This window comes from Cohaesibacter haloalkalitolerans (assembly GCF_003574655.1).
Lineage (GTDB): Bacteria > Pseudomonadota > Alphaproteobacteria > Rhizobiales > Cohaesibacteraceae > Cohaesibacter > Cohaesibacter haloalkalitolerans.
The window spans coordinates 1-57,671 of record NZ_QNUM01000011.1; the positions used below are offsets into that span (position 1 = coordinate 1).

Annotated in this window: 44 protein-coding genes, 2 tRNA genes and 1 pseudogene (1 of these 47 running past the window's edge); 21 read left to right on the forward strand and 26 right to left on the reverse strand. The window is 51.9% G+C overall.

The features are described 5' to 3' along the window. Positions 1-309 precede the first annotated feature (309 nt). Positions 310-456: pseudogene (locus DSL70_RS22795) on the forward strand (recombinase family protein); the annotation flags it as partial. A 60-nt stretch (positions 457-516) separates the two neighbouring features. Next, positions 517-1,008, forward strand: a complete 492-nt coding sequence (locus DSL70_RS20315; RefSeq protein ID WP_280955366.1) for a recombinase zinc ribbon domain-containing protein — start codon at positions 517-519, stop codon at positions 1,006-1,008. Positions 1,009-1,250: 242 nt separating this feature from the next. Here DSL70_RS20315 and DSL70_RS20320 read toward each other — a convergent pair whose 3' ends face one another. The 6 genes from DSL70_RS20320 to DSL70_RS20345 all read right to left on the reverse strand — a co-directional run bounded on the left by DSL70_RS20320 (position 1,251) and on the right by DSL70_RS20345 (position 7,546). Then, on the reverse strand, positions 1,251-2,321 hold the full coding sequence (locus DSL70_RS20320) for a tyrosine-type recombinase/integrase (RefSeq protein WP_119309817.1): 1,071 nt from the start codon (positions 2,319-2,321) through the stop codon (positions 1,251-1,253). Between the two features lie 845 nt (positions 2,322-3,166). Then, on the reverse strand, positions 3,167-3,616 hold the full coding sequence (locus DSL70_RS20325; RefSeq protein WP_119309818.1) for a hypothetical protein: 450 nt from the start codon (positions 3,614-3,616) through the stop codon (positions 3,167-3,169). Positions 3,617-3,750: 134 nt separating this feature from the next. Further along, complete coding sequence (locus DSL70_RS20330) at positions 3,751-4,155, reverse strand: hypothetical protein (protein ID WP_119309819.1); 405 nt, start codon at positions 4,153-4,155, stop codon at positions 3,751-3,753. Between the two features lie 84 nt (positions 4,156-4,239). Further along, on the reverse strand, positions 4,240-4,806 hold the full coding sequence (locus DSL70_RS20335) for a hypothetical protein (protein WP_119309820.1): 567 nt from the start codon (positions 4,804-4,806) through the stop codon (positions 4,240-4,242). 141 nt (positions 4,807-4,947) lie between these two features. After that, a complete protein-coding gene (locus tag DSL70_RS20340; RefSeq protein ID WP_162916954.1) occupies positions 4,948-7,095 on the reverse strand; it encodes a relaxase family protein in 2,148 nt (715 codons plus the stop codon). Further along, entirely contained in the window at positions 7,085-7,546 is a 462-nt protein-coding gene (locus tag DSL70_RS20345; RefSeq protein WP_205563428.1) for a plasmid mobilization protein, read from the reverse strand. The genes DSL70_RS20340 and DSL70_RS20345 overlap by 11 nt, the downstream gene beginning before the upstream one ends. Before the next feature lie 38 nt (positions 7,547-7,584). On the opposite strand from DSL70_RS20345, the gene DSL70_RS20350 reads away from it, so the two are divergent. Further along, entirely contained in the window at positions 7,585-7,932 is a 348-nt protein-coding gene (locus tag DSL70_RS20350) for a hypothetical protein (RefSeq protein ID WP_119309822.1), read from the forward strand. Positions 7,933-8,000: 68 nt separating this feature from the next. Here the strand turns inward: DSL70_RS20350 and DSL70_RS20355 are convergent, their stop codons facing one another. From DSL70_RS20355 to DSL70_RS22370, 9 genes are all read right to left on the reverse strand, one after another. After that, entirely contained in the window at positions 8,001-10,988 is a 2,988-nt protein-coding gene (locus DSL70_RS20355; RefSeq protein ID WP_162916955.1) for a GTP pyrophosphokinase, read from the reverse strand. Positions 10,989-11,111: 123 nt separating this feature from the next. Next, a complete protein-coding gene (locus DSL70_RS22660) occupies positions 11,112-11,555 on the reverse strand; it encodes a ubiquitination-like system serine protease family protein (protein WP_119309824.1) in 444 nt (147 codons plus the stop codon). After that, positions 11,552-12,724 (reverse strand): ThiF family adenylyltransferase, encoded by a 1,173-nt coding sequence (locus tag DSL70_RS20365; protein ID WP_119309825.1) that lies wholly within the window; start codon positions 12,722-12,724, stop codon positions 11,552-11,554. Before DSL70_RS20365 ends, DSL70_RS22660 begins: the two co-directional genes overlap by 4 nt. Continuing rightward, positions 12,699-13,445, reverse strand: coding sequence for a multiubiquitin domain-containing protein (locus DSL70_RS20370; RefSeq protein WP_119309826.1), 747 nt, complete (start codon positions 13,443-13,445; stop codon positions 12,699-12,701). The genes DSL70_RS20365 and DSL70_RS20370 overlap by 26 nt, the downstream gene beginning before the upstream one ends. A gap of 81 nt (positions 13,446-13,526) precedes the next feature. Then, a complete protein-coding gene (locus DSL70_RS20375; protein ID WP_119309827.1) occupies positions 13,527-16,919 on the reverse strand; it encodes a UvrD-helicase domain-containing protein in 3,393 nt (1,130 codons plus the stop codon). A 1-nt stretch (position 16,920) separates the two neighbouring features. Then, positions 16,921-17,499 (reverse strand): hypothetical protein, encoded by a 579-nt coding sequence (locus DSL70_RS20380; protein WP_119309828.1) that lies wholly within the window; start codon positions 17,497-17,499, stop codon positions 16,921-16,923. Beyond that, the gene (locus tag DSL70_RS20385; protein ID WP_119309829.1) at positions 17,496-18,341 is read right to left on the reverse strand and encodes an RNA polymerase sigma factor; all 846 of its coding nucleotides are present in this window, start codon (positions 18,339-18,341) and stop codon (positions 17,496-17,498) included. Before DSL70_RS20385 ends, DSL70_RS20380 begins: the two co-directional genes overlap by 4 nt. A gap of 487 nt (positions 18,342-18,828) precedes the next feature. Then, positions 18,829-19,173, reverse strand: coding sequence for an antitoxin Xre-like helix-turn-helix domain-containing protein (locus tag DSL70_RS20390; RefSeq protein WP_119309830.1), 345 nt, complete (start codon positions 19,171-19,173; stop codon positions 18,829-18,831). A 384-nt stretch (positions 19,174-19,557) separates the two neighbouring features. After that, a tRNA-Arg gene (locus DSL70_RS22370) sits at positions 19,558-19,633 on the reverse strand. 435 nt (positions 19,634-20,068) lie between these two features. Here DSL70_RS22370 and DSL70_RS20395 point away from each other — a divergent pair. The 5 genes from DSL70_RS20395 (at position 20,069) to DSL70_RS20415 (ending at position 22,369) form a co-directional block, all read left to right on the forward strand. After that, positions 20,069-20,551: a hypothetical protein gene (locus tag DSL70_RS20395; protein ID WP_162916956.1), complete on the forward strand. Its 483-nt coding sequence runs from the start codon at positions 20,069-20,071 to the stop codon at positions 20,549-20,551. 140 nt (positions 20,552-20,691) lie between these two features. Continuing rightward, positions 20,692-20,976, forward strand: a complete 285-nt coding sequence (locus DSL70_RS20400) for a HigA family addiction module antitoxin (RefSeq protein WP_119309832.1) — start codon at positions 20,692-20,694, stop codon at positions 20,974-20,976. A gap of 471 nt (positions 20,977-21,447) precedes the next feature. Next, a complete protein-coding gene (locus DSL70_RS22920) occupies positions 21,448-21,765 on the forward strand; it encodes a helix-turn-helix domain-containing protein (protein WP_119309833.1) in 318 nt (105 codons plus the stop codon). Continuing rightward, on the forward strand, positions 21,765-22,028 hold the full coding sequence (locus DSL70_RS20410; RefSeq protein ID WP_119309834.1) for a HipA N-terminal domain-containing protein: 264 nt from the start codon (positions 21,765-21,767) through the stop codon (positions 22,026-22,028). Before DSL70_RS22920 ends, DSL70_RS20410 begins: the two co-directional genes overlap by 1 nt. Continuing rightward, complete coding sequence (locus tag DSL70_RS20415; RefSeq protein WP_119309835.1) at positions 22,025-22,369, forward strand: antitoxin Xre/MbcA/ParS toxin-binding domain-containing protein; 345 nt, start codon at positions 22,025-22,027, stop codon at positions 22,367-22,369. Before DSL70_RS20410 ends, DSL70_RS20415 begins: the two co-directional genes overlap by 4 nt. Before the next feature lie 194 nt (positions 22,370-22,563). On the opposite strand, the gene DSL70_RS20420 is transcribed toward DSL70_RS20415, so the two are convergent. Further along, positions 22,564-23,331, reverse strand: a complete 768-nt coding sequence (locus tag DSL70_RS20420; protein ID WP_119309836.1) for a hypothetical protein — start codon at positions 23,329-23,331, stop codon at positions 22,564-22,566. Positions 23,332-23,865: 534 nt separating this feature from the next. Between DSL70_RS20420 and DSL70_RS20425 the strand changes: the two genes are divergently transcribed. Then, positions 23,866-25,167, forward strand: a complete 1,302-nt coding sequence (locus tag DSL70_RS20425; protein ID WP_119309837.1) for an SIR2 family protein — start codon at positions 23,866-23,868, stop codon at positions 25,165-25,167. Positions 25,168-25,394: 227 nt separating this feature from the next. Here the strand turns inward: DSL70_RS20425 and DSL70_RS20430 are convergent, their stop codons facing one another. From DSL70_RS20430 to DSL70_RS20450, 5 genes are all read right to left on the reverse strand, one after another. After that, positions 25,395-28,655, reverse strand: a complete 3,261-nt coding sequence (locus DSL70_RS20430; RefSeq protein ID WP_119309838.1) for a DEAD/DEAH box helicase — start codon at positions 28,653-28,655, stop codon at positions 25,395-25,397. Further along, on the reverse strand, positions 28,648-29,436 hold the full coding sequence (locus tag DSL70_RS20435) for a hypothetical protein (RefSeq protein WP_162916957.1): 789 nt from the start codon (positions 29,434-29,436) through the stop codon (positions 28,648-28,650). The genes DSL70_RS20430 and DSL70_RS20435 overlap by 8 nt, the downstream gene beginning before the upstream one ends. A gap of 7 nt (positions 29,437-29,443) precedes the next feature. Continuing rightward, a complete protein-coding gene (locus tag DSL70_RS20440) occupies positions 29,444-29,986 on the reverse strand; it encodes a gamma-glutamylcyclotransferase family protein (protein WP_119309840.1) in 543 nt (180 codons plus the stop codon). A gap of 415 nt (positions 29,987-30,401) precedes the next feature. Then, on the reverse strand, positions 30,402-31,247 hold the full coding sequence (locus DSL70_RS20445) for a hypothetical protein (protein WP_205563430.1): 846 nt from the start codon (positions 31,245-31,247) through the stop codon (positions 30,402-30,404). Next, entirely contained in the window at positions 31,244-32,074 is an 831-nt protein-coding gene (locus tag DSL70_RS20450) for a protein NO VEIN domain-containing protein (protein WP_119309841.1), read from the reverse strand. The genes DSL70_RS20445 and DSL70_RS20450 overlap by 4 nt, the downstream gene beginning before the upstream one ends. A 148-nt stretch (positions 32,075-32,222) precedes the next feature. Here DSL70_RS20450 and DSL70_RS20455 point away from each other — a divergent pair, with 148 nt between their 5' ends. The 4 genes from DSL70_RS20455 (at position 32,223) to DSL70_RS20470 (ending at position 41,175) form a co-directional block, all read left to right on the forward strand. Beyond that, complete coding sequence (locus tag DSL70_RS20455) at positions 32,223-35,483, forward strand: SNF2-related protein (RefSeq protein ID WP_119309872.1); 3,261 nt, start codon at positions 32,223-32,225, stop codon at positions 35,481-35,483. Next, entirely contained in the window at positions 35,480-36,148 is a 669-nt protein-coding gene (locus DSL70_RS20460; protein ID WP_119309842.1) for a DUF4391 domain-containing protein, read from the forward strand. The genes DSL70_RS20455 and DSL70_RS20460 overlap by 4 nt, the downstream gene beginning before the upstream one ends. A gap of 61 nt (positions 36,149-36,209) precedes the next feature. Further along, complete coding sequence (locus DSL70_RS20465) at positions 36,210-38,090, forward strand: site-specific DNA-methyltransferase (RefSeq protein ID WP_245418305.1); 1,881 nt, start codon at positions 36,210-36,212, stop codon at positions 38,088-38,090. A gap of 1 nt (position 38,091) precedes the next feature. After that, positions 38,092-41,175 carry a type III restriction-modification system endonuclease gene (locus DSL70_RS20470; RefSeq protein ID WP_119309843.1) on the forward strand — a complete coding sequence of 1,028 codons (3,084 nt, stop codon included), beginning with the start codon at positions 38,092-38,094 and terminating at the stop codon, positions 41,173-41,175. A gap of 242 nt (positions 41,176-41,417) precedes the next feature. Here DSL70_RS20470 and repB read toward each other — a convergent pair whose 3' ends face one another. Further along, positions 41,418-42,944, reverse strand: coding sequence for a plasmid partitioning protein RepB (gene repB / locus DSL70_RS20475; protein WP_119309844.1), 1,527 nt, complete (start codon positions 42,942-42,944; stop codon positions 41,418-41,420). Positions 42,945-43,862: 918 nt separating this feature from the next. Between repB and DSL70_RS20480 the strand changes: the two genes are divergently transcribed. The 6 genes from DSL70_RS20480 to DSL70_RS20510 all read left to right on the forward strand — a co-directional run bounded on the left by DSL70_RS20480 (position 43,863) and on the right by DSL70_RS20510 (position 50,829). Next, on the forward strand, positions 43,863-44,129 hold the full coding sequence (locus tag DSL70_RS20480; RefSeq protein ID WP_119309845.1) for a hypothetical protein: 267 nt from the start codon (positions 43,863-43,865) through the stop codon (positions 44,127-44,129). After that, positions 44,126-45,730, forward strand: coding sequence for a hypothetical protein (locus tag DSL70_RS20485; protein ID WP_119309846.1), 1,605 nt, complete (start codon positions 44,126-44,128; stop codon positions 45,728-45,730). The genes DSL70_RS20480 and DSL70_RS20485 overlap by 4 nt, the downstream gene beginning before the upstream one ends. After that, on the forward strand, positions 45,723-47,081 hold the full coding sequence (locus tag DSL70_RS20490) for a hypothetical protein (protein ID WP_119309847.1): 1,359 nt from the start codon (positions 45,723-45,725) through the stop codon (positions 47,079-47,081). The genes DSL70_RS20485 and DSL70_RS20490 overlap by 8 nt, the downstream gene beginning before the upstream one ends. 990 nt (positions 47,082-48,071) lie before the next feature. Continuing rightward, complete coding sequence (locus DSL70_RS20500) at positions 48,072-48,566, forward strand: hypothetical protein (protein ID WP_119309849.1); 495 nt, start codon at positions 48,072-48,074, stop codon at positions 48,564-48,566. A 243-nt stretch (positions 48,567-48,809) separates the two neighbouring features. Then, a complete protein-coding gene (locus tag DSL70_RS20505; RefSeq protein WP_119309850.1) occupies positions 48,810-49,301 on the forward strand; it encodes a hypothetical protein in 492 nt (163 codons plus the stop codon). A gap of 469 nt (positions 49,302-49,770) precedes the next feature. Continuing rightward, entirely contained in the window at positions 49,771-50,829 is a 1,059-nt protein-coding gene (locus DSL70_RS20510; protein WP_119309851.1) for a tyrosine-type recombinase/integrase, read from the forward strand. Positions 50,830-50,925: 96 nt separating this feature from the next. Here the strand turns inward: DSL70_RS20510 and DSL70_RS20515 are convergent. The 4 genes from DSL70_RS20515 to secA form a co-directional block, all read right to left on the reverse strand. Next, positions 50,926-51,002, reverse strand: a tRNA-Arg gene (locus tag DSL70_RS20515). 335 nt (positions 51,003-51,337) lie between these two features. Next, on the reverse strand, positions 51,338-52,492 hold the full coding sequence (locus DSL70_RS22800; protein ID WP_280955365.1) for a methyl-accepting chemotaxis protein: 1,155 nt from the start codon (positions 52,490-52,492) through the stop codon (positions 51,338-51,340). Positions 52,493-52,583: 91 nt separating this feature from the next. Then, a complete protein-coding gene (locus DSL70_RS20525) occupies positions 52,584-53,108 on the reverse strand; it encodes a PAS domain-containing protein (protein ID WP_119309852.1) in 525 nt (174 codons plus the stop codon). Positions 53,109-53,500: 392 nt separating this feature from the next. Further along, positions 53,501-56,179: a preprotein translocase subunit SecA gene (gene secA, locus DSL70_RS20530; protein WP_119309853.1), complete on the reverse strand. Its 2,679-nt coding sequence runs from the start codon at positions 56,177-56,179 to the stop codon at positions 53,501-53,503. A 272-nt stretch (positions 56,180-56,451) separates the two neighbouring features. On the opposite strand from secA, the gene DSL70_RS20535 reads away from it, so the two are divergent. Then, positions 56,452-57,276, forward strand: coding sequence for a peptidylprolyl isomerase (locus tag DSL70_RS20535; RefSeq protein ID WP_119309854.1), 825 nt, complete (start codon positions 56,452-56,454; stop codon positions 57,274-57,276). Positions 57,277-57,418: 142 nt separating this feature from the next. After that, a protein-coding gene (gene argJ / locus DSL70_RS20540; RefSeq protein WP_119309855.1) for a bifunctional glutamate N-acetyltransferase/amino-acid acetyltransferase ArgJ crosses the window boundary here: on the forward strand, positions 57,419-57,671 show its beginning. It continues 992 nt past the right edge of the window; only the first 253 of its 1,245 coding nucleotides appear in the window; its start codon is at positions 57,419-57,421; the stop codon falls past the right edge of the window.

The window sequence follows — 57,671 nt, forward strand, 5'->3', positions numbered from 1 at the left end:
CTCAAAAATCCCATGTCGATCACTCCAAATCTCCCCGACTGAAATCGTCGGGAACCAGTGTTCGCATGGGTCAATTCTCAGTGACAATTTTACTCCATACCGGGTCAGTTCTCAGTGACATTCAACATTTCATGCGCCTGTTGGCTACAAATATAAGAGCGTGTCTGGTCGCGGTAAAATGCTCAAGCGTGATGAACCTGTTGCGTCTGTTATTCAAGAAGCGCTTGAGGGCTACGCCCTCGGCCATTTTAACACGCAGGCAGATGTTCAGCGCTTCTTACAAAACAATCCCTCTTCCCCAAAGACAGGCGCGGTGAAGTTCGTCATCAGCGCGTCTCGGTCTTGTTGAACCAGCCTGTATATGCGGGCTATGTGGAAGCGCCTAGCTGGGGCGTTGAATTGCGAGTCGGTCAGCATGAGCCAATTATTTCTTCTCAGACCTATCAGCGGATACAAGATCGCCTCAAGGGTGGCTTCTACGCGCCGCGTCAATCCAATCTGAATGAAGACTTCCCTCTGCGTGGTCATGTCGTCTGTAGCGACTGTGGGACGCCTTTAACGGCCTGCTGGTCAAAAGGCTCGTACAAGAAGTATCCCTATTACCTCTGTCCGAAGCGTGGCTGTGATAGCTACGGCAAATCAATCGCCCGCGATAAAGTCGAAGGCGAGTTTGAAGCATTGATTGGCAAGGCAACGCCAAGCGCCGCGCTTTTCAATGTAGGCAAAGCCTTGTTTAAAGAGCTTTGGGATTATCAATACTCACAAGCCGAATCCCAAACGAAGGCCATGGGCGCGCAACTCGTGAAGCTTGAGGGCCAACTCGCAAAGCTTTTAGAGCGAATCCTCGATGCGTCCGTGCCAACGGTTATTAAGGCTTATGAAGAGAAGGTTCGCCAACTGGAATTGGACAAGCAAGCGATCAAAGAAAAGATGGCTTTCAGCGGCAAACCTTCGAGCACCTTCGACGAGACACTTAGAACGGCGTTCGAATTTTTAAAAACCCTTTAATTCTCTGGCATGCGGAGAGAATTGAAGATCGTCAACTCCTGCTAAAACTCACCTTTAGCAAGCGATTGGCATCCTCCCGCAAAGAGGGATTTAGAACGGAAAATTTTAGTTTACCCTTCAAGGTCTTAGGTCAATTTTTGGGATGTAAAAGAGAGATGGCGCACCCGAAGGGATTCGAACCCCTGGCCTCTGCCTTCGGAGGGCTGCGAGTTTGAGATAAAAATATAATATATTTCAATGTGTTATTTCTCCTTATCTTTTTCTTGTACGGGGTTTGTACTCATTACACTCAAAACTTTATTCTCGCTGTCTTCACTGTGTGCGTACACATTGAGAAACAGACTCGAATCCTTCCATCGGCCATATTCAGTACAGGCTTTAAGGTCCACTCCATTGCGAGTGAATGTTTCAGTGGCAAATCCATGACGCCCGGCTTCGTGAGGCGTTAGATCGTCAATATCTGCTCTTGTGCAGGCGGTAGACCATGCGCTTCGAGGCCCATCCTTGGATGCGTACCCAAAGATGCGAATGTTCTCTGGAACCTGATCCCATCCTCTTGGCGCCTGTGGTGTGAGTGTCTTCAACAGATCTGCAAGTTCTTCTGTAATTAGGAGCGGGGTCTCTTCGTGCCCTTTTGCAGAAGGAATGATAACGATATTCTCATCCAAATGAGAAAGATGGTATGGGGTCATGGCCGTTGCTTGTCCGATCCGCGATGCTGTCTCAAACATGAAACGTGCAAGGACATAGAGAGGCGGAGAGGCGGTTGTTTTGAACGCTGCCAGCCATTCGCGTGAACCAGCTCTTTTCTTTGGACGGCTTTTTTTCCCGCGCCTTTTGTCTTGAGCCACCCGTTCTAGATTGCTGAAGCTGTCAAACTCAATCTTGTTACAGCGCCCTGTCGAAGCCGCTGTTCTCGCTATTTGTCTAAGCGGCACCAGAATCCAGCGCCGCCATGTGTCCGTGGAGTCGTTTGGTCTCACTGTTCTGCATATCTCTCTAATAATCTCAGAGTTCAGATCGTTGATGCGCTTGTCACCATAGAGCTCGACAACGGGCAGCATGCTCTTCGCTGATTGGGTATCAAGGTCGGTTAGCAAAACAGCTTCGGCAAGGGTGATTGGTAACTGCTCATCACCGAAGTGGTAGCGCCTTAATTCTAGCTCCGTGCGGTCTCGGATCCAGTCCTCTGCGCCAGCCCTTTCAGATGCGCCAGTGCTTTCACGGATGTATTCGGTAATGGGGCGGTCATTGAATTCGACACGACCTTTTGCCCACCATGTCTTGCCACGTTTGTAAGCTTTGAGCGGCATGTTGCATTCTCCATCAAGATGACATCAATTTGTTCAGGAAGCAGAATCAACTCGCGGCCAATTCGGGCGCCAATGCTTAGCCGATTTGCCTTGGTGGCAATTGTCTTGGCGCTCACTGTTCTGCCATGGCTGGCAAATACAGCGGCCCATTCATCTGGAGTTTTTCCGTGCGTTATTAAGCGCGGTGCATCCTGATGTAACAAACCCAATTCCTTTGATTCTGATCTTGATGGCATTGTTGAACGGCTCTTCTTCGATGTTGGCCGAAGCAATTTTCTGTTCGGCGGTATCGGGGAAGTGAGTCCGTTTGAAAAATTTAAAAATATTTTCTTCGATTTTTATTCAAGCTATTGAATTGTTTGAATAAAGTCCGTCCTTCTCTCCAGTTGCGCTGGATTAGACGTGGGTGAGTTTCATGCAGGCCGCATGTTGAGCCAGACATTCGGAAAATCAGGATCCTGCTCTCGAGGCAGTCCGCTGTTCTTGCTACAGGGGGCGATTTTTTTGGCAGATTTTGGCTTCTGGTAAAAAAGCGTGAATCCGACGAGATGGGTTCGTTTGGCTGGAAATCAAAACACGATCTTCCATTCCTGTGCAAGCTGCTGAAATAGTTGAGTAATTTTTCTTTCTGGCACATTTTCAGAAAGTGGGTCCCGCATAAAAGCTCATGACCGCGCCCAGAGGATGTAGAAATGTCGAGCCTTCTGGGCATGGTGTCGTCCCGCCAGAAAACATGAATTTTCAAAATCCATGTTTTTTGGCTGCGATGCTCTGGCGATTGCAGTTATTCGAGCTGGCCAAGGGACCCGATGTGGTCAGGTCGCCACCTGACTTGAGGCTGGCTTTTATGGTGTTTCGAAGAGGCAGAAGGACAGGCCATCCGCCGAAACTGCGTATTGGTTGCTCGATGCAGATCCTTTTAGGTCCTCGTCAGGCCTATATGGGATGAAATATTCGACCACCAGCATGCTGCAGGTATCAGTCACGGTTGGAACATAGTTTATTCTAGGGAAATGATCGTCGTCTTCGTCACATTCGTAGAAGAAATCATCTTCGCTGAGCCGGGTTCCCGTTGCTGCTTCGAAGGCGACGAGGAGTTGATGGAGGCGCTGATCTTCTTCTTCCGATAGTTCGGAATTGAAATCGAAATAGCCCATGATCTTGCCACCCTCTGCTCTTGTGGTCGCGATGATGCTGGCGACTTCGTCAGGTTGGAGGAGGGTGCACTTTAACGGTCCTGCGACGAAATTCTGGACGCAAATGAATGATCCCATGCTGATGAAAAGGTCTTTCATGACCAATTGTCTCCTCAAATACATGCCTGACTATAGGCGGTTGTTGGTATTGGGATTGTGAGGCTACTGAGCCTGTGGCCGTTTCGATCCTCGCCCGCAGAATGGGCGAGGTCGAATGGATGCCGAAGTTGCGTTCAATGCGAGCCGCGTGATTGAGCCCGTTGCGCCTCGGCGGCCAATAGATCCAGAAAGCGGTTCGCGAAATACTGAGCCTCTTGCAGATCCGCGCGGACACTGGCGTAGGCCGGAGCCAAAGGATCGGCCTCGTCGAGGATAGGTAGTGCTTCAAGCAAATCGTCGACGATCTCTTCAAATTGCGGATCAAGAACACGGCGATTGATGATAGCATCGATCAGGGCATGCATTGGCCTGATGTCGTCGAAAATATCGCCGAGTGCAATATCGGGCAAAGAGGAAGACGCCTGTCGAGCCGCGCGGATTGCATCGGCTCCGATATCGACGATGCGGCTGGCATCGGTCGTGTGCTTATCGACAAGAAGCGAAATATTGTGGCGATAGGTTTCTGGAATAAGGGGCATATATCTTCCTTTCATACTGATAGGGGGCGTGATTTGTCCGGCCGACACCGTGGCTGGTCGGACAAATCTCAAACCACTCTGTGACTACTGCTGAGGATCGGGTGTCGGGATGGCAATCGGGGCAGGGATGATCATCCCAGACATTGGGCGGCCAGATCTCTTGGCAAGCAGGGCTTGTTGTTTGAGCAGATCGGCTCGTCCTTCTGCACGCTCAACGTTGATGGCATGGATAAGAGCTCTAAGGCGTTCCAACTGAACGAGCTCATCGCCAATCAACCGGCCAAGGACTGGAGTCCCATCCTTGTTGGGAGCAAAGCCTTCATGGTTGACAGAGACAATCACAAGCCCCCGCAAATTGTAGACTGTCGGCTGCGAGAGACCTGCAGCACCAAAGGCGGCAGAATGCTCGACGCGGATTTGGACTCCGTGGTTGAAAGTTGTCCCGATGGCATGCCCCCGTGCGAGGGTCAGATAACGGGTGCCGATATAGATTGCCTCGTCAACGATAAGCCATGGCAGTGCCTTTTGCGGTGGTTGTAGAGGATTGTAGAGATGTTCTGAAGGCATCTCAAAGGCAACGATGTCGCCGCAGCTGACAGTGTCTTGCCAGTTGCTGGCGTGCTTCGTGGATAAATTATTGGCGGTGGTCATGGAAGATCCTTTGGTTTTAGATGCTCCGCCTATCCATTCCTCCCATCTGTTTTTCAGACCAATCTGCTTTCATGTGGCGTCACCCGGATCGCCACATGAAAGCAGATTGGTCGATATCTCCCTCTTTCGCTTCGTGCGGCATCAACGCTCATATCCTCTGTCGCGGCGGCGTTTTTGGGGGAGGATTTCACCGCCGTTGGGTTTGCTTTGCGCCTGAGCGCTCGATGATGTGACAGGCGGAACCTGCCGTTTATCATTCGTTGGTTGCGAAATCGGGGCGGGAGGTCGTGGCAGGCGTGGTTCCTCAGTCCGCGCCATTTGCTCCGTCATCCGACCAGCGGGCTCGCGACGAGGCGCATGCGCGGTGGAGTTTGTTTGACCGCTACTGCTTCCTGCTTTTTGTCCCACCGGTGGGCGATTGTCGTGGTTGCTGGCGTCAGCAACATAATCGTCACCATCTAGAAACTCACCTGTCTCCAGATCAATTCGGCGTTCGAAGTCGGCCGCATCGAGGTGGTCAAAGGAGCGGACTTGCTCCTTTGACCTTGGTGATGTTGCGGGCCGAGCTTTGGCCCTTTCGATTTCTTGCTCCCTTTTCGCTCGTTCTTCCTGCTCACGCTGTCGCTGCTCGTAAATTTTCATGATTATTCCGACGAAGCGGCTTGCTCGAGACTTTCCAGAGCCTTGAACGCTTGAGACAAGCGGGCCCGACTTTTCTGGTCGTTCGGATCGCCAGCCCAGCCAATCAAGGCAATGTTGTAGGCCATTTGACAGGACTGAAAGGCCTTGCATGAAGCTTCGAGCGCTTCTTGCCGTTTTATCAGCAAGTTGACGGTATCCCGCAGTGCTTTTCTCTGCTCTTCGTTGGGCCCGTTCAATTGTGTCACCAATTCTTCGATGGATGATATCAACTCGCGCTCGAGTGGCGTCAGCAAGATGGGTTGACTGATTTCTTGATGGTTTTGTGTCATCGGTCAAAACTCCACTTTCGAGCATTGAGGCTGTCGACCGGTCGGCAGCATCAAGCAGTTGGCCATCTCGCCGGTTTTGATGTCCATGATCAGATATCGGCCTGGCAGTTGGAGGGACATTGGTTTGCCTTGCTGCAGATGGTCCTGCCGGGTTGGCACCAGAAGCCAGAAGATCACCGGCATTGAGAGGATCGCCGCTGCGGCCATCATCTTTTGTCTCTTCATCTGCGTTCCCAATCGTTCCAAAGCTTCCGTAGTTTTCGTTTGTTCCTTGACGATCGTCGTCAGAATATCCGACAGGTTGTTCTGGAACTCCTCGTTTTGGGTCAGAAGCTGTTGCTTCTCGGACCGTTCCTGGTTCAATTCCGTCTCGACTTCGCTCGTAAGGTCTTGGATACCGGCTTTGATTGTATTCTGTGCGTCGATCAATATGGCTTCCAAGTCGTTCTTGAAGCTCTGCGAGGTCGATGCCATCCAGTCTTCTTGCTGGCGTTGGGCTTCCTGAGTTTCCTCGGTTCTTTGCAGCAATCTCTCGCGCAATGGTTTCGTCTCTGGTCCATCCTTCATGGAAAATTACTCCTTTCATGCGCCATCTTTCGCCGGTTTCGGGGTCTTTCACAGTGATGTAATTTTTGCCGGTACGTGGAACCTCTAAGCCGACTTTCTGCAGGGCTTCGATCATCTCTGACCGATCGTTGATGGTTCCGGCTACTATCTGGTTCTCAATCCAGTTTTGGATCTCATCCCGTGTTTCGGCCCGGCTTTGACTTTCTTTGACATTTTTGCGCTCTCTGGCGCGGGAGGGGGCTTCTGGGTCAGCCCAGCCATAGCGCTTGTTCAGCACGTCGCGCAGGCTGTTGAATGCTTTTTCAAACCCTGGCGGGCACGGATTGAGAGATTTACCCGATATCAGCTCGAGGCGAGGCAGACAGAAATGCAGCTCGACCTTGCCTTCGTGCGTGTGCCTGACCCAGAGAATATTATATTGTTCGGGTTCGAGGCCGGCGAATGCCAGCCTTTCAAAGGCGTCCATGGCTTCCTGTTGTTGCTCTTCACTCGGATTATCTTCCGGCGTAAAAGCAACAACGCCTGATACATATGACCATTCGAATGGGGAGCTGTTGATCAAGTCGCGCGTTATATTGGGATCGCCACGCATAATGTCTGGCGGCGGATGACGGCGTTTCATGATCACATCGCCATTCTCATCGCGCAGGACATTTCGGTTTTCGTCATAGGCCAGCACATCGAGGGCTATGAGATAATCAATGGGACCTGCGCCGCCACCCTGTCCTTTGGCAAAGACATCAATGATCATTGCCGACCTCCTGTTTGGAGTGAGACAGGCGGATGGATGCGAGTTGTCGATCAAGAGAGACAAGGGTGGTGAGGATGTTGATCGCGTCGAGTTGGCGCATATCGCCATGGCGACGGGCCGCATTTATGCCGCGGGCAATCTGGTTGCAATTTGTGCCAATGGCATTGATTGCAACGAGAAGCTTCTGGTCGACTTTCGGAGGTGGTCGGCGTGTGCGTCTGGGGCTTTCGATGAGCCCCAACGCATCACGCAACAACTCCGAAGTCGATTTGCGCTGGGCCTTGGCCGAGGCAATAAGCTTCTCTTTTTCCGCGGCTGTGCAGCGTATTGTAATCACCTTGGTAAGGTGGTTTACACATGCGCTGTCGGTGGGGTTCGAAGGGGAGGTCTGCCTCCCCTCGCAAGGCTCCGTGTAATACACGGGTTTCCTTGCTGTCTTCTTTTCACTCATACATCTGCCCCCGCTCTTGTGTGTGGTTGGAGGATCAGATGCTTGTGATTTTCGCGGTGTTGGAAGGCTGTCGTTACGGCCAGATGATGGTTTCGGCAATCCGGTTGGGATCGCTTTTGACCAAGCTGTCCGGCAAAACAATCCTTGCCGAACTTGCGGATAATGCGGGGGCGGATTCTACATGGCCACCATCTGTCGGAGTAATCTTGACCGACTTGGCTGCTATGGTTTCGAGAGCAGAAATGCATGTATCGTCTCCTGATCAAATCACGTTTGAAGAGAGACGGGATACCGACAATATGAATCCGGACTGCTGGATCAGACGATCAGGTCGTCTCTCAGCAGGGGAAGTGAGTCCGTTTTCGGAAAACAAAAATAGAATTTGAAAATAATCTAGAACTGAAGATTTACGGTGTTGAATGTCAGTGAGAACTGACATTCAACAGGATGGTCACTAGTCGTCGTTATTATCGAATTCGATTTCGCGCAGTGCCTTTCGGGCGTCGGCTCGTCTTTTTTCGGAGAGGATCGAGTGGTCCAAGGAGCGCGTCAGCTCCTCGGCAAACTTCCCGACGGCGCCATCTTCGTCCAGCCAGGGTTGGATCAGGGCCCTCTTCGCTCGAAGCGCCTCGACGAAGCCGAATTCACCGCCAACAATGCCGGTGTTGCGAATGCTTTGCTCCACGCCGGCTTCGACTATCTCTTCATCGGGAAACGTTCTGAGCAAGGCCTTTAAAACGCCATGCGTGGTCTCTTCCCCTTGGTAATTCGACATTACAGCGACGACGAATTTTGCATCCTCCGGTCGACCTTTCGCGATCTCCTTCAGCAGCGCGTCTGCAAATACTTCCGTCATCGTTGGGAAGACCGCGGCCAGAACACGACCTCCGCGATAGCTGAATAATTTGGAATCCGTATCAAACCATCCACGAGCTTTTGAGGTAGCGAGTCCCGGCTCTGACGCCAGCGGTGCGTTGAGATGATGGAACCGGTGCGACACGGCAGCGTAGCGCACCCCTTCGACGCAATTTCCAGGATGTTCAAGGCGACGTCCGAAATAGTCCCAGACGAGGTCGAGGTGTGTTGCGGCAACATGTGAAAGAACTCGGTCGACATTGTAGACGACTTCTGGAACCTCAAGAAGGCTGTCGAGAATGAGCAGCGCGTCGACTGTCTCCAATGTCTGAAAGAAGGCCGTCGAGTGCGGAAGGGAGGCAATGTTCACCCACCGTGAATCCTTGGCTTCGATTAAATGTTGTATTGCGGGACGGAAGAAGTCTTCATGGGGTGGCGTTCCCTCTGGAAAGTTTCGCATCGCGAACAATATGCATTCGGCGATGGTTGGCCGATCGTCTTCCTCGATCGCTCGGCCCAGAAGCTGGAGCAGGGTATTCGGGGCGTCAGGCTTGGAGCATCTCCAGTGTGCGGCGATCGACCAGAGGTGACCGGGCATTTGCAAAAACCTGTCGAGAGTCCTTCCATATACAGTCTGGTCTCCGGCGTTGAAAAGACCGTTCAGAAAGGCGCCGAGAAAGCGGAGGAGGTCGCCGGTCGCATGCTCGAGGAGAAACCCCGCAATGTCTGGCGACCTTTGAGATAATTTCTCAAGGAATTTCGCAAATTGCGGGAAAGTCGCCAAGTCGTTCGACTTGGTGGCTGCACATCGCTCAAGAAACACAAGCCAAAAGTCCTGCGTTTCCGCAGACACTTCGTTGAGCATGGCCTCAAGCTGCTCGTCTCTGTACGTCTCGACTCGTTCAAGATCGTATTCGCGGTCTTCCCACTGCCACGGCATGACGCCGTCGAATCCTACGAGAATCTTGTACCGGGAGTATGTGTCGTCGTTGTTCAATCTGTCCCGCAGTTCGAGGATTCCATCTCTCAGGTCTGTCGCCTGAGCTTTGCATCCGGAGGGGTCGTTTTCTGCTCCGACGAGTTCGGACGCCCGATAGTAGGAGTAAAGCGCCGCGTGCTCGATCGTCTCACGCAACTCGTAAGACATGTCTTCGGCTTGCTCGCTGAAGAACTTGATGATCTGCAGATGGTCAGAGAGGCTCTCGCGCACGAATTCTGCACTAGGGCCATTCCGACCAGTTCGCGTGGCATTTTCTAGGGCATGAAAAATCTCACGCCGGTCTTCATCGTTCTCGGCGCTTTCGTACATCGTGAACAGCGCCGAAATAGCGCGCTGTCGGAGTTCGCGAACCTCCTTCACCGGCACCTCGCCGGAGTTCAGCGAAACGGTGTTCGCCGTCCATGTACTCGATGTCGCTTCGGCGTCGAGGAGGCTCTTCCAGAACTCGACGACGATCGGGCGAACGTCGCGCTCGACAAGCGTTGGATCGCCAACAACTTCTGCCAACCGGTATTGAACTTCAGGCCCGACCTGCTCCCAAACACCAAGGTGAAAGCCAGCCAGTTGGCCGATGATTTCTATGATGCGTTTTCGGCGCCTCTCGTCGGTTTCACTAGAAAAGACTCGCTTCAAAGCTAGGAACGACTGTTCCACCGCCGCGTATTTGTGGGCTGCGATAACGTCGATCACCGCATCGATGATCTGTTCGGCTCCATACCCAGCGAGTGACCCGAACGTCCCGTCAATCGGCTTCGTCGCGGTGACGCGAGCTATTTCACTAGCCTCGACGATCGTTTCCAGAACCTCCGGGAGGATCGAAGGAACCTCATCATACAGTGGGAGAAGATCGTCTGCGAGCGACCTAATGAGTTCGTGGCGTTGGTTGTTGTCTTCAGCCTTCTTCAAGGCTTCTAGAACGTTCTGATCGAACAACTGCTTGCCGGCAGCAAGGCGCTCGTAGTCCTGTTGTACACGCTGAAACTCGTATCCTGCCGGGACCAAGTACTTGTCCATGATGCGGTTGAACCGTTTCCTGATCTGTTCAAGGGCTTCGTTACCGAAGCCCTCGCGAGCATCGGACTTGTAGACGATGTCGTGTGACGTCTCCGCCCAGGCGTGGATCAGGATTGTCTGAATCTGAACTTCGCAGCGCAATCCAGTGAACGCTCGGTACTCCGGCAGCGCAAGGCGAGCTGCATTCAATGAAACAGTGTAGTGGATCGCTTGGTACCGGACCTCGCCATTTTCCTCCACGGGATGATGTATCTTGGTGGCGTTCCGATCAACGTCGAAATTGTCGAACACGATGCTGGAATTGATGAAGCGGTTCACATCGCCGTTTGTGTAGAAAATCAGCCGTACGCCAGCGAGGTCTCGGCGCAAGGAAGCAATATCAGGAGCATCGAGATTTCCGGTCTCCTGAAGACGCTTGCGGAGACTGTCGGGCGTCTTAGCTCGCGCCTGGATCGATTGCGGCCGAGGAACATCGGCCTCCTCACTGATCGAGCTTTCTAGAACTTTCCTGACGGTATCGGCGAAGGCCTGATACCTGTTGAACTCAGAGCGCTCATAATCGTTGAAGTTCATCGCGTCGCCTTCCCTATTTTCTGTCACAATACCCTTCCGTTACTTCTCCATCTTGCGTACGATGATCGCCTAGCCTTGAACTTTTTTACGTACATCCACTATGCAAACAAATCCTCTCAAGAGTCACCAACATCTATTGAGCCAGTTTCGAATATTTACCCAAAATCCAGTCTTACTTGTTTTGTCAGGAGATAGCTCAACTTTTTTCTGCTCTTGTACTGAAGATCTGTAGAATCTTCTTTTCGCTGCGCGATCACGGCGACACTCTGCCTCCACTTGTTCTTGGCTCCACGGACCAGCTTCGATTACCATTCCCTGCCTTATTACGTAGTGAGATCGGCACTTTAGCATCCAATTGCCGATCGAAGGATGAAGTGAGATCGTCTCACCATCATAAGTCATCTTCCAGTCAGTGGGTGTAAATGGCGTGACAACCTCCTCACCGCAGCCACAACAACAGCTATGGGCTGAGGTAGCGTATTCCATCGATACATAAAGAACGCCCGGTTCAAGGCACTCTGGGATATGTTCCACGAAACGATGTTTGAGCCTCTTATGCCGTATCATTCGATGTCTCCATTGATCAGCATGTTGCCGTCTGTGGTGTAGGTCGAGTGATGCTCGTGCTCGAGATCACGATAGAAGTTTCTAATCTTTTTCCACTTCACCACAGCAAGGACTGCGTTCAGTGCGTTCAGATCAGCAACTTGGATGTTCGAAGCATAAAGGTCTTCAACCCCTCCACCTTCGAAGGGAATCCTCTTAGTCACGTGGTCTCTCTTTTCCGGCGTGCTGGCTGTGACACGCAAAATACCTCCAAGGGATCCTTCCTCCAGCTCAAGCCCCATGCCGACGTCCACAAACGCCGCCCCTATGGCCTCGAGTTTCTCTAAAATCAGTTGCTTTGCCTTACCCGCATCGAGTGAAAGAAAAGCGAAAGTGATCCCATCAAGAAGATGAACGTTATCGGAAGATATCGCGACGTTGCAGGCCACCACTTTACGATGCATTTTGCTGTAAATTCTCTGGAAATACTCGACTTTTTTGGGCCTATCCCGCAATTCCTCCAGACTTGGAGCGCCCGGTGCCCGAAACGCGTTGTGAGTCAGAAAATCGTCAGCATCAAAGAGCCGGATTTCGCGCACAGACGTTTTGGCGACAAAGTCAAGAATATAGCCGCCGGTCCCACCGAGACCTATTATAGCGACCCGCTCGTTGGCTAGCCGCGCGCTTAGAGCGCCGATACCTACCCGATCAGAAGCCGTCTCGATATAGTTGAACACACTTTCTTCTTCCTCTTCCGGCTCTCGAAAAGTGCGAGCCGTCATACCTGGTTTCAGTACCGAAGCCGGCCCGACGATGATGTTCGCGTAGCTCGTCATCTTGTGATAGTAATCGGTGTAGCCTCCATCCGGCTTGCTAGAGAAGCTATGCGTCGCATTCAGACCATGGCCTAGGTCAATGGCGTGCGCTTGGTGCGAGATCCCTTGGATGCGCGAGCCATCAGCGTGGCACGGAAAGTCTCCATCCCAGTAGACGACATGGGTGTCTGGCCTGAGCGTTTGGTCTCCAGCTAACGTGAGGCTGGAGATCAGGGTACCGATGCGCACCTCCTGGCGTGCATCGACATAAGGCACCTCACGCATGACGAGATATCCGCCCTGCCGCAGGACGAAGTATCCTTCGTCCCGCAGCCGCTTCAAATCCGCATTACGACTGAACAGTTCGTGTGACATTGAACACCGTCCCCTTTTTCTTGACATCGACAGAGCCACCAGCCCCGAGTTCACCAGCGTGTGGTGCCGACGCTGCATGCCGATAGGTCATCGAAAAAACCACGTTCGGAGCATGCTGACCTGAGAAGGCAAGCTGCACGATCTGTTCGAACGTCACCGTCCGGGCATTCACCGTACGCGCCCGCGAGTTGACGATGATCTCGAACGTCATCCGTGCTGTGATAAACCGCTCGATGCCAGGCTCGGACAGGTCGATCAGCTCATCACGCTCGATCAGACGATCTTCACCGCTGGGGACCACGAGGAAAACGCCCTCTCCTTCGTCTGGCTTGGCGAGGCCGTAAAGGACTGCGCCGCTGACGATCGGCTTGCCCCAGCGCAGTTCGTCGTCGTTCAGCGTCAGCTTGAAATCGCGGTCCGTCAGGAAAGCGACAAACCGCTCTGCCCCTCGCGCACACAGATCGAAGGGCTCACTCAACCTCACATCCTCGAAATCGCCCGAGGGCAGGATAGCGAACAGGCTGTAGCCGTCCCGCGGGTCCAAGGCCCCCGCCTCAAGCAACTGGCGACCAAGCGGAACCGGATCGCTCACCACGCGGGACTGAAAGTTGATATCGCCCTGCGCGAGGAGAAAGCGATACCCCCGCGCTGGACGCAACACCCGGCCTTCGCGCAGGGCATCGCCGACGTCATCGTATTCAAGAAGTTCTTCGGTGTTCATAAGATTGGATCCTTAGGTTTGGCCGAAGCGATGCCGCGGCTCTAAAGGTCCAATCGAAGCGAAATCCGCCAACCGGTAAGGTCAGCCAAACTTTTTTTTCAGGGGACCGACGGGGACCGGCCCGCAGATGAAAAAGGCAGGACAATTCGGGCAGGTTCGAAACGAAACCTTTGCCGGAAACCGCCCTCCGCGGATTTCGGCGAGGAATTTGGTCAGCTTTTCCTTGCGCCCAGCCAACTCGCGATCTGACAATGAAAGGTCGTGGGTGTCGCCATCGGAAAGGTGGACAAGCTGCGCCACAGCCCCGGGAAAGGCCTGCCTAACCGCCAGGATCAACGCCGCCGCGCCGACATCTTTCTTCTCTACCGAGCGCATATGGCCTGTGCGAATCCGACGCACGGAGCGAACACCGTCTGGTCGCACCAGAATCTCATCAGGGCGAAAGGTGATTTCCTCCTCGCCGAAATCGATGCTCAATCCCGTTGGCGGCTCTCCAACCGCGTCGGCCCGGTTGCGCAACAGAAAACGCAGCATTTCCAACGCTAGATCGCGAAACTCTGCGTTATAACCATGTTCCGCAAGTCCTTCGGCTGCGAGCGCTGCAGCCGTGTGCCCCCGCAAGGCCTCCTCAGTGAGAGGCGTGTCCGACGAGATGACGAGACCTACCACGGCACGAATCGCTTCATGCAAATGCATGAAAGCCGTCGCAGTCCGTCGGCCCCCAACCTGCAGGACATGTGTATAAAAGAACCGTCGGGGGCAGGATTCATACAGTGCGATCTGGGAAACACCGAAGCTTAGACGCCCATCAACGATGAGATCGATGTCCTGCTCTTCCGCTGCGACAGGAAGCACACGTGCGGGCACGACAGAGCGGCGAGTCAGAGTTCCCCCCAGACGATCCAGGAACGGGGAGAGCGGCCTATTGTACCCGTTGTTCTTCGCTGTCGGTGCGTAGAAGATCAAACGATCCCGCGCCCGCGACTGCGCCACATAAAAAAGACATTCCTGCTCCTCCACCTGACCAGACCGGAATGTCTCAATCGCGCTACCTTCGGCACCAGCGATCATACCGTCAGGCGCGGGACACGGCGGCGGGGCCGGCGTGCGCGGGATAGTGTCACTGTTAAGGCCAGGGATATGAACCCCTCCGAATTCCAATCCCTTGGCTCCATGAATGGTCATCAAGCGCACTGCGTCGAGATGTTGAGCTGCTGCCGGCAGCTGACGCAGATCGCGGTCGTCGCCAAGACGCACAAGTCGGCGCACGCGATCGAGCAAGCGGCTGATCGCCACACCTTGCCCGACCGGCTGCACTCGAACGAAATTCAAAAATTGCCAGATCGCAATGCCCCGCGTGCGATCGGACAGCTCTATCGACGTTCCGAGATGCGCAGCAATGCGCGTACGATCGAGCAACAGTGTCGCAAGCACGTGCCACGGCGATGCGGTCTGATCAAAGCCCTCCATGGCTGTTGAAAGCCGGCTGAGTGCCTGACGACCCAGGTCACTCACTCCGGGGATTGCTCCCGTTTTCTGGAGCCAGTCGGCCGGTCCCGTATCGCTTGTCCGCAGATACTCGAAAACCGCGGCTACATCACTGAAAGACGAGGTAAACTCTGGCCAGCAGACAATACGCACCAGCCCCATGGCGCGCCGGTCGACAAGGATAGACAAGACCGCAAGAAGATCCTTGACCTCATCCCGCTCAAACAGACTTCCCAAGAACAGCACCGGCACCCCAAGGCGTTCCAGGTCTTGCCCGATCCTCGACAGCTTCTCGTTACCGGTGCATAGGACCGCCTGTTCACGATATGCATGGCCTTCCCTTCGGAGCTCTTTGATTGCATCAGCCAAAGCAACCTGCTGTTGTTCGGCCCGCTGAACAGTGCGCAACTCGGGCATATGCCCATTTGCCGCCCGTTCTGCCTCCAGGCCGCTGTCCGCGTCACCGGCACGCATTGTGATCGCAAAGTTCGAAAAGCTCGCGACGATTTCCGGCACAGAACGATAGTTGCGTTTCAGGCGCCCCCGCTTACCGCCGGGAAAATCTTCTGCCCCAAAGCGGGTCATGTTAAAGGACGACGCACCGCGAAACCGATAGATCGACTGCTTGGCATCGCCGACCATCCAGAGATTCCGTCCGTCTGGCCGCAGCGCACTCAACAAACGCACGCTGCTTCGGTTCACGTCTTGGTACTCGTCCACCAGGACATGGTCGTATTGCGCCTGCAGGGCAGCGCATATAGCAGCATCTCGTTCGAGCAGCTGAACCGGTAGCGACACCAGATCGCCGAAGTCGACGCAATGCGCGCTGCGCTTGAGCTGTTCATACGCCGCATAGACACGGGCCACTTCACACGCCTTTTCGGCCGCTTCCCGTTCGTCAGGTTTCGCGAGCATACCATCTGCCAACTCGGCATAGATCTCTGCACTAACCACCTCGTCTTTCGCACGTGACACCGCCGCCAGAATATCGGCGATGACCTGCGTTGGATCGTAGAGGTTGCGATAATGCGTCAGCCGAAGACGCGGAAATTCCTCTTCGAGGAGTTCGACCGCCTCCGTTCGATCCATCATCCGTGGATCTTTCGGTAGGCCCAGCTCAACATGGAACCGACGAATAATATCGAGACCAAACGCATGGAACGTGCCGATCCACATCGCGGCGGCAGCTTCTGGGCGCCGGCGTGCAATGCGCTCCGACATTTCACCTGCCGCTTTGTTCGAAAAGGTCAGAAGAAGGATACGTCGCGGATCAACGCCCTCTTCTAACAGACCTTCGACTCGCGCGATCAACGTCTGGGTTTTCCCCGTACCGGGACCCGCTTCCAGTAGATAAGCCTCTCCTCGATGCCTCGCGGCCGCTGCTTGCAGCGGGTTCAGCGGCCGTTCAACCGGCGACGTGGCTGTTGCAGAAGGTGTCGACGGCAGCAGCAAAGCATCAAGCAACTGTTGTGCGACCACCTCAAACGGCGCACCGAGCTTGGCAGCGAGATCGGAGGCAGAGAGCCTCTCGTCAACGTGGAGCGCCCGCGCCACGCGACGGGGCAGCAGGAACTCGCGCGCAAACAGGTCCATCTGAACCTCACGCCGCTGGCGACGACCATAGTCTACGACGCGATCCATTCCGACCGGCGAGGGCTCGGCCGCCCGAGACGGATCGATCGTTGTCGCCGGGGCATCATCGGGATCGTCACCAAGCTCGACGTGACCAATTTCATGCGCAACCAAAAAAGCTTGCTCGAATGGAGAGCCGACATTTTCATGAAGGATCAGATCGTCCTCGGCGATGAACGTCGCGCGGCCACCATTGAGGACGGCCGCGCCCGCGGCTGTAGGCTCGACATCAATCCCCCGCCGCCCAGCCTCAGCAACGGCAAAATCATATGGCGACCACGGATCGGCACCCGATGAGACCAGGCGAGCGTGAAGCTCAGCGGCTATTTGCCTGGCGAGCTCGACACCGTCCATGTCAGTCAGTCTCCGCCAGCAATCGCGCGCGTTTCGCCGGCGGGACACCGGCATCGATCAGCACCTGCTCGAAGGTTACTTGCTCACCGATCGCTGGCTTTCCATCCGCCTTGTAGCTGCGCGCGCCGGTCGGCTGAGCCACATCCCACAACTCTTCCAACTGCGTTCCGGAACTGCGCACGGCCTCTGCAAAGCGCTGCAGAAATCGACTTGGAATACTTGTGAAAGACACTCGCCGCTCGCGCAGCGCTGTCACCACCTGTCGAGGCACATCAAGGTCTCGGGCCACTGCCCGCCAGTCGTTAACGGTGAGTGTCGCAAACGGATCCAAGGTCTCGCGTGGCATGGCCGCCGCATGTTGCGCCCAAGCGGCATCAACAAGCGCCTTGTCTCCTTCAGAAAGAGCTGCAGTCTCATCAAAGGCTCCACGGCTTAGCTCCAGCGCGAGATCCGCGAGCTCCTCGCCATATTCCGGATAGAGCCGCAGGTAGTGCTCCAGGGTCGAGCGGTTCGGCTCGCTTTCTACAGCAAAGGCATCAAGCACGTCCTCACGGGACGGTCGTTCTTCGGCGGGGCTCACTGCTTCTCTCCATCGGCCATAGCAATCCGAAGGGCGGCAAAGGCCTTATCACGATATACTCGGACTGTCTTCTCGGAGCGGCCTAACGCCTTGGCGATAGTCATGACATCCGGCTCTTTTGAGTCTATGGGGAAGCCCTCTCTCAACATATGAATGATCCTACTTTGTTCTGGTGGTAGAGCTTCAATCGCTGCTTCGAACCGCAACCGGTAAACCTCATCATCAAAATCTGAACCCGCGAAGGGATCGTAGCTCCCAACTGCAGCTTCTACCTCGGCGGACAGCTCACCGCTCTCCAAGTCGTATTCGAGCGGCCGAGAGCGGTTCTCATCGCGCCACGCCTGCTTCTGCGCATCGCGCCGCAGGCTGGCGAGCGCGCCATCGAAACGCACCTCGAAATAATCCAACTTTTCGACATAGGTGCCACGATCTGTAGAGAGAAGCTCGACAAACCGGCTGAAGACCTTGTCGCGTACAACGCCCCGTGTCAGCGACTCGGTCTTCCCGTCTGGGTTTTCCGACTTCGGCAAGCTGCGCAGCACCCGCGCAATGAGAATTCGATAGAGCTGCTCAAACCATGACTCGTTATTGTCGCGGCGGCTCGTCCGAATGAAATAGACAAGACATTCACTGGGAACATACCTTGGATCAGAATTCTTCTTGATTGCAGCTCTGGCAACTAACTCTTCCCGCGATAAAGCCGCTAATTCGGCGATTAGTGTTTCAATCTTTTCATCGCGTTCGTATAATTTTCCAGTCAATGTTCGTTTGCGCAGTGGCTCGATGATTGCAGCCACTTTACTACTATTTACAGCGGAATTGGCGGGATTCGATTTCTTCAATTGAAGACTGCCCCTCTCTGTTTCTTACCAATTAACAAACGATGCACTTCTAATCATTATTCTCCCATAAAGAGCTTTCATAAATAGTAACAACCAGAATAATATTGACAACACCTAATGACATATTCACGTGCTCTGCACCCTGAAAAATTGAATCTGGTAGTGTACGCGGACGTGGTGTAATTTGCGCCGCTTCGAGGGAGTAATTACGGGTGGCCATTGAGGTGTATGCTCAGGTGGAGTTTCGCGACTTCATCAACGGCATCAAGCCGTCAAACCAACAAAAGGCCGCCGCTTGAAATGCCTCAAACACCAGAATTGACATTAACTCAATCGCCGGAAATGCTGCGCTCTAATTGAACGGCAGGAATAGGGAAACAGAACTCTGGGATGTAACCTCTGTCGAGCGTCCGGTAAGGGCCGCTTCTTCCATGGGCCTCAATGAGATCTGCTCAGGAATATGCCAATCTGTACATTGCAGATCCACTTATGAATAGACACCTGATTGGACCGACTTCAAATAGGCAAGAACTCTGTCAGATTTGCGCTCCAACACTAAATCAAACGCAGTTTTTCCGGCCCAACCAGGAATTGGTTGATGTTTAAACCAAAGAGCCGCTCGCTGATCAGATCCTGTCATCTCGCTTGCTAAGTTGAGGATGCTCATTAATGGGCGAACTGCTTCATCAAGTTTTCGTAAGCCGGATTGCCTATAGAATGAACGTCGATCAATGCCGGTCAACTTAGCCAACTCGGCCTGAGTGATGCCAAGTCTCGTCGCGAATGCTGGTGCAGATGTAATCTGTTTACCACCATCAAATGGTGTGACCATGTTTGAAGAACCTCTTTGCGAAGCAAGCATTTGACGTGCATGCGAGACTATCCCAGTCTGTGACCATCTTTCGAACGTTTCAAGCCTCTTGAATCGCCCAAGGTTTGCCGGAAGCCATCACCTTATGAAAGGAGACTATCCAAATTCCTGCCGTCAGGTCGATGAAAGCAGCGCGCTTCATTCGAGCGACGGAAATACGGAAGGATATTGCGCCACACATGCCGTCTTGCGAGTGGTGGGGTTGGACCGGTTTTGCCGGGGGCAATTCAGTTTACTGTACGCGATTTGTACGGAATCACAGAACATTTGAGCGGAATCTGGCGATCGTCTCGATCCAACAGAAATAACGGGTTTCTGAAAACGCCAATTATTTCAATATGATGTTGGCGCACCCGAAGGGATTCGAACCCCTGGCCTCTGCCTTCGGAGGGCTAAGGCTTCCCTCTGTCACCATTGAAATCATTGGGTTTTTGTCGTGAGGTCTGTGCCCGAAACATGTCGTTTTGAGGCTATTTCATGGGCCAATCATGGGCGCAGGATGCTTGCGTGTTTGTTGGGGCGAATGTCTGAATAGCCATTGCCTCGGCTCCCGCAAAACGATTGGGCTGTCTTCATGATGACACTCACATGGGATCTCCTGCGCAGATATAGCATCAGTTTCCTTCAAACGCACGCAACATAATTGAAGAGCCAACCCACAAGTGATCGCAATCGGGATTGGCAAGGCTCGTGTTGTTGTTTCTGTTCGCGCCTTTCGTTGCCAGATTTTCATATGACAATCAAACACACTTCCATCCTTGATGAAGAATCTCGGTCCGGGTCTTAGCGATCAATGGGCATCGGTCGGACTGATGATCTCGTCGTGTCTTCCCCACCAAACATTGGAGAAATTACCATGAAAGACCTTTTTATCAGCATGGGTTCAGACGTCTGCGTCCAGAACTTTGTCGGCAGTACCGTGCAATGTCGCGAGCTACAGCCGGATGAAGTCGCCTGCGTCATCGCTGCAACCAGAGAGCAAGGCGGAGAGGTTACGGGCTTCTACAAATTTGCTTCTGAACTGTCAGACGAAAACCAACACGAGTTTCGTCAGATCCTAGTCGCGATGGAGGCAATCACCGGTGCGAGGCTGAACAGGGAATGCTTCTTTTCGGACTGGGACGATGACGATGATGATGACGATGATGATGATGACGGCTTTCCAAACATCAACTACATGCGGACTGTCACAGACACCCAGAGCATGTTGGTCGTCGAATATTATTTTCAGCTCGATCTGAGTGATCGCGACGGAGAATTGCGAAAGGGAGAGCATTTTTCCGTTTCAACTGACTATATGACCTTCTATCTGTTTGAGCATGTTGCTGCTTCCCAATAGTGGGAGCAGATGATTGAATATGGTATGGAAACCCGGACTTATCGCCCCATTCAGGTTCAACGCCTTGGGGGTGACTTGTTTTCTTACGACGGATAGAAGCGGCCGACTGAATGTGCCTTGGCGCGAGGAAGGACAGAGTAATGCAAAAATTATCGAATATCCCGATGGATCATTTGCAAAATCCTCATCCTGGTGAAGTTCTGCTGGAAGAGTTTCTGAAGCCAATGAACCTGAGCCCGGATGCTCTTGCACGGGCCGTTCAAGCTCCTTGCAGTCATATTGAAGAAATCGTTATTGGGAAACGTGCGATTTCTGAAGATATGGATCGACGACTTGCTCGGCACTTTGGTCTGTCCGAAGGCTTTTTTCTCGGACTGCAATCTGATTATGATCTGTTGGAACACCGGCGCGATACAGTCAAATGATCTTCGCGTCGTTGCCTCTGGTTCAGGAAATGCCATAGAGAAAGTCGGGTGTGGGACCTCAACTGATAATGGCTGTCGTAGTGGAAGCTTTTTACCGTCGCGTCCTTGATGGTGCGGTCATGCGCTCAATCTAGTCCTTCATCCAAGGCTTGTTCGGCTGAAACAAGGCTTCCCCATGCTTGGTATGCAAATTCTAGGAATTCACCACGGCATGTATCACCGATAAATGCTAAGGTATGCATAAAGGAAATGCGGCACAAATACGCCAGATAATCTTCTTTTGGTGTATGTGTGCATCATTCATGGTTAGAGAGAGTTTGGGCAGTGGTTTTCTGAGCGATAACGATTATGGTGCTTAGATGCATCGTAAAGAGCCATTAAGAGGCATATAACACCATGAGCGGCAAGATGACAAAGGGAAGCGCTGTGCATCCCATCATCTAGCACGGGCTATCAAAGCTTGGTAAGGATATCGCCCTTGCCCGGCGAGCCCGCAGGCTTTCCACGCTGGACATGGCCGACCGTATGGGGGTGGACCGCGGGACATTGCGCAGGCTTGAAAAAGGCGATCCTGGTGTATCGTTGAACACGCTGGCCATGGCGCTACACGCCTTGGGAATGCTGGACCGTTTGATTGATCTCGCTGATTGCGTCTCGGACGATATCGGTCTCATGGCGGCCCATGGAGCGGTGCCAAAAAGGATCGTCAGGTCCCGGCCTGAGAAAGAAGCCAGGCCGCGAGGATCTCTTCCTGATGATACTGAAAGAAGTGATCCGGAGGGCTGGTGATGGACAGGAAGGAAATCGATGTCCGCATGGGGGCGTCAGGTGTTCCCGTTGGAACGCTTGTTTGTGATTATGATGGGCGTCGTGAGATCTCCACGTTCCGCTATGCCGAAGCATGGCTCAAGAACGCACGGGCTTTTCCCCTCTCATCATTCATGCCTTTGCAGGCTGCCCCTTTCTTCGGGAAGAAGGACCACAACATGTCGTCCCTCCCCAGTCCGATCGAGCTAAAAGGCCGACTTAGCAAAAAGGTTCTCCCAACATGACCACACAATTCGATCCCAACAGTCACATTGCATCTGCACGGGCATTTGCAACGAACCTTGGTATCACGCAAAAAGAATTGGCTAAGTTGACCGGTATTGATCGACATTCGTTTTATAGGCCATCAGGTTTACGCAAGCTGAATGAAGCAATTCGCCCATTAATGAGCATCCTCAATTTAGCAAGCGAGATGACTGGATCTGATCAGCGTGCTGCTCTTTGGTTTAAGCATCAACCGATTCCTGGTTGGGCCGGAAAAACTGCGTTTGATTTGGTGTCGGAGCGTAAATCTGACAGAGTTCTTGCCTATTTGCGGTCGGTTCAATCAGGCGTCTATTCATAAGCGCATCTGCAATGCTCGGATTGGCATATTCCTGATCAGTTCTCATTGAGGCCAATGGAAGAAGCTGCCCAATCCTGCCATTCGCCAAGAATGATTTTCCTGAGCCAACTTCCCCATTGTTGCCGTTCGAGCGAAGCGCAACATTTTTAGTCAGCCGAGGGCTGGAGTGCGGACAAGGCTGCCGTTTGATATGATCATATCAATTGCTGCTTTGTATTTGTTCTACCACTTTTAAGATCGGTAATTACGATGTTGGCTGTTTGCAGTGCTTGTTCAATAAACGGTATTAACTCGCCCTCATTCCTTTTAATGTCGAGTGCTGCCCAGATCAAACTAAGCGAAAGCTGACATTCTCTGGCAAGTGAGGCTTCGGGCTCATCAAAGCCAGTTGGTAAGCCCTTGCTCGTTGCATAGAAGATCTCGTTCCGAGCATCTTGCGCGAATTTCACGGTTTTTTCCAATTCAGCAACATCACCGAACATATTGACCAGTTCGTCATGGAAATCAGAAAGTATTTGCCCTTGCTCATCGCGGAAATGGAAAAGCTTCGTTGAGGCGTAGTTATGGTAAGTTTGACCATCTACTATGTATCGAGCAACAAGAGCATTGGTTTGGAGGTCAAGTGCAACTGCAACCTGATTTGGCCGTATAATATCCGAAATCTTTTGCGTCAAAACTGATATCGTTGCCTTAGCAGCATGATCTTTGATGTTGATATTCTTAGCGTCGGCATAACCGCACTCTTTTGCGCAAGATATGAATGCTGCAACCGCTTCTTCCGTTGCGTGAAGCGCACAAAAGCAAGCAGGGATAGGCATTCCGGCGTCGGATATACTGTTCGCCCACTGTAGTGAGCGAAGCGCACTCGACGCTCGAAACTTTGCACGATCAGGAAGTTCATTGATCTGGCTGTTTATCAATGCGGCAGCATTGTTCTTCATTATGCGGTTGATAACACTCATTCAGATCCCTTTACGTGCTATGTGGTGGGCAACCTCTCAGGGAAACCTCATATCATCTCGACGGTACCACAAGGGCGATCACAACCGAACCATTGAAACTGTCCATCGTTATGGTTGCAGAGACGTCACAATTGGGCTCCAAGCGGACCGATGCGGCGCAGCATGAGATAAGAACAGTTATCTCGGTCATGATTTGCAATCGCGGCCCAAAGTGGACATGCGCAGGTTGCCACAAGCCGCACGACAGCTTCCGCATTCCTGCCGTTCGAGCAAGCCGCAGCGTTTTCAGTGGCCAGGTGACGGGTGAGCGGACATTTAAGACGTCGGTAGAACTTGGCGACAATTTTGACCAACCAAGTTGAGGGCATGACTTGTCAAAGTTTGATTATATTGTCGATTTCATCAAAAGAGAGAAATTAGCTGTGATATTTTATTCAGCACACCTTGAGTTGATTTACGTAAAGCGTAATCCTTATTCGAACAATCAATTTATTCCCAATTAAGCAAAATATGAATGTGTAGCGTGGATTCTAGATGAGTGAATACTTCGAAATTGCGTATGCCGCAGCAGCAAAGCGTTTATGTCTCTTTACGGGAACAGGATTCTCAAAAGCGCTAACTGAGAACAAAGTGCCAGGATGGCAGGAGCTTCTTGAGAACGTATGTGAGAACCACGCTGACAATTCCGCTTTGAAAGACATACTGTTCCCGGCGGACACTGCAAAACCGCTGCATTTAGAGGAAGCCGCCCAAGTCGTTGAATTGGATCTTTTGGGAAATAACAAAAATTTACACGAAACTATTGCCAAAATAATTTCCGGCTTTCCTGCATCGGGTGAAATAAAACACGCAAAAAGCTTCTTGTCCGGCAGGTCTTTTCGAATTGTTACGACTAACTATGACAAGATTGCCGAGGAACTTATAGGCACAGACTGCCTCTCTTTAAGTCCAGGGCTACCTGTGCCAAAATCGAATAGCAGAGCGAAAGTATACCACATCCACGGATCAATCGACGCTCCTTCTCAAATGGTTGTTACCGCGAATGATTATTTTAAATTTATGCACTCCGAAAGTTATTTTTCACGTAAACTTAGCACTATTTTGCACGAAAGCACAGTAGTAATACTCGGATATTCACTTGGAGATGCAAATCTGAAGTCAATTTTAAATGAATATACTAGATTCATGAAAACTAATACATTAGGAAGTAATATTTTCTTCGTCTCTAGGAGTCGGGTAGATCAACCAATTATTGATTATTATGCTAATTGCTATGGCATTCGGGTTATTGACGACACCACGATCGAAACCTTTTTTCAAAAACTGGAAAAGCACTACCCGGAAGCCGAGAGAGTTTTGCAGCGTTCATTAAGGTCAATTGAGAAGGTTCTGAAAGATGGAAGGACTTTTAAAGACAGTTTTCTAAAAATGGAGGATTCATTTTACGAGGTAGTTTCAGCTTTGAGCGCCAAGGGATATAGTTTGGAAGATACCAAAGCCGTAAAAATGTTCGACAAGATCGTAACAAAGAAGCAAGAGTTGTGTTTAGAAAGCGGCGCTTGGGAACAATATGAGCACCTAGCCTCTTGGTTGATTATTCTTGGCTCACTTTTGGATATTAAGGGTAGATCACTCGAAGACACCTATCTTGAAGCAGTAAAATACTCAATGGAGCATATGAGCCAAGAAAAAAGACTAGGATACTCTTGGCAAGCCTTCAAAATTTGGAGCTCTCGATGGGGGACGATTCGCGCTTCAAATCGGACAATGATAAAAGCCTTTATCTTGGAAAAATCTATAAACCGGGATGCAAGAAATATTGTTTCAGTCTGTTAGACAACTTAGCTTTTTAATGTCTCGAGTGGGCTCCAAGCGGTCTGGTGCACCGCGTCATGAATTGAAGACCGTCATATAGAACGTAATTGGCAATTGCGGCCCCTTTTGGGCATTGAAGCTCAAACACTGATCGCTTCAAAGCAGACGTGGATCTCCTCCATATTGGTTGGCGCTTGGGAACGCGACGTTGGTCAGACTGCCTACCGGACAAATCGGCGGGAGGTCGATTAGGACGACGGCGTGCCCCCTGACCCGCTCAGGTCGAGCGGACCAAAGGCAAGGACGGCGTCGAGCTGGTGCATCACATGCTCGAAATCATGGCCGAGCATCGGCTCCCGTTCGCCGACCTTCTCCGCAAAGGCCCGGTGCAGGAGCACGCGCGAGCGTGCGCTGGGGGTCCGATAAGCGAAGGCGACCTTTTCCGGAGAGTCGAGTCCCCGGCGGATTGCATATGCGAGGATCTCGAGCACCGCAGGATTGGCGGCAACTTGGCCTTTGGCTGCCAGGACTTGCTGGATGATCTCCGATGCTGCCGACGCGACCATGTACAGCTGCCGGTTGGCAATTTGATTGATGAGATCGCGCGTTCGCTTGCAGACGCCGATCGTCGCTGCAGGTACGCCGAGCGCCACCTCAATCTGATTGAAAGGCTCGCCCCTGAGCCACGCTGCCAGCCCAGTCTTTAGCCTCGCCATTTCCTGCCCGGAGCTCGCCCCGCCCGTCTTGGATCCGCGTGTCACGGCTTTGACGGTTTCCACGGCCGATCCGAATAGCAGTGAATAGCTGTCGCGATCGGCGATCATGAAATCGATAAGCCACTCCATCCAACCGCAAACGGTCGATGGCAGAGCGTCGATCTCCGCCTCGACTTTGGCGGCAATGGCCGCCAGCGGCTCCACCGCCAGACCTGTGAACGCGGCGACCTGCATGACCTGCGCCGAAGTTTCCTCCGTCGTTGCATCGAGCGCCGTCTTCAACGCTCCAAGTTTGGCATCGAAAGCGGCATTTTCCTTTGCCTGCCTTGCCTGATATCCCGCGAAAGAGCGGCTGATCATTTCGACAGCTTTGTCGACCGCCGCATCCTCAGGCTCGCCCGCACGAAGCCGACTGAGAAAATAGCGGACTCCAGCTCCCGACAGTTCGCCGTTCTGGATGCTGTCCAGCAGTGCGGTCAGCGGGTCGTCGATCCGTACGCACTGGTCGTTCGGGGGGAGCACCGCCTTGAGCATCTTGAATGCCTCATCCTCAGGGGTGGCGTTCGCGTCGAAATGCACGACTGGTTCGGGGATTAACAAAACCGTGCCATTGGCAAGATGGCCGGCGCGCCCAGCCCGTCCGGCTGCGTTCAAGATCTCATGGCCTTCGAGCGGTTTGCGACCCTCTTCGTTGTGCCGCATCGTTCCAGCAAGGATTGCGACCTGCGCTGGCAGATTCATCCCCTGTGCAAGGGTCGGTGTTGCAACAATCACGTTCACGCCCGTGGATTTCTTGAACACTGATTCAGCGAGACGCCGTTCTAGGGGGATCATATCGCCGTTGTGCGGTATCGCAGGGGCGGTCGGATCAAACAGGGAACAGCTTGCGGCACCAAGCTCCGAAATCGCATCGACCCATAAACTATTCTCGGATTCGGTCAGCTCCGGTGGGGAAGGCAGCTTGCCACGAAGCCGTTTCGCCGTCGACGGCGCATGATCCGCCTGCTGCACGAACATAATTGTCTTGAGACCAGCTATCGCTGCGCTCTTAGCCAAGGCTGCGCCGACGTCGTTCGCGTTCGGAGTCGCGCCGCCCGTGCCATGGGCGAGCGCGACGGGTACGTCCGAAAGCCTAACGAGCCGCGTATCGGTCGGGACCGATTTGACCCACGCATGGTGCAGCCCGAAGAGCGCATACGGGTCGGCATTCAGCGGTGGCGCCCGATAGGCCTTCTTAAGACGCTTCTTCCGCCGGACGATTACGTCAGCCGCATCGACTTGCTCTTTGGGATAGATCACCACGCCGCGGGCCTGACGGCTTGGCTTCCACGGATCATGGAAACCTTCACATGGGCGCCCAGTGATCGTGGTGAGCCAATCTGCCACTTCTTCGGCATTCTGGAGCATGGCGGATAACAGCAGAAGGTCGGCATCAGGGGCCCGTTTAATGGCGTGAAGCAGGCAAAGCATCGCGTCAACGCTACGAGACCCGCCACCTTTTGGGCTCAACAGATGACATTCGTCGAAAACCAGTAGCCCAATGTCGCTCATGTCGGTTTCGGCAAAACTGAGAAGGGCCAGGCACCGCTCTGGCGTCATGACCTCGATCGACTCTAGTTCGGGTCCGCGGATCAGGGCGGTGAGATCGCCGTCCGCCGACACCACGCTGTCGATTAGCGTCTCCGGGAAACTCTCGGCCAGATCGTCGCGGAGCTGATCGACCAACGCCAGTGTGGGCACGAGAAAGATGACTTTCTTGCCCGCGGACAGCGTCGATGCGATCTTGAGTTCGGAGAGGGTCGTTTTTCCCGCGCCTGTCGGAAGTACGAGCACCGCCGACTTGCCCACATCTAGAAACCCGGTCGCGACGGCCGCGCGGTGATTGGGCCAGAGAACCGGCTTACTCGCGGCACGGTGGCGAACCCATAGCTTCCAAGCCTGTTCCTCGGCGCCCGCGGGTGGCGGGATCCGCGTGACTCCAGAATTTTCGAGCCCGTCGGCGACGTGCGTCAGCAACCGGGCCAAATGACGCGGTCCGGCATAGCTGGAAATAATGTTCAGCCCAGAGCTTTCCGGGAGGTCGAGCGGGTGGGTCGCAAGTTCTACCACGCGAGCGAAAGCCTGTTGGGGCGTATCGAACGACTGGTAGGCGAGTTCGAGGTTCGGCCGATCGAGAAGGCGAGCGACCATTTGCACCAGCCCGCTCCAGCACAGTCCGTAGAGGGCCTGGGTGGCTCTTTCGTCGAACGGCGCCTCCGCTCCCGGCCTAAGCCTTGCCAAGCGCTCAGCACGTTCAAGGATCGCCTCGAATCGTTCCAAGGCAAGATCTTCGATGCTCTCAACGAGAGCGCCACGATGAATATCTTCGAGTCGTGGCCCGGCAAGTTCGCGCGCCGCCTCGCGAGCGTCGGGACTCTGCTCAGCTATGAGAAAGAGGAGCGGCGCCGAAACTCGCGGATCGATGGCGCGCGCCATCAGCAGATCGTCCCGCATCTCGAGTTTAGGGCGGACTCGCCCCAGAAGCTGGTAAGCCGTCCCTGCGACAAAAGCCGCCGCACGTCGCTCGTGGTCTTCGGCTCCATTGTCCACTAGAGCCTCGTAGATTGTCGCGATCCGCTCGATCCGCTCCAACTTGGCCAAGTAATCGGGCTGATCGGCGAGCACCGCAGCCCGTAATCTGAGTCCAGCGAGCTCTGCGTAGATTCCGGTCAACTCCTGCGGGAGTAATGCCGGATCAACCCCGGAGATGGCCGGCGCGGTGCGGAGCAACGCTGCAGTCTGGGCGTCAAACATCGAACCTCGCAATCTGCGTCCAAACGCGATTGGCGAACTCGGCAAACCAGGCCCGAACGTCGTCGAGCGGCAGCGTATTGCCACGACGGACATCGGTCGCAACGGAGAGAGTGTCGTAGTCCTTGAACAGCGCCACGCATTTTTCCGCAGGGAAAACGGAGGGACTTACGGACAGCGACGCCTCGAACGCCAAGGGGCGGCTTTGTATGAGCGTGTCGTAAGCAGCTTTGAGTTGCGCGCCAGCAAGACCATAATTCTCCAACAGTGCGAGGACTGCCTGCGCGAGCTGGTTGTCGCGTTCGCCGGAAATATACTCACGGAAGGATTTCAGAACCTGGCTCTGAAATTTCTGCCGCGCGTGGATCGTGCATTTATATTCGTAGACGGTGGCTTTCGTCAGCGTCTTGGTCGCGGGGTCCACCGTCACCTTTACGCCGTCGGTGCCTTGATTGGTCGACTTGAGATGCGAATGGTCGATCTTTTCGTCGCCAGTCTTCCCTTTGCCAGCCGCTACCCAGCAGATGATCTCGAACAGCAGGCCGTCGCGATGCTCGATGCCTTTATCCGTCGTGGGGTGAAGATCCTTTTCCAAGGTCGCCTTCAGTTTCGCAGTGATCTTTGGCGCACCGAGCTGCGTACCCTCCAGGATCAAGGCTGCGTGGAAGGCTTGCCCGATCAAGACCAACGCCACCAAATGGGCAAGCTCGTCAGGGCCATTGACGACCCATTGCTCTCCCTCGCATTGGGGAAGCGCGGACATCGGATTCAAGGTCAACGGCATGGTTCAATCAGGTCCCAAGCAACATTCGAAAATCGTCGACGCCATGATCTCGCATCGCTTGGATCACAGCGATCCGGGTTTTTCGATCCGTTTTGGCATCTTCGACGAACCGGGTGCTCCGTAATTCTGCAACGTAAGTTTCGCTCATCTCGTGGTAAAGAGCACCCGCGATGACGGCTGCAAGATACCAGTCGAACGGTTTCAGTCGTTCGTCTCGCGCGGTTGCGAGGTAGGTGCTCGCCTCGATATCGGAGCCTAGAGCGGACGCACCGACAGCGAAGCGATCGTCGCGGCGATAGCCGTAGCCACGACCTTCATAGCGATCGAGAGCATCTCGCTCCGAAACGTCGATCGCGAAAAGCACACCTGGCACATTAGACCCGAGGACCGGGACCAATGTCGCCTTCCCTGATCCATCAATGCTCGGCTTTGTGAACTCCAGGCCGAAGTTCGCCGCTAAGCCGGTTCCAATCAGCTTGGCCGAGGGACACCGATCCAGCAACCGCTGAGGCAACATGTTCGATCCATATGCGAAGTAATAGAAGGTCATTTCCCATTCGGTCTTTCGTCAATATGATAGTCAATACTGCACCTGAACTTGACCAATGTGAAGTGCCTTGTAGCGAATTCTCACGGAGGTTCATTGTGCGTGGCCGAGTGTCGGCTTTTCTCTCCGGCTTGCCAAGATTGGACGGGCAGCAACCGCCCCGAACGGTCTGTCCAAGCCTCGAGGCACTCAAAGACATCCTGAATGTCCGCTTTAGCTTACGGCTCTAGAGATCTCGCATCTGCGGACAATGACCGCAATCCGCCCGAAACGGCCGTGATTGACAATCTCAGATATTCAATCTGGAGCAAAAGACTCTGTTTGGCAGCGAGGCAAATGCGATGCCAGAGAAAATTGGTGAAGCCTTTGAAGCTGAAATGAACCGATTATTTGAAGACTGACTGCTTTAACGAGGCGGTCAGTCTCTGGATGCTTTCCTACGACGGGTTGCTTTTGGCTTCTCTTCAGGAGGCCACGGAGCTCCGAGGATCCATCCCTCAACCAAACCGGTTGCTGCAATCGGTTCTGGTTCCGGGGCGGCAAAGGCAGTTTCCAGTTCTCCTGATTTGTCTGCTTCTTGCAGCCATTGGGCGACAGAATAGGCGTCGTGTTGATCCGGAGTGCGGTCTTTTCGAGGATAGGAGAAACTCCAGAGGCGGGGATAAGCCTCGGCGATGACTGAAGAACCCTCTGGTGGTGTCCATCCATCGAAGGGCCAGAAATGCAATTGGGGTCGCGCTTCTCGTATACGCCTTAGCCAGGGAATGCCCGAATGGGTGGACTTTGCGACTGATCCCTGCACATCGAAATGAAACACTGATTTTGCTGATCCGGTTGCCTCTTCGGTCAGGCGTCGCCAACGCCTTTCGCCCGTTCTTGCTGCTCCATTGCCGACACTGCCGTTTCGAACAAAATCGACATAGGTGTGAAGCTCGTCGGTTGGCCAGTGGACGCAAAAGTCGTCCAGGAAGACCTGCCAATCCGGCTCCAGCCTATGTCGCTCGAAATAGCGCATGGGAAAAGAGAAAGCGTGATCAATTCCGACAATTGTCGGAATGCTGCTGTCCAGCTCCTCAGTCAACCATTCCGCAAGGCCGCGCCGGGTCCAGTATTTCTTGGGACCGGGGGGAGGGAGGACTTCCTCTGCCTCATTGTCGTCAATGGTTTGATAAACCCGTAGTCCCTTGAGACTTGCCTCTGCTGTTTCTGCTCCAGAGTAATCAATGCCAATGGTTCTTTTGAACCTGCGTGCTGGGCTTGTCATTGGAAGCTTGCCTGAAAGTTTGTGGCGGTGAGAGACACGTGGGCGTCGAGAGGTGGGCGCAATTCGAATGCCTTTGGCCCGCGTGCAAATTCGTAGAGCCGTAGCAGATACCAATGCTCTCGCCTCTCGTCAGCAAACTCAAGCTCGTTACGGGAGATATGGAACGGTGTCCGCTCCCACCCGTTTGTGGTCTTAACCTCGATTAGGCGATCCTTGCCTTCGGGGGTGAAACTGGCGATATCATATCCGGCCCCATCACCGTCTTCCTTTGAAACCCAACGAACGCGTCGTGCGAGATCATCCCTGCCGCTTTGCTGAAGCGTCATGCGTTCATGGTGAAATACGCGCTCCTCGCCTGCATGCCCCAAAGCGCGATTGCGCTCATCCCGGCCAGCAACATCGAAGCGGCGAGCAACACGCTGCATCTGTTCGACTTCATCTGAGGGAGGCGCATTGCGCATGGTTGGGGCCACGCCGATGTAAAGGGCTCCTGCTTCGGCCAGTTGGAGACTTTCTGTTTGATGCAGAGAGGCTTCCCATTCCGGATGGTGTGCAAGCCATCTGGAAATGGCCTCTGCAAGTGTCATCTGAAAATTGAACCGAGGCTTGTAGCCTTTAATGGTCGGAAGCCCAAGGCCGACGCAAGCCGCAGACACGTTGCACAGTTTGAACTCGTTTGAGCCGCGGCTGCGACCAATCTGCTCTTGCAATGCCCTGTTCATTGCCGCTTTGTTGTAGCTACGCCCCGACAGTTCATCACTCAGCATCATGAAATAGGATGCCACGGTGATGTCGTTTTCGGTGTCTGACCAATTCTCTGAACTCATAACGGGAAACTACCGTGGGATTGGCGGGGTGTCATAGTGGTTGCAGCTACAATGTCCATACATAAGTTGATTAAAATAAAGCCGGTATTGATACATTCAACACAAAAGATAGAATGGTGAAAAACACTCCGCAGAGTTGAGGTTGGAATTGAGAATAATCGATAATATTACGAATTTGCTCGGAGAAGATATTAAGGAAAACCTTGATCAAACGAGCAAGCTCTCTGTTGCTGCCGCTGTTTTTTCAATATACGCTTTTGAAGTTTTCAAGGGGCAATTGGAAGAAATCGAAGAATTTAGGTTCATATTCACTACACCTTCGTTTATTCCGAATGGTTCTGTCGACAAATTGCACAAAGAAAAAAGGCAGTTTTTCATCCCTGGTGAAGCTAAGCCTATTGGCGTTGCTGGTGGGGAGTTTGAAATACAGCTGCGGAACAAGATGACGCAGAGAGCTGTTGCCAGAGAATGTGCAGCATGGATTCGAAAGAAAGCTAAATTCAAGACCAACGCTACCAACTCACCTATGCAACAGTTTGCCCATGTTGGAAATGAGAATGGCGCAACCGCATACATGCCAATATCGGGTTTCACTTCCGTAGATCTCGGATATCAGCGTGGTGACGCGATGTCGAACCTGACACAGGCTATGGATGAGCCGGAATTTACCAAAACATATCTGGGGCTTTTTGATCAACTCTGGAACGATGATCACAAGCTTCGTGATGTAACGAGCCAAGTTCTGGATCATATCGAAACCGTGTATCAGGAAAACAGCCCCGAGCGGATTTATTTCGTGATCCTATATAACCTGTTTTCCGAGTTTTTGTCAGAAGTCGATGAAGACGTTCTTCCTAACGAAAGAACCGGTTATCAAGAAAGCCTTGTTTGGAAAAAGCTATTTAATTACCAGAGAGATGCAGCTGTCGGGATAATAAATAAGCTTGAAGCGTATAATGGTTGTATTCTTGCCGACAGTGTGGGCCTTGGAAAAACGTTCACAGCTTTGGCAGTGATTAAATATTATGAGTTGAGAAACAAAGACGTTCTTGTTCTCTGTCCGAAGAAGCTTGCAGACAATTGGCGTAACTACAACGCGAATTTGACAACCAATATCTTTTCAAAAGACCGTTTTCGATATGATGTTCTTTGTCATACGGATCTTTCCCGCACATCCGGAGAATCTTTCGGCATTCGCCTGGATCGGATCAATTGGGGCAATTATGACCTTGTTGTGATTGATGAATCTCACAATTTTAGGAATAACGACGTCTACAAGGATCGTGAAACTCGATATCAGCGGCTTATGAACAAGGTCATTCGGTCCGGTGTCAAAACCAAGGTTCTCATGCTTTCGGCCACACCGGTCAACAACCGCTTCACAGATCTTCGCAACCAGCTAGCCCTTGCCTATGAAGGTCATTCAGATGATCTGAGCAAGAATTTGCGGACGAAAACGAGCGTTGAAGAGATTTTCCGCCGAGCCCAAACAGCATTCAATGCTTGGTCCGAGCTGCCGCCGGCAGAAAGAACAGCTGCCACCATCCTCAAAAGGCTTGATTTCGATTTCTTTGAGTTGCTCGATGCAGTCACAATTGCTCGGTCTCGCAAACATATCGAAACCTTCTATGACACTGCCGACATTGGGAAGTTTCCAACACGCAGGAAACCTCTGTCCCATCAGCTTCCTATCACGAAACGCGATGACGTAGTGAGTTTCAACGAAATATACAGCCAGCTGAGCATGCTGAAGATGGCTGTATACGCTCCAGTCAATTATATCTATCCGAGCCGGGTGAAAAAGTACGAAGATCTTTACGACACCAAGACAGAAGGAGGCAAAGGAACCCTCCGGCAGGCTGACCGCGAAAGAAGCCTTCAAGCTCTCATGACGACGAATTTGTTGAAGCGCCTTGAGAGTTCTGTACATGCCTTTCGAATGACGCTTGCTGCTCTTTCCAGCAATATTTCCAATACGCTCGACTCGATCAAACGATTTGAACAATTTGGTGCGTCTGATAGTGAATTTGACTTGGTTGTCGATGAGGACCTTGCTGAAGAGGATGATGATCTTTCAGGCTTCTCCGTTGGCAAAAGCGTCAAAATCGCCCTAGCCGATATGGACATACAGGCATGGAAACAGGAGCTGGTAGCTGATCAGGCAATAATCGACGGCTTGATTGACGAGATGCAGAAAGTGAAGCCCGCAGATGACGCTAAGCTGCAGCATTTGATGGCGGAAATTTCCGACAAGATGGCGCACCCCATCAATCCTGGCAATCGCAAGGTCATTGTCTTTACCGCGTTTGCAGATACAGCAAACTATCTTTACAGCCAGCTCGCCCCACATTTTGCAAAATCGGATAACGCTCAAACCGGATTAGTGACAGGCTCTGGCAACCCGAAGACAACCTTGAGCAAGCCTTATGATTTCCAGTCTGTTTTGACCCTCTTCTCGCCCATTGCGAAGGAGAAGGACAAGATCTTACCGAATGAGACAGCGGTTCTCGACATACTGATTGCGACTGACTGTATTTCCGAAGGCCAGAACTTGCAGGATTGCGACTACCTCATCAACTATGACATTCACTGGAACCCGGTTCGGATCGTACAGCGGTTCGGGCGAATAGATCGAATTGGATCGCCCAACACATCCATTCAGCTTTCCAACTATTGGCCGGATATTTCACTCGACGAATATATCAATCTCAAGGAGCGGGTTGAAAACAGGATGCACATTGTCGATGTGACGGGCACAGGCGAAGACAATGTCTTAACTGCGAAGAGTTCAGAGACCGCCTACCGCAAGGAACAGCTACAGCGCCTTCAGAATGAGGTTATTGAACTTGAAGACGTCAAAACAGGTATTTCCATCACTGATCTCGGGTTGAATGACTTCCGAATGGATCTGCTCAATTACATCAAGGAAAATGGAGAGCTGGGAGCCGTCCCGAACGGACTGCACGCTGTTGTCCCCTCCGATGCTGATATTGGTCTGGTGCATGGTGTCATTTTTGCGCTGCGCAACATCCACGACACAGTGAATATAAACCAGCAAAACCGCCTTCATCCTTATTACCTGGTCTACATTTCCGATGATGGAGACGTCATCGTGGATCAGACGCAGGTGAAACGGTTGCTCGATCTTGTTCGCACCAGTTGCAAATCCAATTCTGTTCCGATCGAGACACTCTGTGACGCCTTCAATAAAGAAACCAAAGACGGTCGTCAGATGGAGAAATATTCAGCTCTGTTGAATGAAGCGATCCGTTCGATGATCGAGATTAAAGAAGAGCGAGATATAGACAGTCTCTTTGCCGGTGGCCATACGACGGCTTTGACACACACGATTGCTGGTCTTGAAGATTTCGAGTTGATCGCCTTCATCGTCGTGAGGGATCCGGCATGAGTGCTCTCTTTCGCTATCCTGATCAGGCAAGGCTGAAGCGGATTGTGCCCAAGTCGCGCGTCTATGAAGCGGTTGGGGCCAGCACGGCGCTCAAGGAGCGTTTCGTGCGTGAGCTCGATCAGATCACATGGGCCTATAAGCTGGCTCCTGAAACCATCAATTTGCCCGCCACCAAACAGGTCCCGGAACTTCAGGTGTTTCTGCTGACGCTTAAGGCACCTCAGCTTCACGACGATATCTTGCGTGCAGTGGATAGGGCGATCCCTTTCCCATTGGTTTTCGAGCTCTCTTATGAGGGACAGATACAGGTTGCTGCGGCGAGAAAGCGTCCATCCGAGGCCGACAGCTCCAAATGGGTGCTGGGGGACTATCTGAGGACAGGCTGGTTCCCCGAGGAAAGCGAGCGAACAACTTTGCCGGTGTCGTTGAATCTTGGCGGGCTTTATGAGCAGATTTTGACAGCATTGATCCCGATCGCTCCGGCTAAGAATGAGGATTTCGAGGCAAGGCTCGCGAGGCTTGAGGTAATGCAGGCAAAAGAACGCGAGATCAACCAATTGAAATCAAAGTTGAAACGTGAAACGCAATTCAATATCAAGATGACATTGCATGGCGAGCTGCAGGAAGCGCAAGCTGCTTATGACTATTTGAAAAAGCCGGAATAACACGTCAAATGACGATGTGATGCAGGCTTGGGGCCTTGAGTGAATGGCCAAAGGGAAGATCATGACTGACGAAATCGAGACGCTGAAGATGCATAGCCCAGACCTGACGCAGGACAATATTGCCAAGATCAGGACGCTCTTTCCGGGCTGCGTCACCGAGGCTCGCGGTGAAGATGGCAAACTCTCGCTCAAGGTCGATTTCGATCAGCTGAGACAGGAACTCTCGGACAGCATCGTTGAAGGCCCGCAGGAAAGGTATCACCTCGATTGGCCTGGCAAACGAGAAGCTTTGATTACGGCAAATGCACCAATCGCCAAGACGCTGCGCCCATGTCGCGAAGAGAGCGTTGATTTCGATACAACGAAAAACCTGTTCATCGAAGGCGACAACCTCGAAGCGCTGAAGCTGCTGCAAGAGACGTATCTCGGTAAGGTCAAGCTGATCTATATTGACCCTCCCTATAATACAGGTAATGATTTTATTTATCACGACAAATTCGTCGAAAGTGGAAGTTTTTACTTGAATAAAACAAATCAAATTGATTTTGAAGAAAATAAATTAGTTTCAAATCCATTATCTGATGGGAGATATCATTCGAATTGGCTCAATATGATGTTTCCTAGATTGATTGTTTCAAGAAATTTGCTTTGTGATGGAGGGGTAATACTAATTAGCTGCGATGATGTCGAATGCCACAATATTCGAAAGATTTGTGACGAAATATTTGGAGTGTCAAATTTCATTGCCCAATTTGTTTGGAAGGCAAGGCAATTTACTGATACGAGAGCGAAAACAAATGTTTCGACAGATCATGAATACATTGTCGCTTATTCTAAGAGCGGAGACACTACTCTTCATGGGGTCAAGCGAGACGAAAATAAATTTGCAAATCCTGACAGCGATCCCAGGGGGCCGTGGATGAGCCGCAGCATCCTAGGACTAGCAACCCAGAGCCAACGACCAAACCTTCATTATGATATCGTGGAGCCTCTGACTTCGCGTGTTTTTCCTCCTAGTCCGGCATCGGGATGGAGGTATTCAAAAGAAAAAATGGATAGCCTAATTAAAGAAGGATGTATCATATTTCCGAAAAAAGATGACGGTAGGCCAAGAGAGAAAAAATTCCGTAAAGACATGACATCCGAAATGATCGCCTTTCGATCTGTAATTGATGACGTGTTTACTGCTGACGGAACAAAAGACCTCAGAGACTTGTTTTCTGATGATGTTTTTCCGTTTCCTAAGCCGGTCAAACTTATTCGAAGTTTAATCGAACAAGTTGCTGACGAACCAGAGGATATTATCCTCGATTTCTTTGCTGGATCTGGAACTACGGCTAATGCAACGATTGATTTAAGCGCTATTGATGGTATAAATCGCCATGTTATATCAATTCAACTTCCAGAAAAAATTTCTGAAGGAGAAGCTTCCGATAAATTCGGATTTAAGAGTATAGCTGATCTGTCAAAGGAACGCATTCGCCGCGCAGGCGAAAAAATCCTTGAAGGTGAGAGCCACCCTGATTGGAACAAGGATGTTGGCTTCCGCGTGCTCAAGATCGATAGTTCCAATATGGCGGACACCTTCTATACGCCTGACCAAACCGCGCAAGGCAATCTTCTTGCCAGCATTGATAATATCAAGTTAGACCGCACACCGGAAGATCTGCTGTTCCAGGTGCTGATCGATTGGGGCGTTGATCTGACCTATCCCATCACTCGAGAGACACTCGACGGCAAAACCGTTTTCAGCGTCGCTGGCACCGCTCTGATGGCCTGTTTCGACAATGGTGTCGATGAAGCGTTGGTGAAAAAGCTGGCGGAACGAAAGCCAATGCGCATTGTCTTCAAGGATACCGGCTTCAAGGATGACGCGACCAAGATTAATGTTCGACAGATCTTCAAGGCTCTTTCGCCAGACACTGAAGTGAAGGCGATTTGAGATGAAGATCAAGTTCAAATCGCAACCCTATCAGCTTCAGGCCGTTGATGCTGTTGTGGACTGTTTCAAAGGACAGCCTCGTCAGGACTATCTGAAATACACCATCGACCCCGGCGTGAGGAAACAGTACCGCACGGCGGAAGACGGCTTTGGAAATGCGGATATTCAACTGCCTAAAGATGCTCTGTTGAACAATATCGCTGCCGTTCAGCGCGGTGCCATGCTGCCTCAATCCGAGACGCTCACCCATTACGTCGATAACAACGGCAAAAAGAAGCCAGCCACCTATAAACCCGGTGCTAAACTCAATCTCGATGTTGAAATGGAGACCGGCACCGGCAAGACATATGTCTATATCCGAACCATGTTTGAATTGCATAAGCGCTATGGCTGGTCGAAATTCATCATCATGGTACCAAGCATCGCCATTCGGGAAGGTGTGGCCAAGTCACTGCAGATGACCGCCGAACATTTTCAGCAGGAATATGGCAAGAAGATCCGGGCGTTCGTCTACAATTCCAAGCGTCTACATGAGTTGGAGAGTTTTTCGTCCGATGCCGGCATCAATGTGATGGTGATCAACGTTCAAGCCTTCAATGCGACGGGTGCAGACAACCGACGCATTTATGATGAGCTTGATGACTTCCAGTCTCGCAAACCGATCGACGTGATCGCCAAGAACCGCCCGATCCTCATTATCGACGAACCCCAGAAGATGGAAGGCCCTGCCACGCAGAAGGCCTTGCCGCAATTCAATCCTCTATTCATCCTGCGGTATTCTGCTACCCACAAGACCATCCATAACAAGGTTCACCGGCTAGATGCGGTGGACGCATTCAATCAGAAACTTGTCAAGAAAATCGAAGTCCGAGGGATTGAGACCAAAGGTCTGAGCGGCACGAACGCCTATCTCTATCTGGAAGGGATCGAGATCTCAAAGACAGCGCCCATTGCACGCGTTGAACTGGAAGTAAAAACAGGCAGCGGAATCAAACGCGTCCTGCGCAAGCTGGAAAAGGGGCGTGACCTGCTCGATGTTTCCAAGGGGCTGGAGCAATATCGAGGCTTTGTTGTCAGCGAGATCGATGCTCGGGATGACACCATTCATTTCACCAACGGAGAGATCCTGTCGGCTGGTCAGGCAACGGGTGACGTTACCGAGCGGGACGTCCGCCGTATTCAGATCCGAGAGACTATCTCTGCCCACCTGAAACGAGAGCAGGTGCTTTTCGATAAAGGCATTAAAGTCCTCTCTCTCTTCTTCATCGATGAAGTGGTCAAATACCGCGACTATGGCCAATCCGATGAAAAAGGGGAATATGCGCGTGTGTTCGAGGAAGAGTATGAGAACGCCAAGAATGACTTTCTGGGCGAGCTTCCTCTTGAGAATGAAGACTATCGAAAGTATCTGGCCGGAATAGATGGAGCCAAGACCCACAGGGGGTATTTCTCGATCGACAAGAAAGGTCACATGACAGATCCGAAAGCTGCTGCGCGTGGTGAGCTTCAGGGTCAGTCTACCGAACCGAGCGATTATGATCTTATTCTGAAAGACAAAGAGCGCTTGTTGTCCTTTGAGGAGGCAACGCGGTTCATCTTCTCGCACTCGGCCCTGCGAGAAGGTTGGGACAACCCCAACGTATTTGTGATGTGCATGCTGAAGCACAACGAGAGCCAGAACACGATTTCACGGCGCCAGGAAGTGGGAAGAGGCCTGAGAATTTCTGTCAACAGGAACGGCGATCGGATGGATGCCGCTGCCACTGTTCACAACATAAACATTCTGACGGTCGTTGCGAGCGAAAGCTATAAAGGCTTTGTTGATGGCCTTCAGCAGGAAATCGTCGAGAACCTGTCAGAACGTCCACGGTTTGCCAATGCCGAATATTTCGAAGGCAAGACTTTGAAAAACGAGACTTCCGAGTTGGTGGTCGATAAGGCACTTGCAGGTAAACTCGAGTTTTATCTCATCAAGAACGGCTATGTAGACGAAGAACGTCACATCACGGATCTCTACCACGAGGCAAGAAAGGGCAGCACGCTCGCCGAACTACCTGAAGCATTCGCTGGACATGAAGAAGATGCCCTTGCTCTTATCGATACAGTCTTCAATGGCAAGTCTGTGTCCGACATGTTCAATAACGGCAGAGCACCCAAGAAGAACCCATTGAATGCGAATTTCCAAAAGAAGGAATTCCAAGAGCTCTGGAGCCGTATTAAGCGCAAAGCTGTCTACCAGGTCGATTTTGACACCGCTGTTCTTGTAAAAAGTTGCATCGCGAGCCTTGAAAAGAATCTCAGGGTGTCCCCGCTTCAATATCTTGTAACAGAAGGCGCACTGACGGATGACGTAACTAATGACGCCTTGCGTTCGGGTACGGCCTTCAAACAGGGCAAAATCCGCTCTGAGCAGGGGCAAAGTGTTCATTCCCGCGTTAGTTATGACATTTTGGGAAACATTTCCGAAAATACAGATCTGACCCGAAAGACTGTTGCTGCTATTTTGGCTGGTATTCAAACTGCCATATTTGATCAGTTTGCCGTTAATCCCGAGCAGTTCATTGCAGACGCTTCCCACCTGATCAATGAACAAAAGGCAGGCGCAATCATTGAACAGCTCACTTATAACGCCATCGAAGACGCCTACGAATCAACGATATTCACGGCAGGTGAGACGGGGAACGATTTCAAGAAAGCGACAGAAAAGCTCAATAATCATGTCTATGATTATGTCATTGCAGATTCAGACGTTGAGAAGAAGTTCGCTAGAGACCTTGATACCAGCAGCGAAGTCGTCGTCTATTCGAAGCTTCCAAAGGGCTTTTTGATCCCGACACCAGTCGGTGACTATAACCCCGATTGGGCTATCGCTTTCAAACGTGGTGATGTCAAACACCTGTATTTTGTTGCGGAGACCAAATCTGAGCATCCCTCTATGAAAATGAGAGAGATCGAAAAGGCAAAAATTGAATGTGCGAGGAAATTCTTCAAAGAAATCAGAGAGTGTATTGAGACCGACAAGGTTTGCTACGATGTCGCTACAAGCTATGCCGATTTAATCAGTCTTGTTAAATCAGCAGCGTGATGACTGGTGGTGGCTTTTCGTGGTGGTTTGAATTCAACTAGATGTGTCTTTTTAGCATGAAGGCATAAATACGGAAGGCTGACAGCTGCCGGTGAGATTTTGGCAAATCTGAGCACTTTTTTATCTCATTGACAGCTGTCAATGAGATAAAAATCTTCTTGCTGAGGACGTCAGGAAGAGGGGCGTCTGGTCTTCAGCTATTCTTTGCATGGACTACTTCCTGTAAACGCTGATCTCCGCTGTCACTGTATGTTTGGCTTAGCATGAACGATGCCTTCGGTATCATGCCATTCAGGTTCCCTTTTGAAAGTCTCATAGAGTTCAGGCAATTTCCTCGCGACAAATTCTGCAAATGCTCGATCGGGCATTTGGATATCCGAGCGTATGGCTTTGTGGGTCAAGGTGGCAAGCTTGGTGTTGCCCGACATCACGGTAGTGGGGATTGGAAGAGCGGGTTTCGCTTCGATCTCTTTGATAAGATGCGAAAACCGCTCATCTGATGAAGCAATGTCCGAGAAGGATTTGCCTTCGATTATTTGTCTTGCATTATCGAGATTTTCTGGCTGCGCCAGTAGATCAGCCAAATTCTGCCAGCGAGGGCGCCCAATTTTGGGTGCACAGCCGACTCTTTCAATTATGTCATTAGGGATTTTCTCGCTGATGACCTTCAGTCGCGAGGCTTCTGTTGTGTCGACTGACAGAGCAGACATGACCCGGGCATTAGCCTGTTCGTATTTGGGGACCATTTTGAATAGATGTCCGGCAAGGCGGACCTTTTCTATATAGGTCGCGTCTCTCCGGTAGCTGTTCTCTCTGCCTTGCTCCATCAGAAGATCGATGTCATCGAGGTCTTTGACAATGCCCTTTATGTATGTCTCGGCCATGCCTCTGGCTGCCATCAGGCGTCTGGTACCGCTCACCACTTGGTATCGTTCGCTGACTTCCGGATGGGGCCTGACGATGATCGGTACATCCTGACCGTCGTTCTCCATGGACTTGCTCAGTCCTTCGATCTCATTGATGTTAGAGTCATCTTCTAGGCGATGAGGAAATGGCGAGGGGTCGATCTTGGATGTCGGAATATTGATGACTTTGCCGCCGAAAATTTCCGAGCTGTATCTGTCGGCTTCAGAACGCTTCAAATCTTCCCGCGTATCGTCGGTGTGTTGCGTCGGAAGGGAAGCCTTGCTCGCCTTGCGCAACAGGGCCGCCATCCGAATGAAGAGCCTCTTTTGCGGCTCCAGAAGGCTTTCATTATTGGCAAGCTCCGAAAGCCCATTTCCGAGAACTAAAGCGCTCCCATCCAGAAATGGTGCCAATTGCAATAGAAGGTCTGGATACCGGCTTTTGAGCAATCTTGCGGAGACCAACGCTTCATGAATTGCATGAGTATTCTTCGAATTTCCATGGAGGATAAGGGTAGCAACCAAGATTACGGCAGACAGCTTCTCTCCGGCTTCCTCACAACTCTGCGGATGGCTGGGGTCATTGCTTTCGCACTTATCGGTCATCACATCTTGGCAAAGCAATGCAGCAAACGGCGCTTTGGTTAATTCAATGTTTGCGAGAGTTTCCTTACTCCTGATGTCAGTCCCCTGCTGAGTATCGATATCGGAAGTAACTTTTTCCAAAACCTCCTCTGCACACTGCAGCCAATCGGTTTCTTGCAATGGAAATGCAGCCAACTGGCGTTGAGCTATTCTTTTAAGAGGTGCGAGGTCGTCGGTATTTACAGTGCCGAATAATGGATGCTGCTTTTTGCCTGTCATTTATGGACTTCCTATATCGTAATGTGACCGCAAGCGCGGTTGAAATTTTATCACGTAGGTAGATGGGATCGTTGCCTCGCAGAGAAAAACAGAAAACGCGAAATTTATTGGCCACCACGGCAAACGCCATACTGGGTGAAACCGACGATCTCAGGTTAAAATCAAGTCTCGGTTTTGTATGTCTCAACAAGTATGATTATCGTCTAATTATTGTGTGCGGCAGGTTGTCGCGTACACCAAAGAACAATCAGCGGCGGCCAGCAGAATCGAGCGATTGTGCACGCAGTGTTGGTTAGGTCGCCCCTAAGCTTGGCAATGCTCGTTCGACGGGTGAGGGGCAATCGGAAACTGGGAGTGGTCTTGTGATTTGACGTTACCAAGTTGCAGAAATTTGCTCGGTGTTACGCAGGGAAGACTCCCTCAACTGTATAAATGGTTTCAAACTTAAAAATGAAAAATGCTGCAAATTTTTGCCACCTGCTTAGATTTCAGCGATTGGTATAGCAGTATGCCGCACTATTTTTGCTGCCTCGCGTTACGAGCGTTGGTCCTCTGGCAGCTGTTTGAGTTTATTGCTTTCAGTAAAACGCCAGACTTTAACTTCCGCCCGTCATGGAGGACGATAGTTAAAGCTCCGCGAGTTTAAATTGCATCCGTCAGCATCTAGAAGACGAGTGCTTTCCTGCAACAATATCACAAATTGTTACAATATATTTCAGGACTGATAGCATGGATGTCGCCAGAAGAGGCTCCTTATCCTGCAGCTTTTTCCAGAGTGCGGTGTTGAGGGTGAGAGTCTGATACCCAAATCTGGCAATACAAACCGCAAAGCAATTTTTCGGTCTTGAATTTCAGACCTATGTCCTCAGCACGACGATAAACGCTCTCGTTTTAAGAGCCTACACTGAGGAAAGAACAATGTTTACAGACAAATATAACTTGCGTGATGTGCTGCTGTACAATCAAATGCTGATCAAACAAACCCCAACCAGAAGCATCTATAAAAATGAGCGCGCTGCCTTGAATAAGGCACCGAAGTATTTCGACGCACCACTTGAGGATATTCCTGCTGACATCACCTTCATCGAGACCAAACTCGGTCGTGGTCCTGTTAGGTGCTGTCCGCCCCAAGCCCCCGAAATTAGCAGTTTCAAGGATGTTCGCAAAAACCTTAAGGGTCTGTGAAACGCTTTCTCGATTATAAGAATCCGAATGCTATCACCAAAGAAAGCATGTTGCCGGATGGCAAATTTATTGTCGATTACGTTCAGAAAAATGGAGGTGTTACAAAGTTACCAGATGGGTCTCCCGGAAAAAAGTTGCCCCCCCACTTGCATTTCTCTATTGGCGCACTCGCTCGGGCTGCATGTGCGGCAGGATATTCCATCGCTGAACTTGATGGAGAAAAGATACAAGAACTGATTGATAGTCTTAAGGGTTCTGCCAAACGGAGTGCAAAACTGGGTGTCTTGCGTCTTAACGAACTGATCAACCGCAGAGGCGAATTTCCTGAAATCGATATTTTTTTGCCTGCCCAGCCTTTGGTCATTGCAAAGCGGTGCGTTAAGCCTTCCGATAAATATGCCCGATCATCCAAGGAACCCTGCGCTCAGTTGTTGTGGGATGACATACAAGCATTTGCCACGAAACGCCGTGGAGTAGATGAAAATGGAGATCCTATCCCTCCTGAAGAATCCGAATTCGGCCTGGTGACTGAGAAAAAGTATGGAGATATCGTCAAGCAAGCCATCAACACTTTGGTCTTAGAAGGCTATCTGACCGGCGAAGAAACACTCAGACTTCGCGACATTTGTAGTGAAACAATGATCAAAGCTTTTGCCAAGGGGTGGCAGCGCAGAATTCAATCCGGCGAAGTCAGCAATGATGCCGACTATTATTACAATATGATCAGTAAAATGAGGTTCATCGCCGAAGTTATGGGAGCGGGAAAAAAGGAGCTGAAGCGCATTCAGAAGATCGTTGACAAGATTAACGGTAAACGCAAATACAAGAAAAGAGGCAGCAAAATGTCTCCGGTACGGAAACAGTTCGTGCGCGACTTTTCCAGAGACTATTACTATCAGAACAAACTTTTTGGGTCGCCAGAAGAGTTGCAAAAACGGGCGCAAAAGGTGCTCGACAATTGGGATCGATCCAAGACGAATGAGCGTATGCTTGCCATCAAGATGGGAATAGCAGCGTGCATCAATGCGATCCTGTACAGGGCCTCTCCGATCCGGCGTAAAAATCTCAATGACTTGCGTTTCCGGGGAGAGAACGCAACCCTCATTTTCAATGACCGGAATGATCTCTATATTTTTCTTTCTGAGGACATGGTTAAAAATGGCCGCTCAATCGAACACGAGGCCGATAAAGATGCCTTCCCGATTGTGAAGTGGTTTATTGACGAGGTGCGTCCCAAGTGGATCCATAGTCATCCTTACGGCAGTAAGCTCGTTGATAGTGATTATCTGTTTCCTTCAAAGCGAGCGGATCGCCCTTTGGAAGTGGAAACAATGGCCGACCACTACTATCAGGCTATTGGCCAGCTCGGCTTGTCAGGGCTCACCTTTCATTTAGCACGTCACATCAGTGTTTTCCTCATTCTGGCAGAAAACCCCAATGCTTGGTCTGAAGCCTGCGAAATTCTCGGCGATACGCTCTCATCTGTTCGAGACTTTTATGCATGGATGGACGATGAACGGACGCACAAGCAAGGTCGGATCTATCTCCAGAACTCGGTTAAAAATGCTCGCAAATATAAAGAGGGACAGAGAAATGCCTGATCCGTCTTTGTCTGACAGTGACATGAAGCGGTATAACGATTGGAAATCCTATTTGCGATCCAATGGCATTTCGATACCTCAGAAGGAGCATTTTACCAATTACGCCAGCTTGCCAACACTCTGTCGGTTGCGCCCCGTCCTCGCTGTTCTTGAGCCGGAAACTATTGGCCCTATGCGCGTCGCAATATCGGAGCTGGCAGCCGAGAAAAACGCCAAGAGAGCGAGCCGCGCAAAAGGCGGCAAAAAAGGCGTAGCCCGCCAGGTGTCGGTCGAAAAGGCAGAACTACCATCCGACTGGCAAGCTACCATTGCTCGTTTATATAGTGAGTGCGAAAACCAAAGTGGCGACTGGATTGATTTTGATTCAGAGTCCGAACTCTCGACATTGCCTTGGTCAACAGTGCGTGATGCCGAATACGTGCTGTGCATGATTGCTAAAGCCTGCATTAACCGGAACAAGAAGGTGTCACTGAAATCAGAAACTGTTGCCTACTGGATAAAAGATGCCAGAGATCGCGGATGTGGCGCACGAGGCCTTTCATGCCAGATCGGCAAGCTACGGAGCTTCGTATTGCACTATCAAGGACAAAAATCCAAGCTTGCCAAAAAGCTGTCACGACTGCGAAAGCACTACAACCGTCTTGCCGCTAAAGAACCAAAACGAAAAGCGCGCTTTTTGTTGACCAACCCTAACGATATCGGAAAAGTTTTGTTGCGAGCAGAGGAATTGCTCGATGAAGCACGGAGCGCTCCTCTTGGTTTTTTTCATCGCATCAAACTATTCTTGGATGCGGCAGCCTTGGCCTTGTCAATTGTTGCTCCGCTACGCATTAGTGACCTGCACAGATTGGAAGTCGGTGTGCATTTAATCCGTCATAATGACGGTTGGGAGATGAACATCGAAACGCAAAAAACGGGTGGCGAATATCATCGTAGCCTGTTGTATCCAGAAATCACCCCGTTTCTGGATGCGCTCGTCATGGAAGATGCTCCTGGCAGACACATCGAAGCAGGTTATACCGCCAGAATCGGAACACCGATCTTCTCGAGAGATAATGGCCGAACCGGTTTATCGGGAGACTGGATTTCCGACGTCTGGTTCGAATATTTTGGCTGTGGAGCTCATATCTCAAGAACACTTTGGCACGAAGAAGTGCACGATGAAAACAGCTCAAAGACCTATATTGCTCTTGAATTGTGTGGACAGAAAGACCCTAAAACTGCAAACCAATATCTTGTGCGGGACATGCGAAAGAGAAACTTTCAGAAAGGCAAGCAATTACGGTCCAATTATCGAAAGCGAGTTCAGGCAACTTCCATCGTTTTCACCGTGCCACCGAACAAAGACTAAGGCAGCAAATGCATGATTTCGATGGCTCTGAACCTGTAATCCGCTATTGGAAGATCGACAGATGGGATTTCACCGATTTCGGCTAGGCGACGGATGGAGCGTTCCGAGCGCCCAAATATATTGGGGTCGGCAAGATCCGCCGACTTCAACATGGGTTCTTTCATCGCCCGCCAGTTCTTTTCCGCGACAATGCTGTAACCTTCAGCAGCCCAAATGTCGGCCCATCTATATCGCTTTGGTTTCCCATGCACCTGTTGAAGACCATAGCGACTTTCATGGTCATTACAGATTTTGTCTGCAACTGGTCGGCTTACATTCCAATATCTTGCCAGGTCTGAAATCTTTGCCAGACCCGGATCTTGATTGGTGCTTATGTTTGCTGTGCTTTTCCTCATACAAGCCAAATAGGGCCAAACTCTTAAACACAAAAATAATAATAAATATTGTTGATCATAGGAGCAGAATTGACCTTATCGCGATTGGCCTGTCTGCTAGTCATACGGTAATTTTTACCATTAACTCTATGGCAGGAACCCAAGGTTCGGAGGAAATATTCAAGAGAAGAAGATAACAATGAAAGCCAATGAAATGATGAATATCCACCAAAACGCATATGCCGAAAATCACCCACTTTGCGGCCAAAATTTACGCTTCTGCGAAAATTCATACATACACACGCTGGTGGACATGGCTTGAGTACAGGTGAGTGTATAGGTGATCTGACCGCAGATGCATAGCTCTGTCCGTTTAGCTATAAATATGCGGCCAAAATGAGTGATCGAACCAGATAAGAGCGTGTCAATTGCAACCAAATATGGGCTCAGGTTGAGGCAGGTTTCGATCATGGTGGCAACGATCTTATTTTGCGGCTTTCAATAGTTTTTGCAATCGAAATTCAGAGAGGCACGGCAGCGGGGAGACGCCGCGCCTATCTGACTTATAATATAAAGTGAGGCTGGTGTCTGTTTTCTACAATGGAGAAATATAGACATGACCGATTCCATCATCCAATCTCCCGCCAACTGGCTGAACGACCTTAAGCGGGGCGACGTTGTCCAATTTGCTGCTGTCTCGCCAACGAGATCAGAGCAGTTCAACGCATTTGTCATAATCGACCTTTATTCCACCGAGTCCCAGACACTGCTGATGATGGGGCACGGCAGAGATATCGATCCTGCATCAAACAAGGCGTTGGAAATTCCTGTCATCGAAGCGGAGAGCCTGCGGATGGCCGGACTCAAAAAGCCACTGTCCTTTTCACTCAATTACATCCGTACAGTTTCAATCCCTCATGATGAAACGGGCTTTCCTGCTATTGCCTCCCCTGTGATCGGTCGATTGGCTGACATAGATCTGCTTCGCATGCAATTCATCCGCAAACCCGATCGCATCCGGGAAGACCGACTTCATCTTCTTGATGCCCTTCACTACTGGACGCATCGGGACACGGAAGGATCTGGTTCGGTAGCCAGTGAGAGCTTCTGATGGTCTCAAAAAGCAAATTGGAGAATGGGGCCAACCCCATTCCCTCATGATTTCAGTTCGACGTTCATCGGTAGCATTGATCAGTCCTAACTCACGTCAGGAAGCAGTGAAGGCAAAAGGAAAATTCTGAGAGGAATCGAGATCACTTGTGGCAGCCTTGGTGACGCCGCGCATGATCCGATCCTCTTGGGAAAGGGCAAAGAAAGGCGTCAGAGAATATCCAAACAACGAATGGAGTAACTGATGCTCATCAAGGTCAAGCCCGATCAACGATCAACCAAGTCTAACTGGCAAGATAACCTGAGCTGGGGCGACGTTGTCATGTTTCGATTCCCGTCAGAGGAGGGTTGTCAAACGCGACCGCCCAAGGCCCGCCCCTGCGTGGTGCATGATGTCCGGGATATCGCCGGCATAAGACTGGTCACCCTAATTCGCGGCTCTAAGACATCAAGCCAATCTGAGGATGGTTATGAGACGCTCGTCGTGCATCCGATTGCCATTGCTGCGGCAGGTCTGAACGGCCCAACACGATTTGACAGCCGCAAAAGGATTACGGTCTCTGTTGACCATGACTGGTTTGTTTGCGGGTCGGCCAAGACACCTGTCCTTGGGAGTTTGACTGGCAAAACAAGACGCCGGTTCAATTCTGTTCGGGCGGTCGTTGATGCCCTGATCGATTTGGCTGTCAGTCGTCGAGCTCAAGTAACGAAGCAGCAGTCTTCTCCTCTGTATTGATCATGCCGTCGATTTCGCCCGGACTGGCCAGCGTCTGACCGGGCAGAAATCACGAGAATTGGCAAAACCATGTTTTCTGCCTTCAAAAATTCCCGCTTTTTCAGTCAGAAATTTGACTTCATCAAAGAACATCGAACCGCATCGGTTCGTAAAATTACCTCATGAAATTAATTTTCCTTTTAATTTCATAAGGTTACCTCTGTTTCGTAAAATTTTCATTTTGATCCGGATTTTTTCGAACTCAGCTGAATTCCAGATGCTTTGAAAAATTGAATGGGATGGTGTCCGTGGAAATGGCTGAGGAAATTCAAACGCTCCCAAATTATATCACGCTGGCAACCGCCGCAAAGTTGCTGGGTCGCAAAACCCAGACACTTCGCAATGAGCGGGATAAGGGCAATCTGGTTTGCTACCGGATGGGAGGCGTGGACTACACCACCTATCAGAACATAAAGGACATGTTTGAACTATGCCGCGTAGAGCCAAACCCCCGCGCCTCTTTCTCCGGGAGAGACAAGGTCGTTCGCCGGTCTATGTCATCCTCGACCGAGGCAACGAGACAAGCACGGGCTACGGCCCTGAATGCAGCGAAGAAGCTGAAAAGTTCTTGAGTGACTATCTCGCGTCCAAATGGTCGACGCGAGATCTGGTCTCTCCCTCCAATATGGCTGTGGCCGATGTTCTGACCGCCTATGCAATTGAACATGCGCCGAGCACGGCCGACCCAGCAAGGGTGGGATATGCCATTGATGCGCTGATGAGCTTTTGGGGCGAAAAGACCGTTGCAGAGGTCAAGAAAAACAATTGTCGCAGATATGCTGAAGAGCGTGGTGTTGCTGATGGGACAATTCGGCGGGAGTTGGGCGTTCTTCGCGCTGCTCTGAATTATTGTGAGCACGAGGAATATCTCCTCAAGGCTCCAGTTGTCCATCTGCCTGAAAAGCCTTCTGGCCGCGATCGCTGGTTGACCCGAGAGGAAGTCGCCAAACTCTTGAGAGTGGCGCGCAAAAATCCTGAGACTAGGCACATTGCAAAATTCATTCTGGTTGCGGTCTATACCGGTACACGAAAAAGCGCCATTCTCAATCTCGGTTGGGAAAAATCTGACTTTGCGGGTCATATCGATATCGAGAACGGGATTCTTTATCGTGCTGGTGCGAAGGAAAGGCGAACCGACAAGGAACGCACGCCGGCCCGCTTGCCTCGACAGCTTCTCTTGCACGCTCGACTTTGGCGCAAGAACAATCCGATCTGTGTAATTGCCTATCGCGGTGAGAAGGTCAAGGACATCAAGACAGGCTGGGGGCGGGTTTGCCGCGATGCCGCGATCATGGGAGTCAATCGGCACACCTTGAAACATACGGCTATCACATGGGCTATGCAGAACTGCGCAACGCCTGCCGATGCAGCAAGCTTCTTTGCCACCTCCATCCGGACAATCGAGGAAACCTACCTCCATCATCATCCTGATTTTCAGGATTCGGCTGTCAGTGCAATGGAAGGGAATAACAAGAAGCCCAGGAAATAGCGTGTCGCCCCGGCGATTTCATGGGCCATTTCATGGGCGCAATCGAGGTGCTCCAGAATTCTCTTTCCCTAAGATGCTGTATTTGCTGGGGAAATTTGGTGCACCCGGCGAGATTCGAACTCACGACCTCTGCCTTCGGAGGGCAGCGCTCTATCCAGCTGAGCTACGGGTGCTTGATGCTTTGGCTGCGAGTGGGATCAAATGCAAAAATCTTGCGGTTTATTTGATCGATTGCCGCGTGGCAATCTCGAGACAAGCACGATATATGACGGCCTTCTTAGCTTATGCATCGGGTTGGTGCAATCGAAAAGCACAGGCATTTGACGTCCTTGTGTATATTGAAGACACCATCGGGTGGGCTGGGCACAAACACCGCCTGACAGACGCCATAGGACGCGGGCTGCCTGATACCGAACGCCGAGGACTGACAGGTCTGGTGTCCACTTGCTGAGAAACAAAAAGCCCCGGCGAGATCCGGGGCTTTTGCTGATATGTTTGCGGTGAGATCTCAGATGACCTTGCGCACCTCGTGCAGGAAGCTGTCGATACCGCTTTTCAGTTTCTCACCATTGAGGGCCAGCTCTTGTGATGCCGAGTGAACGTCCTGGGCTGCGTGGGAGGCCTCTACAATGCTGTTGCTGACAGAGGCGATGTTGTCGCTGACCTTGGTGCTGCCCATGGAGGCTTCTTCGATGCTGCGGGCAATTTCGTTGGAAGCCGCACTTTGTTCCTCGACCGCGGCTGCGATGGCAACGGCAATTTCCTTGGTGTTGGCTACCGTGCGTTCGATGCCGTCGAAGGAACTGACGGCATTCTGGCTGGCTGCCTGAATGCGGGCGATCTGCTGGCCGATGTCGTTGGTTGCCTTTGTGGTCTGCGTGGCGAGCGCCTTGACCTCATTGGCCACCACGGCAAAGCCCTTGCCTGCCTCTCCGGCTCTGGCGGCCTCAATGGTGGCGTTGAGCGCCAGAAGGTTGGTCTGGTCGGCGATGTCGGCGATGAGCGACATGACAGCGCCAATGCTGTCGGCGGCGAGCGACAGGCCCTTGAGGTCCTCACTGGTCTGGCGCACTTCGTTGACGGCAGTCTGGCTGTGCTCGGCGGAGCGCATGACCTGTTGATTGATCTCGCTGATGGAATTGGTCAGCTGTTCGGTTGCAGAGGCAACGGCACTGACGTTGTTCGAGGTCTGCTCGGAGGCGCGCTGTACGATGCCTGCCTGATTGCTGGTGTCGGTTGCGATCTGGCCCATCGATCCGGCAGAAGCTTCGAGTTCGACCGCGGCGGCGGCTACGATCTGAACGATGCTGCTCATCTGGTCTTCAAAGTCCTGAACGGCCTTGGAGAAAGAGCTTACCTTGTTCGACATGACATCCATGGCGTCATTCACCGTGCGACTGGCAACGGCGAAGCTGCCGCTCATGCCCGTTTCGGAAATGCGTCGGTAATATTTGTTGCGGGCAACATATTGCAATGACGCGCTCGACTCCCGCAGATAGGCGTCTGATCGGTCGATCAGGTCGTTGATGGCGTGGAGCAGGCGGGCGGCGTCCCCCTTCTCGGTGATGTTGATGATGCGTTTTTCGAAATCGCCCCTGGCTGCGGCTTCGCAAACATCAATGGCTTTCTTGACGGCGGACTTATACTGGTTTTTCAGCATCATTTTTGATCTCTGTTGCGGCTCTGGCTGCGGGCGAGCCGGGCTGGGCCGGGCAAGTGTCATGCGTCATGCGTCATGCGTCATGCGTCATGTGTCACAGTGTTGCGGCGAACTGGTGATAGGTGATGCCTTTGGATTTCAGTATTCCATCAAGCATCGCCCTTGACGCCTTCTGGCCTTCCTTGCGGTTGGCGTGGGCGTTCTCTTCAGCCAGCAACTGTCTGTAGAGCGGGATGATCACAGTGTCGACGATGGCCCGATCCGGAACCCGACGACTGGAATGATAGCCGACGATTGTTCCCGACTGGTCTTTGCTCGGGGTGATGTGGGCGTTGACCCAGTAGTGGTCGCCGTTTTTGCAACGGTTGACGACATAGGCGAAAATCTCCTCGTCGTTCTGCAGTGTTTCCCACATCAATTCAAAGACGCAACGTGGCATGTCCGGGTGCCGAATAATGCTGTGTGGCTGGCCCAGCATCTCTTTTTCGGAATAGCCGCAAATGTCTATAAACTGTTTGTTACAATAGGTGACGCGCCCTTTGAGATCTGTCTTTGAAACAATGATTTCAGATACCTCAAAAAATCGCTCGGTCCCCGTCAATGCGAAATTTTTTGACATAGTCGCTCCAGCGCAAGGTTTTATACCCCCTGCGACTTGCGTATAGTTTTAAAATTACTATAAAATGTTTAGCATTTGGCTCTTAACAGAGTATTTATGAAAGAGAGTTGCTAATTAAAACATTTGTTCTTAGTATAAGCACTTATTAATTTTCAGGTAAATTTATCCGATTTACCCAACTTGCAATTGAAAACAGTCACTTTCTCGTTCAATTGAGGTTGGTTGTTGTAAGTATTATCATTTCCAATACTTATATAATATTTGAATATCATGTGATTTGAAGGTTTTGCCTCTGCTCTGGACAGGCGGCAATGACGCTGTAAGGGGCGAAAAAAATCCCGGCAGGGCAGGGTGCCCAACCGGGATGTGTTTTCTTCGCTTCAATGGAGCTGTCAGCTCAGCTTGCCATGGCAATGCTTGAACTTCTTGCCCGAGCCGCATGGGCACAACGCATTGCGCTGCACCTTGCCAAAGGCGTTGTGTGGCGCAGATTCCTCGTTCGGAATGGCTTCATTTTCGCCGGTGTTCGGGTTTGCATGCTGCTCGTGCATTTCGGGCAGCTCATTCTGTCCGAACGGGTTCGGCTCTTCCTGACGCAATTGCACGTGGGCCAGTTGCTGGGTGACCAGACGGCGCATGCTGTCCATCATGGCCTGGAACAGCTCGAAGCTTTCGGTCTTGTATTCCTGAAGCGGATCGCGCTGGCCGTAGCCGCGGAAGCCGATGACGTTGCGCAGGTGGTCAAGGGCAACCAGATGCTCGCGCCAGAGATGATCTAGAATCTGCAACAGAACCGATTTTTCAACCTGACGCATCAGGTCCGGGGTGAAGTTGGCGGTCTTGGCAGCTGCTGACTCGTCGGCCGCCTTGGTCAGGCGTTCGATGATTTCCTCGTCGGCGATGCCTTCTTCCTTGGCCCAGTCCTTGACCGGAACATCAAGGTTGAGGATTTCCTGAACCTCATTGTGCAGCCCCTCGACATCCCACTGCTCGGCATAGGCCCGTTCCGGGATATGCTTGGCGACGATGTCCTCGATGACTTCGTGGCGCATGTCGACGACCGTATCGGCGACGCTGTCATCCTTCATCAGATCAACGCGCTGATCGAAGATCACCTTGCGCTGGTCGTTCATCACGTCGTCGAACTTCAGCAGGTTCTTGCGGATGTCGAAGTTGCGGGCTTCCACCTTTTTCTGGGCCTTTTCAAGGGCCTTGTTGATCCATGGGTGGATGATGGCTTCGCCTTCCTTGAGGCCAAGCTTCTGCAACATGCCGTCCATACGGTCGGAGCCGAAAATGCGCATCAGGTCGTCTTCCAGCGAGAGGAAGAATTTCGAGCGTCCCGGGTCACCCTGACGGCCGGAACGGCCGCGCAACTGGTTGTCGATACGGCGGCTTTCATGGCGCTCGGTGCCGATCACGTAGAGGCCACCGGCTGCCAGAGCCTGTTCCTTCTTGGCTTCGATATCGGCCTTGATCTCGGCAATCTTCTTTTTGCGTTCCTCGCCCTCTACCTCTTCCGGAATTTCCTGGGAAATGCGCATGTCGAGGTTGCCGCCGAGCTGAATGTCCGTACCACGGCCAGCCATGTTGGTGGCGATGGTGATGGCACCCGGTGCACCTGCCTGTGCGACGATCACGGCTTCCTGTTCGTGGAAGCGGGCGTTCAGCACCTGGTGCGGGATCTTTTCCTTTTTCAGGCGCGCCGACAGCTCCTCGGAGCGTTCGATCGAGGTGGTGCCGACGAGGGCCGGCTGGTTGCGCTCGACGCAATCCTTCATCAGGGCGACCAGAGCATCGTCCTTCTCGCGCAGGGTGCGATAGACTTCGTCGTCCTCGTCAACGCGCTGGATCGGCAGGTTGGTCGGAACCTCGATGACTTCGAGGCTGTAGATGTCCATGAACTCTTCGGCTTCGGTCTGGGCCGTGCCGGTCATGCCGGAAAGCTTGTTATAGAGGCGGAAATAGTTCTGGAAGGTCACGGAGGCCAGTGTCTGGTTTTCCGGCTGGATGGCTGCGTGTTCCTTGGCTTCCAGTGCCTGATGCAGACCGTCCGAATAGCGGCGGCCTTCCATCATGCGGCCCGTGAATTCGTCGATGATGACGACTTCGTTGTTCTTGACGATATAGTCCTTGTCGCGCGCAAACAGCATATGGGCGCGCAGCGCCTGATTGAGGTGGTGGACGATCGTCACATTCTCGATGTCATAGAGCGACTCGCCCTGCAGCATGCCTGCCGCCTTGAGGATCTGCTCGACGAATTCGGTGCCTTCCTCGGTGAAGGTTGCCGTCTTCTGCTTTTCATCGATCTCATAGTGTTCCGGCTTGAGCTGGGGAATGAAGGTGTCGATGGTGTTGTACATTTCCGAGCGGTCGTCGAGCGGGCCGGAAATGATCAGCGGCGTGCGGGCTTCGTCGATCAGGATGGAGTCGACCTCGTCGACGATCGCGAAGTTGTGGCCGCGCTGGACCATCTGCTCAAGATCATATTTCATGTTGTCGCGCAGATAGTCGAAGCCGAACTCGTTGTTTGTGCCGTAGGTGACATCTGCTGCGTAGGCGGCCTTGCGCTCCATGTCGTTGAGGCCATGGACGATGACGCCGGTGGTCATGCCGAGGAAGCGGTAGACCTGGCCCATCCAGTCGGAGTCGCGTTTTGCCAGATAGTCGTTGACGGTGACCACATGCACGCCCTTGCCTTCAAGCGCGTTGAGGTAACCGGCCAATGTTGCAACAAGGGTCTTGCCTTCACCGGTGCGCATCTCGGAGATGGCGCCGTCATTAAGGACCATGCCGCCGATCAGCTGAACATCATAATGACGCTGGCCCAAGGTGCGTTTGGCGGCTTCGCGGACGGTGGCAAAGGCGGGAATAAGCAGCTTGTCCAGCTTTTCCCCGTTGGCCAGTTGTTCACGAAACTCCACGGTCTTGTTGCGCAAGGCCTCATCGGAAAGCTGGGAATATTCATCTTCCAGCGCGTTGATGGCGGCGACTGTGGGACGATACCCCTTGATGCGACGATCGTTTGCCGTTCCAAAGAGTTTGCGGGCGATAGCTCCAAGACCAGCCATAGACCGGATCCTTCCTTGAAAAATGCCCCCACATTTTTGTGACGGCCTTATTTGTAACGCAATTGCGGCGAGACTAGGGTCGTAGTGATACAAGCCTCGGCTTCAACATGAATGTCAACAGCCAGATACCCTAAGTTGGCAATAAACTGCTCGGCTGACAGATAAGATTGGGTCTTTGTCTTGTCAACGCCAAGAAAGGCGGGTAGGTCACATGAGAGGCAGTTTTTAAGTTTTTTTCGTTCCAAAAGTGAACAACGATAGGAAAGATACAGATGGTTCGTGCCTATTTCCAGCGGTCTGCATTGGCAGCAGCGACTTCTCTTTTTCTGATTGGCGGCGTCCATGGCGCGTTCGCCCAGGACGCTGCAGCCGATAGCGTCGTTGCCACCGTGAATGGCAAGGCAATCACCGCAGGCGAGTTTGATTTCATTGCAGATCAGCTCGGTCAGCAGACGCAGCAGATGCCTGCCGAACAGAAGAAAAAGACCCTGACCGAGATGCTCGTCAATATGGAACTGGTGTCTCAGGCTGCGCTGAAGCAGGGGCTGGACAAGACCGATTCCTTCAATGAACAGGTCGAATTCATGAAAAAGCGGGCTCTTCAGACAGAGTTTTTCCGCAAGAATGTGGATGAAGCCATCACCGACGCCGATCTGCAGGCTGTCTATGACGAGCAGATCGCTGCTTTGCCTGTTCGTCAGGAAGTCAAGGCCCGTCACATTCTGGTCAAGACCGAAGACGAAGCCAACGCCATCATCAAGGAGCTTGACGGCGGCGCCGATTTTGCCGAGCTGGCCAAAGCCAAGTCCACCGGTCCTTCCGGATCGCAGGGTGGGGATCTGGGCTATTTCGGCCAGGGCCAGATGGTGCCTAGCTTCGAGGCCGCTGCCTTCGCTCTGGACAAGGGCAAATACACTGACAAGCCTGTGAAAACCGACTTCGGCTGGCATGTCATTCTGGTGGAAGACAAGCGGGAAGCCCCCAAGCCAACCCTGGATTCCGTCAAGGATCAGCTGCGCGCCTTTGTGGCGCAGAAGAAGTTCCAGTCGCTGCTGGATGACCTGCGCAAGGATGCCAAGATCGATATCCCTGAATAGGGGGCTGATCTCGTGCATGCTGGCGCATAAGTGTCAAAATGCACTGGCATTTGTGAAGTTCACAGTTTAAGGAGAGGGAACGCATCGATCCGGCCCGAGAGCCACGATGTGTTCCCTCTTTTTTCTTGGAAGGATGCTTGCAATGGATCTCAAACCTTCTCCCTTCGCCCCGACAGACTATCCCGAGCTTGATGCGATTGGCGGTTTTCGCCTTGGCGTTGCTGCAACCGGCGTCAAATACAAGGGCCGCAACGATTTGTTGGTGGTGGAGATGGCTGAAGGCACGACCGTTGCCGGTGTCTATACCCGTTCCAAGTGCCCGTCTGCTCCGGTAGACTGGTGCAAGGCCCATCTTGCAGGCGGCAGCGCTCGTGCTCTGGTGGTCAACGCCTCCA

Bases quoted from the DNA above. Each gene is read 5' to 3' on its own strand.
- DSL70_RS20465 (WP_245418305.1), top strand. From the start codon at position 36,210: ATGACTGACGAAATCGAGACGCTGAAGATGCATAGCCCAGACCTGACG.
- repB (WP_119309844.1), bottom strand. From the start codon at position 42,944: ATGACAGGCAAAAAGCAGCATCCATTATTCGGCACTGTAAATACCGAC.
- DSL70_RS22660 (WP_119309824.1), bottom strand. From the start codon at position 11,555: ATGATACGGCATAAGAGGCTCAAACATCGTTTCGTGGAACATATCCCA.
- DSL70_RS20365 (WP_119309825.1), bottom strand. From the start codon at position 12,724: ATGTCACACGAACTGTTCAGTCGTAATGCGGATTTGAAGCGGCTGCGG.
- DSL70_RS20450 (WP_119309841.1), bottom strand. From the start codon at position 32,074: ATGAGTTCAGAGAATTGGTCAGACACCGAAAACGACATCACCGTGGCA.
- DSL70_RS20340 (WP_162916954.1), bottom strand. From the start codon at position 7,095: ATGATCATTGATGTCTTTGCCAAAGGACAGGGTGGCGGCGCAGGTCCC.
- DSL70_RS20460 (WP_119309842.1), top strand. From the start codon at position 35,480: ATGAGTGCTCTCTTTCGCTATCCTGATCAGGCAAGGCTGAAGCGGATT.
- DSL70_RS20445 (WP_205563430.1), bottom strand. From the start codon at position 31,247: ATGACAAGCCCAGCACGCAGGTTCAAAAGAACCATTGGCATTGATTAC.
- DSL70_RS20355 (WP_162916955.1), bottom strand. From the start codon at position 10,988: ATGAACTTCAACGATTATGAGCGCTCTGAGTTCAACAGGTATCAGGCC.
- DSL70_RS20325 (WP_119309818.1), bottom strand. From the start codon at position 3,616: ATGAAAGACCTTTTCATCAGCATGGGATCATTCATTTGCGTCCAGAAT.
- DSL70_RS20370 (WP_119309826.1), bottom strand. From the start codon at position 13,445: ATGAACACCGAAGAACTTCTTGAATACGATGACGTCGGCGATGCCCTG.
- DSL70_RS20490 (WP_119309847.1), top strand. From the start codon at position 45,723: ATGCCTGATCCGTCTTTGTCTGACAGTGACATGAAGCGGTATAACGAT.
- DSL70_RS20535 (WP_119309854.1), top strand. From the start codon at position 56,452: ATGGTTCGTGCCTATTTCCAGCGGTCTGCATTGGCAGCAGCGACTTCT.
- DSL70_RS20345 (WP_205563428.1), bottom strand. From the start codon at position 7,546: ATGAGTGAAAAGAAGACAGCAAGGAAACCCGTGTATTACACGGAGCCT.
- DSL70_RS20390 (WP_119309830.1), bottom strand. From the start codon at position 19,173: ATGGTCACACCATTTGATGGTGGTAAACAGATTACATCTGCACCAGCA.
- DSL70_RS20410 (WP_119309834.1), top strand. From the start codon at position 21,765: ATGGACAGGAAGGAAATCGATGTCCGCATGGGGGCGTCAGGTGTTCCC.
- DSL70_RS20320 (WP_119309817.1), bottom strand. From the start codon at position 2,321: ATGCCGCTCAAAGCTTACAAACGTGGCAAGACATGGTGGGCAAAAGGT.
- DSL70_RS20375 (WP_119309827.1), bottom strand. From the start codon at position 16,919: ATGGACGGTGTCGAGCTCGCCAGGCAAATAGCCGCTGAGCTTCACGCT.
- DSL70_RS20430 (WP_119309838.1), bottom strand. From the start codon at position 28,655: ATGTTTGACGCCCAGACTGCAGCGTTGCTCCGCACCGCGCCGGCCATC.
- DSL70_RS20395 (WP_162916956.1), top strand. From the start codon at position 20,069: ATGAAAGACCTTTTTATCAGCATGGGTTCAGACGTCTGCGTCCAGAAC.
- DSL70_RS20505 (WP_119309850.1), top strand. From the start codon at position 48,810: ATGCTCATCAAGGTCAAGCCCGATCAACGATCAACCAAGTCTAACTGG.
- DSL70_RS20435 (WP_162916957.1), bottom strand. From the start codon at position 29,436: ATGCCGTTGACCTTGAATCCGATGTCCGCGCTTCCCCAATGCGAGGGA.
- secA (WP_119309853.1), bottom strand. From the start codon at position 56,179: ATGGCTGGTCTTGGAGCTATCGCCCGCAAACTCTTTGGAACGGCAAAC.
- DSL70_RS20500 (WP_119309849.1), top strand. From the start codon at position 48,072: ATGACCGATTCCATCATCCAATCTCCCGCCAACTGGCTGAACGACCTT.
- DSL70_RS20400 (WP_119309832.1), top strand. From the start codon at position 20,692: ATGCAAAAATTATCGAATATCCCGATGGATCATTTGCAAAATCCTCAT.
- DSL70_RS20470 (WP_119309843.1), top strand. From the start codon at position 38,092: ATGAAGATCAAGTTCAAATCGCAACCCTATCAGCTTCAGGCCGTTGAT.
- DSL70_RS20415 (WP_119309835.1), top strand. From the start codon at position 22,025: ATGACCACACAATTCGATCCCAACAGTCACATTGCATCTGCACGGGCA.
- DSL70_RS20335 (WP_119309820.1), bottom strand. From the start codon at position 4,806: ATGACCACCGCCAATAATTTATCCACGAAGCACGCCAGCAACTGGCAA.
- DSL70_RS20510 (WP_119309851.1), top strand. From the start codon at position 49,771: ATGCCGCGTAGAGCCAAACCCCCGCGCCTCTTTCTCCGGGAGAGACAA.
- DSL70_RS22800 (WP_280955365.1), bottom strand. From the start codon at position 52,492: ATGATGCTGAAAAACCAGTATAAGTCCGCCGTCAAGAAAGCCATTGAT.
- DSL70_RS20420 (WP_119309836.1), bottom strand. From the start codon at position 23,331: ATGAGTGTTATCAACCGCATAATGAAGAACAATGCTGCCGCATTGATA.
- DSL70_RS20440 (WP_119309840.1), bottom strand. From the start codon at position 29,986: ATGACCTTCTATTACTTCGCATATGGATCGAACATGTTGCCTCAGCGG.
- DSL70_RS20480 (WP_119309845.1), top strand. From the start codon at position 43,863: ATGTTTACAGACAAATATAACTTGCGTGATGTGCTGCTGTACAATCAA.
- DSL70_RS20425 (WP_119309837.1), top strand. From the start codon at position 23,866: ATGAGTGAATACTTCGAAATTGCGTATGCCGCAGCAGCAAAGCGTTTA.
- DSL70_RS20350 (WP_119309822.1), top strand. From the start codon at position 7,585: ATGCTTGTGATTTTCGCGGTGTTGGAAGGCTGTCGTTACGGCCAGATG.
- DSL70_RS20525 (WP_119309852.1), bottom strand. From the start codon at position 53,108: ATGTCAAAAAATTTCGCATTGACGGGGACCGAGCGATTTTTTGAGGTA.
- DSL70_RS20330 (WP_119309819.1), bottom strand. From the start codon at position 4,155: ATGCCCCTTATTCCAGAAACCTATCGCCACAATATTTCGCTTCTTGTC.